The sequence below is a fragment of the Neisseria sp. HMSC075C10 genome (genome assembly GCF_001815615.1).
Classification (GTDB): domain Bacteria; phylum Pseudomonadota; class Gammaproteobacteria; order Burkholderiales; family Neisseriaceae; genus Neisseria; species Neisseria subflava_A.
Genome location: NZ_KV821254.1, coordinates 1 through 57,013 on the forward strand (window position 1 = coordinate 1; position 57,013 = coordinate 57,013).

At 47.4% G+C, this 57,013-nt stretch carries 51 protein-coding genes, 1 tRNA gene, 1 pseudogene and 1 riboswitch; of the genes and pseudogenes, 27 read left to right on the top strand and 26 right to left on the bottom strand.

From position 1 onward, the window contains the following. Positions 1-58: 58 nt before the first annotated feature. The 5 genes and pseudogenes from HMPREF3047_RS03765 to HMPREF3047_RS03785 all read right to left on the bottom strand — a co-directional run bounded on the left by HMPREF3047_RS03765 (position 59) and on the right by HMPREF3047_RS03785 (position 8,026). Complete coding sequence (locus HMPREF3047_RS03765; protein WP_070460052.1) at positions 59-2,788, bottom strand: lactoferrin/transferrin family TonB-dependent receptor; 2,730 nt, start codon at positions 2,786-2,788, stop codon at positions 59-61. A gap of 86 nt (positions 2,789-2,874) precedes the next feature. Then, on the bottom strand, positions 2,875-4,653 hold the full coding sequence (locus tag HMPREF3047_RS03770) for a transferrin-binding protein-like solute binding protein (RefSeq protein WP_070712230.1): 1,779 nt from the start codon (positions 4,651-4,653) through the stop codon (positions 2,875-2,877). A 137-nt stretch (positions 4,654-4,790) separates the two neighbouring features. Continuing rightward, positions 4,791-5,324: pseudogene (locus HMPREF3047_RS03775) on the bottom strand (aspartate/glutamate racemase family protein); the annotation flags it as partial. A gap of 431 nt (positions 5,325-5,755) precedes the next feature. After that, positions 5,756-6,196: a TIGR01244 family sulfur transferase gene (locus HMPREF3047_RS03780; protein WP_070712231.1), complete on the bottom strand. Its 441-nt coding sequence runs from the start codon at positions 6,194-6,196 to the stop codon at positions 5,756-5,758. A 78-nt stretch (positions 6,197-6,274) separates the two neighbouring features. Beyond that, a complete protein-coding gene (locus HMPREF3047_RS03785) occupies positions 6,275-8,026 on the bottom strand; it encodes a M61 family metallopeptidase (RefSeq protein ID WP_070712232.1) in 1,752 nt (583 codons plus the stop codon). Between the two features lie 332 nt (positions 8,027-8,358). Here HMPREF3047_RS03785 and ccoN point away from each other — a divergent pair, with 332 nt between their 5' ends. The 4 genes from ccoN to ccoP are packed head-to-tail and all read left to right on the top strand — an operon-like array spanning position 8,359 to position 11,976. Then, entirely contained in the window at positions 8,359-9,792 is a 1,434-nt protein-coding gene (gene ccoN, locus HMPREF3047_RS03790; RefSeq protein WP_188209933.1) for a cytochrome-c oxidase, cbb3-type subunit I, read from the top strand. Positions 9,793-9,816: 24 nt separating this feature from the next. Then, a complete protein-coding gene (gene ccoO / locus HMPREF3047_RS03795) occupies positions 9,817-10,428 on the top strand; it encodes a cytochrome-c oxidase, cbb3-type subunit II (RefSeq protein WP_070712233.1) in 612 nt (203 codons plus the stop codon). A 4-nt stretch (positions 10,429-10,432) separates the two neighbouring features. After that, complete coding sequence (locus HMPREF3047_RS03800; protein ID WP_003748776.1) at positions 10,433-10,630, top strand: cbb3-type cytochrome oxidase subunit 3; 198 nt, start codon at positions 10,433-10,435, stop codon at positions 10,628-10,630. Further along, on the top strand, positions 10,630-11,976 hold the full coding sequence (ccoP, locus tag HMPREF3047_RS03805; protein ID WP_083315944.1) for a cytochrome-c oxidase, cbb3-type subunit III: 1,347 nt from the start codon (positions 10,630-10,632) through the stop codon (positions 11,974-11,976). Before HMPREF3047_RS03800 ends, ccoP begins: the two co-directional genes overlap by 1 nt. Before the next feature lie 150 nt (positions 11,977-12,126). Here the strand turns inward: ccoP and HMPREF3047_RS03810 are convergent, their stop codons facing one another. From HMPREF3047_RS03810 to HMPREF3047_RS03855, 10 genes are all read right to left on the bottom strand, one after another. Beyond that, positions 12,127-12,573 (bottom strand): ubiquinone anaerobic biosynthesis accessory factor UbiT, encoded by a 447-nt coding sequence (locus tag HMPREF3047_RS03810; protein ID WP_070712234.1) that lies wholly within the window; start codon positions 12,571-12,573, stop codon positions 12,127-12,129. Next, a complete protein-coding gene (locus tag HMPREF3047_RS03815; protein ID WP_070712235.1) occupies positions 12,560-13,477 on the bottom strand; it encodes a U32 family peptidase in 918 nt (305 codons plus the stop codon). The genes HMPREF3047_RS03810 and HMPREF3047_RS03815 overlap by 14 nt, the downstream gene beginning before the upstream one ends. 10 nt (positions 13,478-13,487) lie before the next feature. Continuing rightward, positions 13,488-14,495, bottom strand: coding sequence for a ubiquinone anaerobic biosynthesis protein UbiU (locus HMPREF3047_RS03820; RefSeq protein WP_070712236.1), 1,008 nt, complete (start codon positions 14,493-14,495; stop codon positions 13,488-13,490). A gap of 334 nt (positions 14,496-14,829) precedes the next feature. Beyond that, entirely contained in the window at positions 14,830-15,450 is a 621-nt protein-coding gene (locus tag HMPREF3047_RS03825; RefSeq protein ID WP_070712237.1) for a DUF2238 domain-containing protein, read from the bottom strand. Positions 15,451-15,558: 108 nt separating this feature from the next. After that, positions 15,559-16,548 carry a phosphatidate cytidylyltransferase gene (locus HMPREF3047_RS03830; protein WP_070712238.1) on the bottom strand — a complete coding sequence of 330 codons (990 nt, stop codon included), beginning with the start codon at positions 16,546-16,548 and terminating at the stop codon, positions 15,559-15,561. Beyond that, entirely contained in the window at positions 16,545-17,252 is a 708-nt protein-coding gene (locus tag HMPREF3047_RS03835) for a lysophospholipid acyltransferase family protein (RefSeq protein WP_070712239.1), read from the bottom strand. The genes HMPREF3047_RS03830 and HMPREF3047_RS03835 overlap by 4 nt, the downstream gene beginning before the upstream one ends. Before the next feature lie 63 nt (positions 17,253-17,315). Beyond that, positions 17,316-17,690, bottom strand: a complete 375-nt coding sequence (locus tag HMPREF3047_RS03840) for a hypothetical protein (RefSeq protein WP_070712240.1) — start codon at positions 17,688-17,690, stop codon at positions 17,316-17,318. Positions 17,691-17,692: 2 nt separating this feature from the next. Next, positions 17,693-18,979, bottom strand: a complete 1,287-nt coding sequence (locus HMPREF3047_RS03845) for a phosphatase PAP2/dual specificity phosphatase family protein (RefSeq protein ID WP_283122357.1) — start codon at positions 18,977-18,979, stop codon at positions 17,693-17,695. Between the two features lie 65 nt (positions 18,980-19,044). Continuing rightward, a complete protein-coding gene (locus HMPREF3047_RS03850; RefSeq protein ID WP_070712242.1) occupies positions 19,045-20,787 on the bottom strand; it encodes a bifunctional alpha/beta hydrolase/class I SAM-dependent methyltransferase in 1,743 nt (580 codons plus the stop codon). Positions 20,788-20,915: 128 nt separating this feature from the next. Next, positions 20,916-21,686, bottom strand: coding sequence for a PP2C family protein-serine/threonine phosphatase (locus HMPREF3047_RS03855; protein ID WP_070712243.1), 771 nt, complete (start codon positions 21,684-21,686; stop codon positions 20,916-20,918). Positions 21,687-21,917: 231 nt separating this feature from the next. Here HMPREF3047_RS03855 and HMPREF3047_RS03860 point away from each other — a divergent pair, with 231 nt between their 5' ends. Both HMPREF3047_RS03860 and HMPREF3047_RS03865 read left to right on the top strand, forming a co-directional pair. Further along, positions 21,918-22,202: a PepSY domain-containing protein gene (locus HMPREF3047_RS03860; RefSeq protein WP_003684382.1), complete on the top strand. Its 285-nt coding sequence runs from the start codon at positions 21,918-21,920 to the stop codon at positions 22,200-22,202. A gap of 165 nt (positions 22,203-22,367) precedes the next feature. Further along, positions 22,368-24,230, top strand: coding sequence for a Pycsar system effector family protein (locus HMPREF3047_RS03865; protein WP_070712244.1), 1,863 nt, complete (start codon positions 22,368-22,370; stop codon positions 24,228-24,230). A 139-nt stretch (positions 24,231-24,369) separates the two neighbouring features. On the opposite strand, the gene HMPREF3047_RS03870 is transcribed toward HMPREF3047_RS03865, so the two are convergent. Next, positions 24,370-24,969 carry a CDP-alcohol phosphatidyltransferase family protein gene (locus HMPREF3047_RS03870; RefSeq protein ID WP_070712245.1) on the bottom strand — a complete coding sequence of 200 codons (600 nt, stop codon included), beginning with the start codon at positions 24,967-24,969 and terminating at the stop codon, positions 24,370-24,372. 71 nt (positions 24,970-25,040) lie between these two features. Further along, positions 25,041-25,086: riboswitch (PreQ1 riboswitch) on the top strand. A 3-nt stretch (positions 25,087-25,089) separates the two neighbouring features. On the opposite strand from HMPREF3047_RS03870, the gene queC reads away from it, so the two are divergent. After that, entirely contained in the window at positions 25,090-25,749 is a 660-nt protein-coding gene (queC, locus tag HMPREF3047_RS03875) for a 7-cyano-7-deazaguanine synthase QueC (RefSeq protein ID WP_070712246.1), read from the top strand. A 95-nt stretch (positions 25,750-25,844) separates the two neighbouring features. Here queC and HMPREF3047_RS03880 read toward each other — a convergent pair whose 3' ends face one another. Continuing rightward, positions 25,845-26,906: a L,D-transpeptidase gene (locus tag HMPREF3047_RS03880; RefSeq protein ID WP_070712277.1), complete on the bottom strand. Its 1,062-nt coding sequence runs from the start codon at positions 26,904-26,906 to the stop codon at positions 25,845-25,847. Positions 26,907-27,046: 140 nt separating this feature from the next. On the opposite strand from HMPREF3047_RS03880, the gene rlmD reads away from it, so the two are divergent. From rlmD to HMPREF3047_RS03930, 10 genes are all read left to right on the top strand, one after another. Further along, positions 27,047-28,372, top strand: a complete 1,326-nt coding sequence (rlmD, locus tag HMPREF3047_RS03885) for a 23S rRNA (uracil(1939)-C(5))-methyltransferase RlmD (RefSeq protein ID WP_070712247.1) — start codon at positions 27,047-27,049, stop codon at positions 28,370-28,372. Positions 28,373-28,496: 124 nt separating this feature from the next. Continuing rightward, positions 28,497-29,972: a 23S rRNA methyltransferase gene (locus HMPREF3047_RS03890; RefSeq protein WP_070712248.1), complete on the top strand. Its 1,476-nt coding sequence runs from the start codon at positions 28,497-28,499 to the stop codon at positions 29,970-29,972. A 23-nt stretch (positions 29,973-29,995) separates the two neighbouring features. Then, a complete protein-coding gene (locus HMPREF3047_RS03895; RefSeq protein WP_070584882.1) occupies positions 29,996-31,099 on the top strand; it encodes a response regulator in 1,104 nt (367 codons plus the stop codon). Between the two features lie 10 nt (positions 31,100-31,109). Next, on the top strand, positions 31,110-31,646 hold the full coding sequence (locus HMPREF3047_RS03900; protein ID WP_003748733.1) for a GTP-binding protein: 537 nt from the start codon (positions 31,110-31,112) through the stop codon (positions 31,644-31,646). A gap of 1 nt (position 31,647) precedes the next feature. Next, complete coding sequence (locus tag HMPREF3047_RS03905) at positions 31,648-32,289, top strand: peptidase M23 (protein ID WP_070584884.1); 642 nt, start codon at positions 31,648-31,650, stop codon at positions 32,287-32,289. Between the two features lie 39 nt (positions 32,290-32,328). Continuing rightward, the gene (locus HMPREF3047_RS03910; RefSeq protein WP_070460119.1) at positions 32,329-32,688 is read left to right on the top strand and encodes a roadblock/LC7 domain-containing protein; all 360 of its coding nucleotides are present in this window, start codon (positions 32,329-32,331) and stop codon (positions 32,686-32,688) included. A gap of 96 nt (positions 32,689-32,784) precedes the next feature. Then, positions 32,785-32,860 (top strand) — tRNA-Asn (locus HMPREF3047_RS03915). Between the two features lie 198 nt (positions 32,861-33,058). Continuing rightward, on the top strand, positions 33,059-33,850 hold the full coding sequence (locus tag HMPREF3047_RS03920; protein ID WP_070712249.1) for a fimb protein: 792 nt from the start codon (positions 33,059-33,061) through the stop codon (positions 33,848-33,850). 260 nt (positions 33,851-34,110) lie between these two features. Then, complete coding sequence (locus HMPREF3047_RS03925; protein WP_070712250.1) at positions 34,111-35,676, top strand: TerC family protein; 1,566 nt, start codon at positions 34,111-34,113, stop codon at positions 35,674-35,676. A 318-nt stretch (positions 35,677-35,994) separates the two neighbouring features. Then, positions 35,995-36,672 carry a hypothetical protein gene (locus HMPREF3047_RS03930; protein ID WP_070712251.1) on the top strand — a complete coding sequence of 226 codons (678 nt, stop codon included), beginning with the start codon at positions 35,995-35,997 and terminating at the stop codon, positions 36,670-36,672. Between the two features lie 47 nt (positions 36,673-36,719). Here HMPREF3047_RS03930 and HMPREF3047_RS03935 read toward each other — a convergent pair whose 3' ends face one another. Beyond that, the gene (locus tag HMPREF3047_RS03935) at positions 36,720-37,823 is read right to left on the bottom strand and encodes an anhydro-N-acetylmuramic acid kinase (protein ID WP_070712252.1); all 1,104 of its coding nucleotides are present in this window, start codon (positions 37,821-37,823) and stop codon (positions 36,720-36,722) included. Between the two features lie 153 nt (positions 37,824-37,976). Between HMPREF3047_RS03935 and HMPREF3047_RS03940 the strand changes: the two genes are divergently transcribed. Then, positions 37,977-39,551: an inorganic phosphate transporter gene (locus HMPREF3047_RS03940; RefSeq protein ID WP_070712253.1), complete on the top strand. Its 1,575-nt coding sequence runs from the start codon at positions 37,977-37,979 to the stop codon at positions 39,549-39,551. A gap of 337 nt (positions 39,552-39,888) precedes the next feature. Here the strand turns inward: HMPREF3047_RS03940 and HMPREF3047_RS03945 are convergent, their stop codons facing one another. From HMPREF3047_RS03945 to secA, 3 genes are all read right to left on the bottom strand, one after another. After that, a complete protein-coding gene (locus HMPREF3047_RS03945) occupies positions 39,889-40,326 on the bottom strand; it encodes a ProQ/FINO family protein (protein ID WP_070712254.1) in 438 nt (145 codons plus the stop codon). A gap of 117 nt (positions 40,327-40,443) precedes the next feature. Continuing rightward, a complete protein-coding gene (aroC, locus tag HMPREF3047_RS03950; protein WP_070712255.1) occupies positions 40,444-41,544 on the bottom strand; it encodes a chorismate synthase in 1,101 nt (366 codons plus the stop codon). A gap of 132 nt (positions 41,545-41,676) precedes the next feature. Then, positions 41,677-44,430, bottom strand: a complete 2,754-nt coding sequence (gene secA / locus HMPREF3047_RS03955) for a preprotein translocase subunit SecA (RefSeq protein ID WP_070712256.1) — start codon at positions 44,428-44,430, stop codon at positions 41,677-41,679. Positions 44,431-44,584: 154 nt separating this feature from the next. Here secA and HMPREF3047_RS03960 point away from each other — a divergent pair, with 154 nt between their 5' ends. The 7 genes from HMPREF3047_RS03960 (at position 44,585) to argF (ending at position 50,364) form a co-directional block, all read left to right on the top strand. Next, positions 44,585-45,007, top strand: a complete 423-nt coding sequence (locus tag HMPREF3047_RS03960; RefSeq protein ID WP_070712257.1) for a DciA family protein — start codon at positions 44,585-44,587, stop codon at positions 45,005-45,007. 291 nt (positions 45,008-45,298) lie between these two features. Then, the gene (gene azu / locus HMPREF3047_RS03965) at positions 45,299-45,877 is read left to right on the top strand and encodes an azurin (RefSeq protein WP_070712258.1); all 579 of its coding nucleotides are present in this window, start codon (positions 45,299-45,301) and stop codon (positions 45,875-45,877) included. 92 nt (positions 45,878-45,969) lie between these two features. After that, positions 45,970-46,479, top strand: coding sequence for a hemerythrin domain-containing protein (locus tag HMPREF3047_RS03970; RefSeq protein WP_070712259.1), 510 nt, complete (start codon positions 45,970-45,972; stop codon positions 46,477-46,479). Between the two features lie 34 nt (positions 46,480-46,513). Next, positions 46,514-47,134 (top strand): glucose-6-phosphate 1-dehydrogenase family protein, encoded by a 621-nt coding sequence (locus tag HMPREF3047_RS03975; protein WP_004519621.1) that lies wholly within the window; start codon positions 46,514-46,516, stop codon positions 47,132-47,134. Between the two features lie 112 nt (positions 47,135-47,246). Beyond that, complete coding sequence (gene dapE, locus HMPREF3047_RS03980) at positions 47,247-48,380, top strand: succinyl-diaminopimelate desuccinylase (RefSeq protein ID WP_070460152.1); 1,134 nt, start codon at positions 47,247-47,249, stop codon at positions 48,378-48,380. A gap of 96 nt (positions 48,381-48,476) precedes the next feature. Next, the gene (locus tag HMPREF3047_RS03985; RefSeq protein ID WP_070460155.1) at positions 48,477-49,232 is read left to right on the top strand and encodes a methylated-DNA--[protein]-cysteine S-methyltransferase; all 756 of its coding nucleotides are present in this window, start codon (positions 48,477-48,479) and stop codon (positions 49,230-49,232) included. Between the two features lie 136 nt (positions 49,233-49,368). Beyond that, positions 49,369-50,364, top strand: coding sequence for an ornithine carbamoyltransferase (gene argF, locus HMPREF3047_RS03990; RefSeq protein ID WP_070460158.1), 996 nt, complete (start codon positions 49,369-49,371; stop codon positions 50,362-50,364). A gap of 98 nt (positions 50,365-50,462) precedes the next feature. On the opposite strand, the gene HMPREF3047_RS03995 is transcribed toward argF, so the two are convergent. The 3 genes from HMPREF3047_RS03995 to hemN all read right to left on the bottom strand — a co-directional run bounded on the left by HMPREF3047_RS03995 (position 50,463) and on the right by hemN (position 53,224). After that, complete coding sequence (locus HMPREF3047_RS03995; RefSeq protein WP_070460161.1) at positions 50,463-51,449, bottom strand: TraB/GumN family protein; 987 nt, start codon at positions 51,447-51,449, stop codon at positions 50,463-50,465. A gap of 38 nt (positions 51,450-51,487) precedes the next feature. Further along, on the bottom strand, positions 51,488-51,733 hold the full coding sequence (locus tag HMPREF3047_RS04000) for a DUF1289 domain-containing protein (protein ID WP_070460222.1): 246 nt from the start codon (positions 51,731-51,733) through the stop codon (positions 51,488-51,490). 69 nt (positions 51,734-51,802) lie between these two features. Further along, positions 51,803-53,224 carry an oxygen-independent coproporphyrinogen III oxidase gene (gene hemN / locus HMPREF3047_RS04005; RefSeq protein ID WP_070460164.1) on the bottom strand — a complete coding sequence of 474 codons (1,422 nt, stop codon included), beginning with the start codon at positions 53,222-53,224 and terminating at the stop codon, positions 51,803-51,805. A 162-nt stretch (positions 53,225-53,386) separates the two neighbouring features. Between hemN and fnr the strand changes: the two genes are divergently transcribed. Then, entirely contained in the window at positions 53,387-54,121 is a 735-nt protein-coding gene (gene fnr / locus HMPREF3047_RS04010; protein WP_039862092.1) for a fumarate/nitrate reduction transcriptional regulator Fnr, read from the top strand. A gap of 86 nt (positions 54,122-54,207) precedes the next feature. Here the strand turns inward: fnr and HMPREF3047_RS04015 are convergent, their stop codons facing one another. Next, entirely contained in the window at positions 54,208-55,158 is a 951-nt protein-coding gene (locus HMPREF3047_RS04015; RefSeq protein WP_070460167.1) for a CysB family HTH-type transcriptional regulator, read from the bottom strand. Between the two features lie 442 nt (positions 55,159-55,600). On the opposite strand from HMPREF3047_RS04015, the gene HMPREF3047_RS04020 reads away from it, so the two are divergent. After that, on the top strand, positions 55,601-56,362 hold the full coding sequence (locus HMPREF3047_RS04020; RefSeq protein WP_049336752.1) for an OmpA family protein: 762 nt from the start codon (positions 55,601-55,603) through the stop codon (positions 56,360-56,362). 135 nt (positions 56,363-56,497) lie between these two features. Here HMPREF3047_RS04020 and HMPREF3047_RS04025 read toward each other — a convergent pair whose 3' ends face one another. Then, positions 56,498-56,926 carry a DUF4149 domain-containing protein gene (locus HMPREF3047_RS04025; RefSeq protein ID WP_070460169.1) on the bottom strand — a complete coding sequence of 143 codons (429 nt, stop codon included), beginning with the start codon at positions 56,924-56,926 and terminating at the stop codon, positions 56,498-56,500. Positions 56,927-57,013: the final 87 nt, after the last annotated feature.

Sequence of the window (57,013 nt, forward strand, 5' to 3'; positions counted from 1 at the left end):
GGGGATTTTGGGGAATTTTGCAAAGGTCTCCTATTGCCTTGATGCACGGTTGCTTAGGTTAAAACTTCATCTCCAAAGTCAGGGTGTAATTTCGTCCCGGTGCGGCGTAGCGGTTATACCTGCCGACATTATTGTGCCTATTGACCGCTCCTTCGGCAGTCTGCCTTACAGACTCCCAAGTGGTATACCGGTAGTTGAAGAGGTTATACACGCCTGCGCGCAGGGTCAGGTGTTTCTTGATATTGTAATATCCGGAAACATCCGTAACATGCCAAGGCCGCGTCCGCCGTGATGCTGCTTTTTTAGCATTGGCATTACCGTTCAACAGCGCCTGGCTGCCTAGCAGTTCGTCAACAGATTTTGCCTTGGAATAAGTAAACATCGTATTGATACCCCATATTCCGTCAGGATGGTCGTAACCCAAACCCAATACATATCGTGAAGGTTGGACGGCATCAAAGAGATATGAAGTTACAAACGTCCTGTCGGCGCGTATATCGGCATCTTTGACCTTGATGCGGTTATAGGCAAGCGTGGAATACAACCCGTCCGGCAACCCGCCCCATACACCGTGCCAATCGATTTTACCCAAAATATTGATACCGGCTATCCGTGCATTTTGAGCATTTCGATATCCGGGGTCGCCAGAAGCCGAAGTTTGCCCGTTTTGAGTTCGGGTTTCATAACCGAATGCAATCAGGTCGCGATAAGCATTGTTGAAATAGCTGGCTTCCAAATTGCCGAAGTCCCCTTTAAATACAATACCTGTCTCTCTATTAAAGGATTTTTCCGGTTTCAGATCCAACGTTTTCAAAGACTCCCCGGCTCTCCAGCCGTACATTTCGGCAAACGACGGTAGACGGAAGCCCGTAGAAGCGCGATAAGTCAAATCCATCCAGGTGAAAGGCTTGAGGACTACGCCTGCGTTCCAAGAAAGGTTGCGGTGAGTGCCGGTAGAGACACTCTTATCTTCCGAATGCGTACTGCGATAATCGTAACGTATGCCTGCTCCGACATCCGCCCACCTGCCCAAACGAACATTGTCTTGAACGGCTGCATAATAACCGTTGCCGCCGATATTCCTCGGTGTGCAGTCTGTATAGGTGTTATTGCCGAAACGGCATATCGGCGATGTATTGACCGTGGTCTTGCCGATAGACACCCAATACGGTTTGCCTTGGCTTCCGTTGGGTGACTGCGCCCCTTCCGGGATTTTCGATCCATATGCCTGAACTGCGTTTTGAAGATAATAATCGCTGTGGGACAATTGCGACTTAAAGCGGTCGTACCCTAGATTGATACTCAAATTGTGACGGATTTTGGCCGTATCAAATGCCTTTTTAAATACTGCTTGGAACAGGTTTCGGCTTTCTTCATAAATCATCCGGTCGGATTTATAGAAGGAATACGGTTTATTGCCGTCGGGACGGCAATTTTTATCCGAACCGTCGTGAGAGCAATGCGTCTGCTGCAAACGGTTGTCCAAATCTATACCTTGCCGGTCATAAGAAAGTCGGGCGTAATCGGCCCAGGTATCCTTGTCAGCATTATGGTAAACATATTCGACCCCGTACCGGTTTTTAGTATGGCGTTCATCATAAAACACGCCGGTACCGTAACCGATACCCTGCAATGTACCGCCCTCTCCCTGAACAAACAGCCTTTCGGCCTTATTATTGCCCGAATATTTGCCAAAGCCGCTCGGCGTACCGTTTCTCCGGACACTTTCATTCAGATCGGCCTCGGTAAAATAGGCAGGAACAGTCATATCCCGTGTATCAAAGGTCTGCTGCGTACGTTCAAGAACGGCTCCGACATAATGGCGGTTGTCCAAATGCCAACCCGGTCGGAACAGCCATGATTGGCTGCCATACTCAAGCGGGTCCGCAAGGAAGCGGCTGGGGCCGGTATAATCCTGCGTGCTGACGGTTTTGCGCTCATCTTTGGCCAAAGCATCTTTTTTCGCATTGTCTTTACAGGCCGCATATCCATTGGAACATTCCTCTTCGACAATGAAATTTGCGTACGGATGGGTATCCTCGACCGGCATCAGCCGGTTGAAACTCTGCACACCTTTACCAGCATCTTTATGCGCATGGATTTCCTGCCCCCGCCGTTTAGTATAAATAAGGAGGGCTTCCGCGCCGCCGCTGCGTCCTGCAAGCGCAAGGGACTGTGTCAGGGCATGGTCTTTTCCAGAATAGGCAGTTTTACTCTGAATGCCCCACTGTTTTCCCTCTCCGATAATGTCGGCTGCGGTTTTGGTTTGAAATGCGACCGAACCTGCCAATGCGCCGTTTCCGTATTCTGATGAATTCGAACCCTTGCTGATTTCAACGGCCTTAACGTTTTCATACTCAATTTCATTGATTGCGCCGCTGCTGCCCGCCGTCCTCGTCCCACCCAATGCCGCCTGCGCGGTGTAGGACTGTATTTGCGAAACGCCGTCTACCGTTAAGGAAACGCGGTTTTTATCCATGCCGCGTATTGAATAGCCGGAACTTGCGCCCCGACCCTGTTCGACCACGGCAATACCCGGATCGTAACGGGTCAGGTCTCGGATATTCAAAACCTGTTCTTTACTTAGCGTCTCGGAAGATTTGACCAGCTTGCCCAGCCCGGTTACTTCGTTATCACGGCGGGTTTTCTGTTTTTTCGCATTGACCTGCACGGTATCGAGCTGCTTTTCCCACACTTGTCCAGACGGTAAAACATCCGCATAAGCAGGCAGCGCAGTCATCAGCGACAGGCATAAAATATTTAATCGGAACAAATGTTGCTGTTTCATATCATTTCTCTACTTACTGCTTTCAGACGGCATTTAAAACCGATATGCCGTCTGAAGAACTTTCCTCTGTCAACCGGCAGCCCAGTTTACCGGACAAGCTGTTGGCGTTTCGTACCGAATACCACTGCCGCCTTGCCGCTTTCTCCCTCCAATGTATTTCCGGAGAACGATCCGCCCATCTCAATGGCGGTTTTGCCGTAGAAGCCGCCGGACACATCTGCACGGATATTCGTCCGTTTCGGATCGATGGTATTTTTCGGATCTAATGCAAAGCCGTTTTCACCGGTTTTCGCCACACCTGAAAAACCGTTGCCCTGAATCGTGGCAGTGATGGTGAATACGGGGGCAATGCGGTCTTTCGCCGTCAGCATACCGTTGAGGGTTTTCTCGGCAAAATTAACTTTAAACTCCGCCCGGTTACCGCCTTCCTTATTGGAAGGTTCGGCACTCCAGCTCGTACCATTAACAATAGTACCCGACCATGTACCGCGATATACCGCCTCTCCCGCCGTTACAGGCATATCGGAAACCGGCGTACGGCTGCCCTGCAGGAACATATCGTGCGAACCGCCGTGTTCCAACACCCCGAAATGCAGGTAATCCAAATTGGAGCAGCATACCGACACCTTCACACCGTCTTTCTCAAATACATGCTGGAATGCCGTCTGAGTGCCTTCGGACGGCACAAGTGCAAGCTCTACGCCGTCAATCAGCAGTTTGGCCACGTTGCCAAAGCTATCTATCTGTTTTTTCAAAAAATCCGCACCGATGCGGTAAGCGTCCATAAAGGTTTCAGCCAATGGTTTTTCTGCACCGTCTTTCTGTTTCGCGCTGAATACGGCAAGCACTTTCTTATCGTTTGCCAAAAACTTGCCGCCCAACTCATCGCCCTGAGGCCCGTAGAAACCACCTTCCAGACTATCAGAATCAGAAACAAAGGGATGACCGTTCCCAGTATCTTTATCTGCAGCCAACGCCTTACCTTTGAAACGGTTACCGTGCAGGTTAGCCTGAATGTCGTAACGTTTAATTTGTTTGGCTTTATTTTCGGTTTCGTTATGGGTAATCCGGTTATTGCGGTAGAGCGCGCCGGTCATGGTCTTGGCGGCGAAGTCCACCTCAAACTCGCTGGTCAGCCCAAAATCGGTCTGATCTTCCGGTGCCTCGCTTTTATTGCGCAACACATCCGCTTCCTCGGCAGACAAAGCCCCGTACCTATCGCCCGCTTGCGAATTACCCAACTGGGAAAACTTCTGTTTTTCCTTGGCATCGGTTACATAATCCCAAGTGCCTTTGTAAATCGACTTGCCCATCGGCAGAGCTTGGGAAGGATTGCTGCCTTTGTAGAAAAGGTAGCCGTCCGCGCCGGAAAGGGCGATATTGTTTTTGAAATCGATTTTATTGGCACCGTTGCGGTAGATATAGCCCGAGCGGACATATTGGAAATCCGTGTATCCTTCCACACGGCTTTTGCCATCGCCCGTTGTGATGGATTCGTTCAGCGTACCCTTATCCATCGCAAAAATCTCATTCTTTTGGGGAAACTCACCCGGCTCACCCGCACCTAATTTCTCCCAATCCGCTTCTGATAATGCCTTATGATCTTCTTTATTTTTCGGGTGCCAGTTCCGACGCGGTATTTTGGCTGCAAAACCGTAAACCGGACGGTCGTTTTCCGCCGCCTGCGCTTCATCGGGTTTTGCCGGTTTTTCAATCTGTTCGTCTTGGTATTTCGGTGCTTCGGACTGCGGGTTGTGCTGTTTCGTTTCCACGCTGTCCAAATCGAAACTGCCGCCACCCGCGCAGGCAGAAAGCAGCAGCACAGGCAGGATACCGGCTGCTTGGGCAATAAGTGAATTTTTCATATCAACTTTTTTAAAAATGATAATAGTTTATATTTTATTAACTTAAAATGTAATTTGCAAACATTTTCTGACGTACCTTCACAAAAAACACCCACACATCCTTACTCCGGATATGCGGGTGTTTGAGCAAACCTTGCCTAACCCAAAGACACCATTTCAATCTGCTCCATCGTTCTACTCAGAAAACGTTCGCCTATCATTCTGAATTTCAAAGGAATATCGCTGACATAAAAACGATAGTCGGGATTATTGTTGTCAGTATTGAGTAATCCCTCCTGCGCAAGGACGCGTGCTGTTTCTTCAGCCGTCGTAATTGCAGAATCAACCAACGTGACATTACCCGCCTCCCTACCGATTAAGGGCTTGAGCAAGGGAAAGTGCGTGCAGCCCAACACTAGCGTATCGATGCCGTCTGCAAGTAATGGTTTGAGGTATTCGCATACGGTCAGGCGGGTAACTTCATGTTCCAACCAACCTTCCTCCACCAAAGGGACGAGCAGCGGCGCAGCCTGCGTGCGGACGAGCGTATCAGGGTTGTTCCTATGGATGGCGCGCGCATAAGCATTGCTGTTGACTGTCGTATTGGTGGCGATAATGCCGATTTTATTGTTGCGCGTCGTTGTCAGCGCGGCTTTCGCGCCGGCGGAAATCACGTCCAACACAGGCATATTGAGACCTTTGCAAAATTCCCCAAAATCCCCTAAATGTCTTGGTTGGAATTTAGGGGATTTTGGGGAATTTTGCAAAGGTCTCGGCCTTAAAGAGGGTAGGTATAAAAAAAAGGGGGTGGCTTTCGGCCACACCCAAACACACACACATCAAGAGGAAAGAAAAATCATTTAATAAGAGAGCTGGCTCTTATAGAGGAAAACTGGAGGATTCGGGCTAGGCCCTGAAGCATTGAAAGGCATTATAAATGAAAATAGGGTTAGGGTATTGATACAGGTCAATTCGGGCTTGATTTAGAAAATATATTTTTAGGATAGTGGAAATAAATTAAAAATAAGGTTTGATTGTGAATAAAAGTCATTAGGCCGTCTGAAAAATGGGTTTCAGACGGCCTGATCGGTTTAAAGGCTACTACTTATATATAAATAAAGTATTAAGCCAAACCTTTATCTTTGGCTTCTTGCAGGCGGGCTTCAAAGTTACTGAGATTCACGCCAGCCTGTTCGGCTGCGGCAACTACTTCGGCTACGGATGCTCCGTGTTGCACTTGATGATAACCCCAAAGCAGGGAGCAGCGAGTGCCGGTGCGACAGAAGGCAAGGATGGGAGCCGGAGATTGTTGCAACAGATTTTGGAAGGTTGCAACATCGGCTGCGTTGATTTGAGGCGCGACGACGGGCTGGTGGGAAAATTGGTTGATGCCGGCCTCTTTAAACCAGTTTTGCACTTCGGCAAAAGCCGGTTGGTTTTCTTCTTCGCCATCCGGGCGGTTGCAGATGACGGTTTGGATGCCGAGACGTACGGCTTCTTGGACATCTGCTTCGGTCAGTTGGGGGGCGATATAGAGGGTGTCGGTCAGTTTACGGATGGGCATAGTTTTTCCTTTCTTTATATTAAATGGATATGTTGATTTCAGACGGCCTAGGAAGTGGCAGGCCGTTTGAAGTTTTATTTAATGATTGTACAACCAGTTTTCGAGTTTTTGTCGATCGGTAATGTGCAGTAGGGCGGTATTGGCTTCTGCTGCTTGGACGGTGATGCTGGTCTCGCGCAATAGGCCTTGGCGGAAGAAATGGATGGTAGTGCGCGTGCCGATAGGCAGTTTGCTCCACTGCGCTGCAAGGTCGTTGCAGGCATAGCCGCCTAGGGCGATGATTTTGTCTTGCGGGCAGAGTCCGGCATTTTCTGCGCTGCCGCCATTAAATACATGAGTCAGGACGGCATGGTCGCTGTTTTGTTTGAAACGTGCACCGAAATCGTTGGCAGGGACAACCGACTGGGGTTCGTTGGCAAATGCTCCGCCGTGTTGGCGAGGTAGGGGAATAAAGTCAAGTTTGACACCTATGCTTTGTAGGCATTCTGCGAGCGGAAGGTCTTCGGTGCTGTATAAGGCCGTCTGAAAGAAGGTTTCTAAATCTAAACCGGTCATTTCTTGGCAACGGGATTGCCAGTGTTTTTCGGGTATGCCTTGATGGGTGTCGCACCAGTCACGATAGTGTTGCTGCATCACGCTGTCGAGGGTGTATTTGCCTTGGCTTTTTTCACGGATGATGAGGTCGAGGCAAAGTGCGGCCAGTGCACCTTTTTGATAGTAGCTGACGATGGCGTTGGGGCTATTTTCGTCTTGTTTGTAGAACTTGTCCCATGCGCTGAAACTGGATTGGGCAAGGGTTTGTTTCAGACGGCCTTGTGTTTGCTGTACGCGTGTGATGCCTTGTGCAAGCAGGGTAAGGTAGGCTTCGGGGCTGATGGTTTTGCTTCGGGCTAGAAAGAGGTCGTCGTAGTAGGACGTAATGCCTTCAAATGCCCAAAGTTGCTCGGTATAGTTTTCTTGGTCAAGATTGTAAGGTGCGAAGACGGCCGGTTTGATGGATTTAACGTTCCATGCGTGGAAGTATTCGTGGGAGAAGAGGCCGAGCAGTTCGGTATAGGCTTTGTCGGCTTCGCCCATATCGTAAGATGGCAGACTGTGGCGGTCGGCGAGTAGGGCGGTGCTGCTGATGTGTTCCAGTCCGCCATAAAGGTTGTCGCCCAGATGTAATAGGAAAAGGTATTCGGAAAACGGGGCAGGGGAGGGGAACATCGCCAACTCGGTTTCGCAGATTTTTTGAATATCGGCGAGGAAGCGGGCGCGGTCGAAATCGGGGTAGATACCGCTTAATGCAATACGGTGGGGGATGCCTTGTGCTTTAAAGTCGAGGAATTCGATGATGCCTGTTTCAAGGGGGTGATCAATAAGCTCGGCATATGAGGCCGTCGGAAAAGTGGTCGCCGAAATTTGTGGCAGGGTTGTGGCTATCTGCCATGTGTGTGGCAGAGTAGGAAATTCGACTTGGTGCGGTTGTTCTTCTTGTCCATGTACTTTTAAGAATAGACACGCGCCGTCGAAAAAGCCGCGCTCTGTACTGAGGAATGAGCCGCGAACAGATAAGTCGAATGCGTAGATGGTGTAGTAAATTTCCCACGCTCCACTGAGGGCCGGGGTTTGCCAATGGTTTTTGCTGGTTTGCGTCAGTGGCTGGGCTTTGCCGTTGCAGCGCGCGCTGATGTGTGTGATGTGGCGGGCAAAGTTACGAATGAGGTAGCTGCCGGGAACCCAGTTTGGCAGGCTGATTTCTGTTTCAGAATCATTAGGTTGAGTGAACGATAAGGTGATGTGCCATTCATGAGACAGAAAGTTGGGGGTAATTTTGTAATTAATCATAGCTATCGTATAGTTTGCTAAAGTTTATTAATGATAAGTGTTTTTAAAGGTTAGGTTTAATCTATATCAATAAATCTGTACGAAAAAGGGGGCTTGAAAAAATGCTGTGTCTGATTTCTTAGATATGTTTAAATAATTTATTGATTATAAAAGAAATGATATTATGTCTCACTAAAGTTTTTATGCGATATGGAATGTAATTTTGCTTGGCATGTTGTGGTGTCTATGTTAAATTTAGAAAAATTTGAGCCTTAGCCGTATTGCGCTTTTCATAAACGTAAGGGTTGGGGTGAGATAAAAATTTTTTATACCCATAATTTATGGAGACTTCCATGGACACACAAACTTATAACTACAAAGTGGTGCGCCAGTTCGCCATCATGACTGTAGTTTGGGGTATTGTGGGCATGTTGGTCGGTGTAATTGTAGCCGCCCAATTATTTGCTCCATCCCTTGATTTATCTGAAATTGGACCTTGGTTCCACTTTGGTCGCCTGCGTCCGCTGCATACCAATGCGGTTATTTTTGCATTCGGTGGTTGCGGTCTGATTGGTACATCATACTACGTTGTTCAACGTACATGTAATACCCGTCTGTTTGGCGGTTGGTTGCCTGCGTTTACCTTCTGGGGTTGGCAGGCTGTCATCGTAGCTGCGGCTATCAGCTTGCCTATGGGTTACACCCAAGGTAAAGAATACGCCGAGTTGGAATGGCCTATCGATATTTTGATTACGCTGGTGTGGGTTGCCTACGCCATCGTATTCTTCGGTACGATTGCCAAACGTAAAATCAAACATATTTACGTTGCCAACTGGTTCTACGGCGGCTTTATCTTGGCCGTTGCGCTGTTGCACATCGTCAATAATATCAGCATCCCTGCCGGTTTGATGAAATCTTATCCGGTTTACGCAGGTGCGATTGATGCGATGGTTCAATGGTGGTATGGCCACAATGCGGTGGGCTTTTTCCTGACAGCCGGCTTCTTGGGTATGATGTACTACTTCGTACCTAAACAAGCAGGCCGTCCTATTTACTCTTACCGCTTGTCCGTTGTTCACTTCTGGGCTTTGATTTTCACTTATATGTGGGCTGGTTCACACCACTTGCACTACACCGCATTGCCTGACTGGACTCAATCTTTGGGTATGGTATTGTCTTTGATCCTGTTTGCGCCTTCTTGGGGCGGTATGATCAACGGTATCATGACTCTGTCCGGCGCATGGGACAAACTGCGTACCGACCCGATTTTGAAATTCTTGATCGTATCTCTGTCCTTCTACGGTATGTCTACCTTCGAAGGCCCGATGATGTCTATCAAAACAGTTAACGCTCTGAGCCACTATACTGACTGGACTGTTGCGCACGTTCATGCCGGTGCATTGGGTTGGGTAGGCTTCGTAACCATCGGTTCCGTTTACTACATGATCCCACGCCTCTTCGGTAAAAACGAAATGTACAGCACCAAATTGGTTGAAGCGCATTTCTGGATTGCAACCATCGGTGTGGTTCTGTATATCGCCGCGATGTGGATTGCCGGTGTGATGCAAGGCCTGATGTGGGGTTCTTTGAACGAAGACGGCACACTGACTTATTCCTTTGTCGAATCTGTAAAACGTACCATGCCTTACTACATGATTCGTTTCACCGGCGGTCTTCTGTACCTGAGCGGTATGTGCATCATGGCATATAACGTTTACCGTACTGCTATCAGTGGTAAAGCGGTTGATGCTGAGATTCCTGCGGTTTCTCAAACCCAACACCACTAATAATAAGAAAGATAGGCTACCAAAATGAAATTGCAACAATTAGCTGAAGAAAAAGTTGGTGTACTGATTGTATTCACCCTGCTTGTAGTCAGCGTCGGCCTTCTGATCGAGGCTGTCCCGCTGTTCTTCTCCAAGGCAGTTACTGAACCTGCGCCAGGCCTGAAACCATACAACGCCTTGCAAGTGGCCGGTCGTGATATTTACGTACGCGAAGGCTGCTACAACTGCCACTCTCAAATGATTCGTCCATTCCGTGCAGAAACTGAACGTTACGGCCACTACTCCGTTGCCGGTGAGTCTGTTTATGACCATCCGTTCCAATGGGGTTCTAAACGTACCGGTCCGGATTTGGCTCGTGTCGGTGGTCGCTATTCTGATGAGTGGCACCGCATCCACCTGCTGAACCCGCGCGACGTTGTGCCGGAGTCCAATATGCCTGCATTTCCATGGCTCGCACGCAATAAAGTCGATGCCGAGGCAACTGTGGCGCATATGAAAGCCCTGCGTAAAGTGGGTACACCTTACAGCGATGAAGAAATTGCCAAAGCACCTGAAATGCTGGCCAACAAATCAGAGCTGGACGCTGTTATCGCCTACCTGCAAGGCTTGGGCTTGGCATTGAAAAACGTAAGGTAACATCATGGACGCTAACTGGGCTCGCTCGCTCTTTACTGTTTGGGTATTCATCAGCTTTATTTTAGTCCTCTATATTGTGTTCAATAGACGCAATAAGAAAAACTATGATGATGCAGCCAGCAGTATTTTCGATAATGACGAACAAAGGCCGTCTGAAAAGGACGATCAAGCTCAGTCAGTCCGTGATCACGGAGCAAAATAATGAACACAACATCCCAATTTACCAGTAGTTTCTGGAGTATATATATTGCCGTTATCGTCGTGCTCAGCTTCATCGGCCTGGCTTGGCTTCTGCTTTCGCAAAACGTTGTGAAACGCCCTAAAAAAGGCGAAGAAGTAAAAACCACAGGTCATGAGTGGGACGGCATTTCGGAGTACAACAACCCTCTGCCACGTTGGTGGTTTTGGCTTTATGTCTGCACATGGCTGTTTGGCGTCGGCTACCTGATTATGTATCCGGGTGTCGGCGACTTTAAAGGTATCTGGGGCTGGACTAGCCACGGTCAGTATGAAGAAGAGGTTGCCAAAGCCGAACAAGAATACGGCCAAGTTTATGCTAAGTTTGCCAAAATGCCGATTGACCAAGTGGCTAAAAATCCTGAAGCACGTGCCATTGGTCAAAACCTTTTCAATACCTACTGTATCCAATGTCACGGTTCAGATGCTAAAGGCTCTAAAGGCTTCCCAAATCTGACTGACGATGACTGGTTGTGGGGTGGCGAACCTGAAAAAATTCAGGAAACCATTGAAAAAGGCCGTACTGCCGCCATGCCTGCATGGGGTCCTGCTTTGGGTGAAGAAGGCGTGAAAAATGTAACACAATATGTTATGTCCCTTTCTAAACCTAAAGGTCAATACGACGAAGAACGTGCAGAACGCGGTAAAGCCCTGTTTAGCGGCCCACCTGCCAACTGTTTCACTTGTCACGGCGACAAAGGTCAAGGTATCCAAGGTCTTGGTCCGAACCTGAGTGACGACGTATGGTTGTGGGGCGGTACTCAAAAAGCGATTACCGAAACCATTACCAACGGTCGCAGCAGCCAAATGCCTGCTTGGGGTCACTTCCTCGACAAAGACAAACTGCACATCATGACTGCTTATGTTTGGGGTATGTCTAACAAAGACGGTAAAAAAGCTCCTGCTAAAAAAGCCGAGCCTGCTCCGGCAGCTCAACCTGCCGATGCTTCTGCTCCAGCGGCTGCTTCAGCTCCTGCTGCCGATAAAGCTGCTTCAGATGCTAAAGCTGCTCCTGCTGCTGAAGCCAAACCTGCTGAAAAAGTAGAAGCAGCTCCGGTTAAGGTAGACGGCAAAGCTGTTTTTGAAGCCAACTGTAAAACATGTCATGGCGGTTTGATTCCAGGCGCTCCTGTCGTAGGTAAAAAAGAAGACTGGGCTACTCGTATCAAACAAGGTAAAGACACTCTGCACAAACACGCAATCGAAGGCTTTAATTCTATGCCGGCTAAAGGCGGCAATGGTAGCCTGAGCGATGATGAAGTGAAAGCAGCTGTAGACTTTATGGCAAACGAGTCTGGCGCAAAATTCTAATTTTGAGTCGGATTGAAAAAAGCGTACCTAACAAGGTACGCTTTTTTATATTTGATAAAACCAATAAGAAAAGACATATCAAAGAGGCAAAATATATAAGGCCGTCTGAAACATTCAGACGGCCTTTGTTCTTGGTTCAACCAAAATTAATCAATCCAAAGTGGATGTACTGCGTTTCAGGAACCATTCGCTGAAAGGCCACTCGACGCTGTCGAGTAAGTTTTTGGTAATTAACCCCAGTTCCGTATCGCCTTCGATTTGCAATTTACGGTTGAAAAATAAGGTATCGGGATCTTCCTCGCGCATCATCATGCGCATGAAGTCTATGCCGTTGGCGGCCAATCTCAGATCGGGAGTGCCGCTGAAGTTGTCATCCAGAAATTTTTCCGTATCGGCACTAAACCGCACTTTGATACCGGCATCCAAAACTTCAATTTCAAATTTCCTTCCGGCAAAAAGTTCCATATCGGCAGGCAGTAAACCTTTTTTCAGCATGGTATTCAATACGGAGACCAAAACAAAGCGCGGAGGTTTGCCGGGAAGTTTGGTACCGATTTTCGCCATCCATTTGGGTAATACGATTTCAGGCAGCGCCATAATATGCCTCCTTCACGGTTTCAATACCGGGCTGGCCGCGCCAATAGCCGTCAACCAGTGTTCCGGTAGTCAGTCGTTCCAACTCGGGGCGGACATCTTCCCATGTGGCTTTTCCGTCCAATACATCGCGGTGAATTTGGATAATTTCAGCCATGCTGTGCATTTGTGGCGACAGTCTGAGCATATTCACGCCGATTTTATTCAAGTCTTCATGGTGGTGCAGTAGGTTTTGGCAGCCGTAAGACATGGTTTGGATGCCGTTGATGGTGAGAAACGGCTGGCCTTCGCGCGTATTCATAGCCATACCGTGCTCATGATCAAGGCAGCGGAACTCGCAACTGTCTTTATTCAGATTGTAATGGCGGGCGGTAAAGCAACGTGATGAATAGGCGAGCGGCATTTTACCCCAAGCGAAGAGTTCGGTTTCAATGCCGTCTGAAGCCTTGATGATTTCGGCAACCTTATCGCGGCTCAGCTCGGACGGTGCAATCCAGCGGAATGCCCCTAATTTTCGGAATACGTCCAAAGTGGTTTCGTTGTAGATATTCAGGCTTGCACCGGCAACAAACGGGATGCCGTGTTCGCGTGCCAATTTAACCGCCCCCATGTCGTTGGCTTCAACTTTGAACTTTCCCTGCTCCGTGATTTTGCGTAGGCGTTTCAGATCGGATTCGCTTTCGAGCAGGACTTGTGAGGAAAGAATAATCTCCTTACCGCTTTCTGCCAGGTCTTCAGCCAGTCCGAACCAGTCAGCAAAGCGCATTTTCTGACGGCGTGAGCAGACTACCTCGCCCAAATAGACTGTGTCCAACGGCGTATCCAGCATGGAAACGTAAAATTCCAGCAGGGCTTCTTTTTGCCAGAAAAATAAAATAGGGCCCAGCGACAATTTCAATGAATTCATTTTTTTCCCCTTATTTCCATGGGCGGTTGTATGCGCCCAAAGTTGTCTGATGACCTTCCGAAACTTTGCTCAAGGCATTGTTCCAGGATGGATTGACTTTGAAATGCGACGGGTCGGCTGCGGCTGCATCCAGTGCTTGGCGCAGGGATTTGGTTACTTGCGCCGTATACATCGGACTACGTTGGCGTCCCTCGATTTTGATGGCGGACACACCGATTTTGATGAGTTCGGGCAACATTTCCAAAACATTCAGGCTGGTCGGTTCTTCCAAAGCATAGTAGGTTTCATCATTGACTTCAAAGCGACCTTTGCACAAGGTTGGATAACCTGCGGGTTCATTGGGTTTGTATTGGTCTATCAATACCTGGTTTAGACGTACGTTCATGCGGTCGGGCAGTTGTTCCCAGCGGACGGATTTTGCCGGAGAGCAGACACCTTGCATATTGGGCGATTCGCCTGTTGCATAGCTCGACAAGATGCAACGGCCTTCCACCATCACACACAAACTGCCGAAGCCAAAGACTTCAATTTCCACATCAGTATTGTCAATTACATGTTTGACCTGATCGATGGTCAGCACGCGCGGTAAAACGGCACGACGGATGCCGAACAGCTCTTTCATCATATTGATGGCTTCGTAATTGGTGGCCGAACCTTGTACCGACATATGCAGGCGTAAATTCGGATGTTTGTCTGCCGCATACGCCATGATGGCGGTGTCGGCAACAATAATCGCATCGGCACCCAAATCCGCCGCCGTATCCACAGCGGCGTACCAACGCTCCACTTGGCCAGCTTGTGCGAATGTATTGATGGCCATCAGTACATTGCGCCCGCGCGCATGGGCGTAAGCTACGCCTTCCCGTGCCGATTTCATATCGAAATTCAGTCCCGGAAAGTTTCGTGCATTGGTCGCATCTTTCAAACCCATGTAAACCGTGTCCGCACCGTTGTCCACAGCGGTTTTCAGTGCAGGCAGGTTGCCGGCGGGGCAGACCAATTCTGGAATTTTCTGCATTTTGTGTTCCTCGTCTTGATGATAACCTCTATCGGGTTAATCAATATTTTGTAGAATTCCGAATATTTTATGGATTAATGACACAAGATATGCTGACTTAAATCAAATCGAAAAATTCAGGTTGACGTAGACATATTGTTTACAAAATCTTAACAGACGTTGTTTTTTATATATTTCATGTGCTTAAAAATTTTGATGACGGATTTTGTTTCAAAATCGGCTTATGTTTTTAACTATCGCATTTATTAATTTTTACAATAATGGCGATAGAAAAATGAAAAAAGGCCGTCTGAAAATCTGGTTTCAGACGGCCTTTCGCTTTAAAGGGATAAATTTAAGAGGAACCCAAGCGTTTATCGGGTCGGGTAAACACAAAAATAAACAGCGAGGTTAACGCGCCCAAAGTATCGGCAAGCATGTCTTTTTGCGCGTCCCAAATATCGCCTTGAGAACCCAAGAACTCCAGTCCGGCCTCTCCGCCGTCGATAACGGCATATTGCCATTCGATGATTTCATAGGCGGCAGCCACACTCATAATGAAGAACAGTGAGAAAAATAAGGCCAACGGCAGGTTGCACAGCTTGCGGCGCAGCAGCCACTCAGCCATTGGATAGGCGTAGAAGCCGATGATGTAATGGGCAATACGGTCGTAATGATTGCGGTTTTCGCCCAAAATCGGTTCAAAAAAGCGGTTGATGGATTCAAACGGTACATCGGCAAAAGTGTAGTATGCACCGATGGAATGCATAATCAGCCAAAAACTCATGAATAAGTAGGCCAAGTTGCTGAAGCGGAAAATGCGGTAAGTGGCAACCAGGAGGAAGAATACGGATGCTACGGGGATGATTTCGGCGTACCAGACTGCACGGTCATGAGGATTAATGCCTGACCAAACAATAAGGGCGAAGATAATTGCAGCAAGAAAAATGGGAAAGATTGGAGAGGGTTTATTCATGTTGTGTGTATGTAATAACAATGGTTACGTATTGTATAACGAATCGGCAGGGCTGGAAGTTTCGAGTATTCAAGGCCGTCTGAAAATAACTTTCAGACGGCCTGAAGTTTAGCCGTTCCAGAAATAACGGGTAATGTGGAAAAACACGGGTGCGGCAAAACAAATCGAATCCACGCGGTCAAGCATGCCGCCGTGGCCGCGTATCATATTGCCCCAGTCTTTGACGCCGTAATCGCGTTTGATAGCAGACATAACCAGGCCGCCAAAGAAACCCATCAGGCAGACGATAAAGCCGATAACGGCCGCTTGGCCGTGGGAGAACGGCGTAATCGGCGCCATTAGCGCGGCAATGGCTGTGGCCGACAGAATACCGCCGACAGTGCCGGAAATGGTTTTTGACGGCGAAAGCGAAGGCATGATTTTTGCACCGCCAATCAGTTTGCCCCAAACGTATTGCAATACATCCGATACTTGCACCACGCCAATCAGGAAGATTAGCAACAGAATATTGTTGCTATTATCGAAGCCGTCCAAGTCTAGAAACATCAGCGCCGGAACATGGGACAGACAGAAGATGCAAATCATCGCCATCCATTGCGTTTTGGCGGCGCGTTCCAAAAAATGCGCGGTTTGGCCGCTGAGGCTGGCAATAATCGGCAGTATCAAAAAGCCGTAAACCGGAATAAAAATGCTGAACATGCCGTACCAGCCGTCATAGACGAAATAGTATTGCACCGGCAGCAACAGGTAAAAGCAGACCACCATGCTGTAATAGTCGCTGCGGCGGCGATAGACGAGGGTCATAAACTCGCGCAGTGCGGCAAATGAAATCAGGAAAAACAGTATAACCGTCCCGATTTTGCCGAACCAAAACGCGCCCAGCAACACCAGCGTCATCAGCCACCATGCGTAAATACGGGCGTTGAGGTTGGCGATGGTGGCATTATCTGCGCCGTTTTTGCGCTTAAGCCATTGTCCGATGATGCTGGCAAAACACAATACGGCAAACACGCCGACAAAAATATAGCTGGCTTGCGGAGTCAGATGAGCGGCGGCTTGTTCGACAATGATTTGTTGGGAAGTCGTAGAAAGGCTCATGCTTGTCCTCCTTTGTTTTGCTGAACTTCAGGTTCATTTTGGCGAAGCTCGCTGCGGTCGTTTTCAGACGGCCTGAGTGCCAGCAGCGCTTCACGGCTGCGTGTCAAAAAGCTGTCTTTGTCTTCGTTTTCCTGCAAGGTAAGCGGTTGTCCGATATGGACTTCACACAAAAGCGGGATAGGCAGGATTTTGCCTTTTGGCAGTACGCGGCTGATGTTGTCGATCCAAATCGGCACAAATTCGGTATTGGGTTTGCTTTTTGCCAGATGATAAATGCCGGACTTAAACGGCAGCAGGATGGTGTTGTCGTCAGTGTTACGCGTGCCTTCAGGGAAAATAATCAAAGAGTCGCCTGCGTTCAGCGCATCTTTCATCTGTTCGGTAATCGCTTGCGGATTATCGCTATGGCGCGGAATCAGCAAGGCGTTGAAAACATTTTGAATGATGAAGCATTTGAGTTTGCTCGTCAGCCAGTAATCCGAACCAGCGACAGGGCGCGTGGACAAGCGCCAGCGGCGGGGCAGGGAAATCCACACCAATACAAAATCACCATGGCTGCCGTGATTGGCGTAATAGACTTTTTGGTGCTGATTGAATGTCAGCTCGCGTGGGCTTTTAGGGCGTACGCCCGTAAGGAAAGAGACCGACAGACACAAGGCTTGGTCGGTCAGCCAGGCAAGTTGTTTTTTGAGGAAGTTTTTCATTGTTTCTGCCTTTTGAAGTGAGATACCGCTCTAGATCTGGTTTGGGTAAATTAGCAAAAATAATCAAATGCTTTGGATAAGCAAAATTAAAAATTGTGCGGCGGTCAGGTATAAGCTTTTGCGCCATAAGGAAAGTGCGCCGTTTATCCGTTGGGTCAAAGTACGGCTGCCTGAAATTTGACGCAAACCGTTTTGCTGTAAGGCGTGGTCGAAGTCTTCAGGAGAGTAGCGGTTGTCGGCAAAGTCTTGGAACACGCGACGGTCGAAGTGAATGCGGATATGGCAGTACAGCAAAACTGCTGCCAAGACAAGTTGCACCGCAAACCATGCGCCGCCATATTTTGCCGACAAGGCGAGCAGCAAGGCATTGCAGGCGGCAACATAATGTGCGGTAGAGAGCAGGTGGGCAGTAATACGGCTGTCGGTTGCGTTGTCCATCATTATCCTTGTTTTAAATAGTTGGCAGCAGCTTCGACTACTTGGGCAGTGGCCAGCGATAATACCATTTGTGGCCGAGCCTGCTTGAGTTCGGCCTTTGCCTGTGCCAAGTCTTTGCAGCCACCATAGACCAGCAGCCACGTCAGCACCACTGCGGCACTTCTTCCATAACCTAAAGCGCAACATACCAGCACTTTGCCGTGTTTTTGGCGCAAGGTTTCCAATATCAAGGCCGTCTGAACCAAATCGTTTTCAGACGGCGTTACCATATCCAGTAAAGGCAGAGTGCGATATTCTCCCTGATAGCTACAGCAGGGATATTCGGCGCATACATCCAATACAGCAGGCAGATGGTTTGAAATACCCAAAACGCTGCCAATCCATACATCATGGCGGACTTGTGCCATTTTCGCCTTACCGCGTAACCAATACGCCATGTTTAGCCGTACACCCACCAGATAAGGCAATAGCAAAACCGTCGCTGCTGCCGATAATTTACCGTTAGCCTGTTTTTGGAAGAAGGCTACATTTCCAGTTAAATAGGCAAAAGCCACCATCAGCAAAGACACGCTAATCCATATCAACCACAGCCACGCTCCACCCAGCAATGCGGGTAACGCCGTCAAACACGCACCAAGCAAATATAACAACGCAATCTTTTTTGAGTGTACATTACTCAAGCCCAGTTTTAACGGTGAAGTCATCTGACGCGGAAAAGCCCACAACACTAGCCAGCCGAGCAATGCTCCGGTCGGCACGTCGATAAAATGATGTTGATAAGTCGTCAGTACCGATAAGGCAATCAGGCTTTGCCATAAGAAAAGCGGCAGGCAGATTTTGGGAAAGCGCGTCCAATAAAAAGCACCCACGATAATCGCTAACGCGATATGCAAAGATGGCGCTTGGTTGTATGGCAAATCAAACGCAGCCAATGAATCAAACAGCCAGCCTGACAGCCCATCGGCGGGCGGTTTAGGCCACCCAAAACGCAGCGGAAACAGCACGAAGCAAGCAGTCGCAATCAGTTGGGCAGCTACAAGGTGCGCTACATATCGGTTTTGTTCATGTGTATCACGGCAAAGAAAAAATGCCGCGGCATACATCAGGTTCAGCGACCAATAAGGCACAATCGTCCATGCCCAAAACGGAATATTGCTTTCCCATGCAAAAGCGATTTCAGGCACATAGTCCAGCGATGCCGCAAAGTGGTTGGAGAGGCCGTAGCTGGTGTAGAACAGGATACCGACTGAAATCAGCTTGAGCAGGGAGGTTTTGAGGGAGGGTTTCATGGATAGGTACATGGTTTAAATAAGGCCGTCTGAAAGTTAAAAAATTGTTCAGACGGCCTTTATTTTTATTTCTTCACTGCCAAGCTCACGGTGAAAATACCGTCTTCGTCTATCCATTGATGGATTTTTTCAAAACCGGCTTTTTCAACCAACTGATCCATTTCCTGCTGACTGCGGCGGCGCATTACCCAGTTTGGGCTGCCTGCTTTGTGGCTGGTCAGGGCGCGGGCAATCATTTCCAGTTGCGGATGCCAAGGTTGGCCGGTGTAAATCAGGTAGCCGCCGGTTTCAATGACTTCTCCGAAGCCGTAGAGCGAGTTCAAAATCAAATCATTGTCGGCAAACAATTCGTGCAAGCCGGAGACGATGCCCAGCGTTGGACGCGGCTGCAAATCGTGATAATTGGCGCGGTCGTAGGCATTGACTTCATTGAAGGTTACCGTGTTTTGTAAGCCGCGCTCGGCAATCAGCTTGCGGCCGGCTTCGACATTAATCGGGCTGTAATCGCGCAAGCGTACTGAATCAGGTAATGTATCGGCAGTCAGGGCATCTAATACATAGCGGCCATGACCGGATGCAATATCCAAAACGTGTACAGGTTTGCCTGCTTCACGCAGTTTGGCTGAGGCCGTCTGAATGGCTTTGCCGATATTGACTTTGCGTTGGCGGATACCGCGCCAGCCGATGGCGTTGAGATAGTATTTGTCCACCCATACACCGAAAGCATTGCTGCCTTGCGGTTGATTGCGGTAAACGTAATCCAGTGTGCTGCCTGAATCAAAACCTATTTCTTGACCGATTCTCAAGCCTTCACTCCAGCGCGAACCCAGTTTGAGCGAGGTGCGATATGTTGCCCAAAATGCGCCGCGAGGCGTGCAAACAGGCAAAGGCGTCGCCAGTTCGTCAGCTTCGCGACGGCTGTCTCCAAATAAGTGCGCTTGAGTCAGATCGACTTGTTGCAAAGGCTGATTGAAACGCTCGCGGATAAAACGGCGCATTTCAACAAAAGCGATTTCACGGTTTTGTTCGCCTAAAGTATCGTGGTAGAAACCGGGTAGGATATGGCGCTCTTTAATATGGCTGCCCAAACGGTTGTAGAAATCGTGTTGCGGTTTGTGATGAACGACCCAATCGCTGCCTGAAATCAACAACTGTACAGGCGTAGTAATGGCTTGCGCATCGGCAACCACACGTTCAGCGGCTTCGTATAAACCAAGCAGGATACGCACAGAAATAGCACGGGCAATAAGCGGATCATTGTCATAGCTTTTTTGACGTTCGACATTGTGGGTCAGATAGTGGGCTTTGACGTAACTGTTTACAAAGAAATTACCACGCCATTTTTGCATAATTTTCAAACCGGTACGGGCAAACGGAACATAGAGTTTGACTTTGAACGCAGGCGAAGCCAATACGGCGCAACGGATTTTCGGCGCGTAGTCGTGCAGCCAAGTAGAAACCAATACCGCGCCGACGCTTTGCGCGATCACGCAGATGTTTTCGGGCTTGATGCCGTATTCGCTTTGGATGTGGCGGATAAAATCATCTACATCAGCAACCGAAGTGCTGATACTCGGACTATCGCCGCGTTCACCGGGGCTGTAACCATGACCGCGCGCATCCCAAGCGAAATAGGAAAAATCGTTGAAACCCAGCTCATCCGCCACAAACATCATCCGGCCGGAGTGCTCATGCCCGCGATGGAACAGCACAATGGCTTTGTCGGAAGAACCATTGGCAGCAGGGCGATAGCGGTAGAAAAGCGAAGTACCGTCTTGGGTAGAAAAGTATTTTTGCTGTTCGGACATGAGAAACTCCTAATAGTCATGTTTTTTGAACAGTATCATGACATATCGGACAAATGCAATGATGGAGAGAAATGGTAAAAGATGATTCCAAATTTCACTTAAAACTGATGACAGTGATTGTTAAAAGGTTAGATAGAGGGTGTTTGGATAACCTTACAAATTACTATCGACATATCATCATAAACTCTTTGTTTCGCTATTAATTTACGAAACACAGTCAGGCGGGACTTATCGTTATCATGTTGTTGCCAAATTTTTTCTCTTATTTCTTTTGAAAGGGCGTCACTTAGGCCGTCTGAACAAAGCAGCAGGCTTTCTCCTGCTTTAAGCGTAAGTTCGATATGGCACATTTTGTCTTGGAATTCGGAATAATCTGCTACTAGATAAGAAGAAACGCCGCCATATATGGTGGCGAACCCTTCTTCTTTTTTATCCGACAAACCATCCAGCAATTCGGAGAGTATCGAGTGATCTTGGGTCAGTTGCTTCCATGTTCCTTGTGTATCAATCAAATAGGCGCGGCTGTCGCCTACGCTGATGATTTTGGTTTGGCCGGTGGTTTGGTCGATTTCTGCGGCAACAAAAGTGGTTGATGAACCAAAATAATCCTCTGCCAACTCTTGAGATAAAGCGGCTTGTACATGATTGATGGTTTGACGGCTGAGTTTGGCTGTACGGCTTAATAGGTGCATGGCTGATTTGCTGGCTTTTTCGGGATGATTGCTATTGGAAATGCCGTCGGCTATCCCGATGATAAAGCGTGGACGGGTTTCAAGGCGTGTTTCAGCGGTTTTGAGTTTATATTGAAACACTTGTTCGCCGTTAAAAAGGGCATCTTGGTTGTGTTGTTGGTTGCTGCCGATTTGTTGGCAAAAGGTGATTTCGCAAAATTTGTTCATGATTTGTCCATTTGTTGGGTGAGTATTCGCTGCAGGCTTTTCATCGTTTCTAACCTTCAGGATTTACACTTGGGCAATACGTTTGAAATTTGATGACTAAGGATCAAGGCCGTCTGAACAGTTTTCAGACGGCCTTTACTGTGTTTAACCAAGCACTAATTAACTGCTAATTTTGTCATGTTTTAATACATCCATCGAAACCCGAATACACATTTAAAAAGGAAATCAAACATGAAAAAATTCTTATTGACCGCCATCGTTGCTTTGTCTGCCGCTACTGCCGGTGCCAGTGATTATATCGAACACAAAATCTACAGCGACAAAAACTTCGAGCAAAACCGTGCTAAAGCCGTAAAAATGTTGGAACAACGCGGCTATCAAGTTCACGATGTTGAAGCCGATAGCCGTCGAGGTCAGCCTGTATTGGATATTGAGGCTTTTAAAGATGGCCGTGAGTACGACATTGTTTTGTCTTACCCTGATTTGAAAATTATTAAAGAACGCATCGATTATTAATATTTCGATATAAAGTGGATTGTCGCAGGGCTTTTGGTCCTGCGACAGTTTGCTATTTAGGCATTAAAAGAATGTAAACAGCATGTAAATTATCCAAAATAAATGAACTAAATATGTTTTTTATTTTCCATGTAGTTCAAAGTGTTTGATGTTGGGAGTCATAATATGAGTTTGAATGATTGGAAGGAAGATGGTCAGCCGAAGCAGATAGGCGACCAAGAAAAACCTTTAAACGACGGCGCAGCTGCCGAATCCCAACAGGATGTTGAGTTTTGGGATCACAAGCAAAACGGTGTGGTTGAAAACGAAGTTGAGGTTGTGGCTGATGCGGTAGAAATTCAGGAAACGGTAGAAGGTCAGGAAGTGGTTGAACATCCTGAGATGCCGTTTGAAAAAAACGAGAAGAAGGCCAAACGTAAAAAAGACAAGGCGAAGAAGAAAAAAGATAAAGCCGAGGATTTAAATGCGTCTGATCTGTTGGGTACGAATAAGGGCGTGGAAACCATGTTCCGCAACGCCGTACGCTCGGAGATGGAATTGTTGGCGCTGGCGGCAACTAAAGCGAACATTATGATTTCGCTGAATGGTTTTATTGTTTCTGCGCTGATGATTTCGGGCGCGTTTATTTTTTCATCATCGCCCGAGTTTTTGATTCCGGCCAGTACGTTTATGATTACTGCCGCAGCGTCTATCGTGTTTGCATTGCTTTCTGCTTCGCCGGAACGTATCGGCAAAATGCAGGCGGCGCGTACATGGTTGAAGGATTTTGTCCGTGGACGTTCTAAGCTGCGGGATTTGAAAACCCGTCTCAGCAGTACCGAAACGCGCTTTTTTGGCGGCAGCCAACCCAATATTTTGATTTATGAAGACCGTGTAAAACTGCAAAAAGATCAATATTGGGAAATGATGCAGGAGATTATGGGCGACCGTAAACAAATCTATCAAAAGATGAGCGATCATCTTTATTGGCTTGGTTTGTTGGCGGATAAACAGTTTAAATACATTAATTTATCTTACGCGGTATTCCGCTGGGGCTTGCTGGCTTCGTTGGCGGCATTTATCGGCGTGAAAACATTGCCGTCATTGCTGACGCCTCCGGCCAACAATGCGGCAGAGCTGCGTTCGCTGGGTATCAATATGTTTAACGGAGTATTTGAGCCTTCTGCCGTACAACAGCTCCCGGATGGTAAGTTGCTGATCGCGGAAGACGAACCCAACCATGCGTTCAGTATCATCAGCATTGATAAAACCGGCAGGTTTGTGGAAGACGAGGCATTGGATACACGCGTGATTACCGGTTTCAAACGTCGTCTCAGCGATTTGGAGGCTTTGGCTCGCGACGATGAAGGCTTTATCTACGCACTGACTTCACACTCGCGCACCCGTAAAGGCAACCGCTCGCCTGACCGCGAACATCTGATGCGCTTTAAAATCCAAGACGGCAATGTGTTGGGGCTGACCAGCTACGACAATCTGACGCAGGTTTTGGAAACCGATCACAAGCTGCATGATTTGATTCGCGAGCGAACCAAGGCTGAAGTTTCTTTTGAAGAAATCAATATTGAGGGCATGGCGTTTGATCCGGTGAAAAAACGTCTCGTTTTGGGATTCCGTGATCCTGAGTTCAACAACATGGCTTTGGTCGCGTTTATCAGCAATCCGAAAGATGTATTTGAGCGCAATGCCAAACCTGAGTTTGATGAAGTGGCCGTGATTGATATTGATGGCGGCGGTATCCGTTCCCTTAACTATGATCCTGTGTTGAAAACCTACGTGATCGCCAATGAAGTGAAGGATGAGAATGGACAGAAATTCTCGCAACTGTGGACTTGGAGCGGTAACCCGACTGATGAACCGCAAAAAATCTCTCTGCCTAACCTGCAACACATCACTAACGTTGAGGCCGTCGATTCGATTACCGTTAACGGCAAGCCGCAGATGATTCTGATGGGCGATGAAGGCAATGCTTCGCAGAAAATTACTGCCAAGTATATGTTGGTAGATTACAGTCAACTGGGTAAACAGTAAGTTATCTTCGCTGACGAATAAAAGGCCGTCTGAAACCGATAGTTTATGGTTTCAGACGGCCTTTTTGTTTTCAGTAAAACAGGTTGATGGGTTTGAATACTCTAATCAATGATGATTAACCCAAGAACGTGGATAAGTTTCAGACGGCCTTCAAGCCATTGATGACACGTTTGTAGCAGGTGTAAACCAGTGCCGCGCAGGCCAGCCACATAAGGATATAGAAAGTCGAATGGAAGCTGCCGGCGATTGCATACCATACGGCCAATGCGCCGATAAAGAATGCGCGGTCGCTTTTGCCGAATGGCCCGTCATAACGACGGCCGTTGCCATGAACTTGTCCCAAAACGCCGCAAAACTCGGTCATTGCCGCCAGCCAAATAAACAGGGCAATTTGTACGCCACCGAAGGGCGCGATAAAGGCAAAAGGCAGATATAAAGCAGCATCGGCGGCAATATCGGTGATTTCATTCAAATAGCCGCCCAATGCCGATTGTTGGCCGAACTCTCGTGCCAGCATACCGTCCATCGCATTCAGTGCCATACGGACAAACAACCAGATCGGTAAAAGCCAGAATAATGTGGATACACCTGCAAACAATGCTAAAAGCAAACCGATCAAAATGGAAACGGCGCAGGCAAACAGGGTAACCTGATTGGCAGTAATGCCTTTTTGATACAGTCTCTTAACAATGGGGCGCAACAGGTTTTGGAATTTTGGTTTCAGGGCGTAGATGCTCATGATTATGCTATATAAAAGAAAATGAAGTGCCGTGATTATAGACGAAATCCGTTATAATCCGTCAATCTTCGAATCACGCGGTTCGCAAACCTCCCGCGTTAACAAAACTAGGAATTTACTATGGAAAAACAGCAGGCCCTCGTTATTTTTTCGGGCGGGCAGGATTCAACAACCTGCCTGATTCAGGCAATTCAAACCTATGGCCGTGAAAATGTGCAGGCTATCACTTTTCAATATGGGCAACGCCACGCCATCGAATTGGAGCGCGCGCGTTGGATTGCCCAAGATTTGGGTGTAAAGCAGACGGTACTCGATTTGAGCCTGATGCAACAGATTACGCATAATGCCTTGATGGATGATACGGCATCCATTGAAACAGCTTCAGACGGCCTGCCCAATACATTTGTAGATGGACGCAATGCTTTGTTTTTGCTTTATGCCGCCATTTACGCCAAAGGGCAGGGGATACGCCATATCATTGCCGGCGTATGCGAAACCGACTTTTCCGGTTATCCCGACTGTCGCGATGTGTTCGTCAAGTCGATGAATGTTACGCTGAATCTGGCTATGGATTACGCTTTTCAAATCCATACGCCCTTGATGTATTTAACCAAAGCGCAAACATGGGCATTGGCGGATGAAATGGGTGTGTTGGATTACATTCGCGAGCGGACGCATACCTGTTATAACGGCGTGGTCGGCGGTTGTCATGAATGCCCGAGCTGTATTTTGCGCGAACGCGGCTTGTCAGAATATTTGGAAAGTAAAAAGGCCGTCTGAATCAAGAGGGGCCTATATTTCCAATATCCAGTAATACGAAAAGGCCGTCTGAACAATTCGTTTCAGACGGCCTTTGGCTATGTGTTTTGTTCTGCTTAGAACAGCAAATCTTCCGGTTCGCTGCTTGCCGGAGCCTCTTTTACAGGCGCAGAGGCCGGGGCAGTAGCCGGTTCGGAAGCGGCTTTAGGCACGGAAGCAGGCGTCTCGGCAGGAGTGGTTGCCGGTTTGGCAGCAGGTTTTGCCGGTTTCACTGGAGTCGGACGAACGCTTTGTTTCGGTTCGGATGCTGCCTTGTTTGTATCGTCGGTAGCATCGACTTCGATTTCGGTGCCTTGAGGCAATACCACATCTTTAGCAGGAGCCGGTTTCGGCATGACTTTTGGTTTGCTGTAAGCATCCGTGCCGCTGGTCCATGCCAAAGACTTCAAAGGTGATTTGAGTTTCACGCCTTTGGCGCAGGTCAGACAGTTTGCCGCGCCGGTGCGTCCTTTCAGGATTGCATCCACACGCGCTGCAGGAATGGTTTTGCCGTGCGCTTTTGCCCAAGCGGCAATGCTTTTTTTCAGGGCAGCCGTATCAAGGTTTTTCTTGTTGTACGGGTCGCGATAGGCAGCCAGCCACAAGTTTTGGTTGGCATCTTCGTTCAGGCTTGCCATTTGGTAGATAACGGAGGCGGGAGCACCTGTTGCGATGGTTTTGGCGAATTCCAATGCATCAGGCGATTTCATGCGCACGCAACCATGGCTGCGGACACCGGGCACGCTGGCAGGGGCATTGGTGCCGTGAATGCCCAGGCTTAATTTGGGGTCGCCAAGACGGACAAATACGGGACCAAGCGGATTATTCGGGCCGGCAGGTACGCTTTTTACGCCGTCATTGCGTTCTTTTTGGATGGATTTAGGGATATGCCAAACCGGGTTGTAGGCTTTGGCGCCGATTTTGTGTTCGCCCAGTGTAGTTTGGGTCATGGCTTTACCGACGGCAACAGGATAAATTTTGCTCAGTTTGCCGTTGTCGTAGAGGAACAAACGCTGTTGCGTAATATTGATAACGACGTGTTGTCCGGAAGAGGCGGGAGAGACGTCTGGAATAAGTGTGTTTGCAGCAGCGGCCGAGGTCAGAAGGGCGGCTGTCAGGCCAAGGAATAATTTTTTCATGTCGTCTTTTTTTTGTAGGGATTGAAATGAAAGTTTTTGGCGCATGATACCTGAAACTCTGTGTTTTTGTGAGAAAATATGCGCTTTCGGTATTGAAAGACAGTCAGAAGGCCGGTAAGCGGCTGTCTGACGGAAACGGTATGAGTGTGAAAGAACGGTATCAAGAGGCGGAAGTTTTTTCTTTGGATTATGAGGGCAGGGGTGTTGCCAGAGTCGATGGGAAGACTGTATTCATCGGCGGTGCGCTGCCCGGAGAGCGTGTAACGTTTGCCATTCATAAGGAAAAAAAGCAGTTTGCAGAAGCTCAGGTCGAAACGGTTTTAAAACCTTCTTCCGAACGCGTTGAGCCCGCTTGTTGCTATTTTGATACATGTGGTGGCTGTTCGCTCCAACATGTTTCCTTTGGCGCGCAAGTTGCATTAAAGCAACGGATTTTAGAAGAGCAGTTGGAACGGATAGGTAAGGTCAAGCCTGAGATAATTTTGCTCCCTTTATATGGTTACTCCTGGTATTATCGCGATAGAGCACGTTTAAGTGTTTCGATGGATAAGCAAGGCCGTCTGAAACTCGGTTTTCAGGCCAAAAAAAGCCATGATGTCGTCAATATCCGCCATTGCCATATTTTGCCTAAGCATGTGTCCGATAGGTTGCCTGATGTCCGCAATTTGCTGCAAAAGCTGCATGATGACGGTGTGAAAGTGAAATTTGTTGAGTTTTATTGCGGAAAAAATGTGACCGTATTCAACATTCGTTTCGTAAATCAACCGTTTGGACAAATATTAAGCGAATTGCGTAATTGGTTTGATAAGATATTGTCGGGTGCTGAAAAGGCATGGCAAATATGGCTGCAGGATCATGCCGAGTCCTTGCCGTTTTACCCTGAGAACGCGCCTGCCCTGAACTATACTTTTGCTCAATTTGATGTGGAAATGCCTTACAAGCCGGGTGATTTTACGCAGATTAATGCGCAATTGAACGAAGTGATGGTGGCAAGGGCGGTCAGGCTTTTAAACCCTCAAAAAGGGGAGAGGATTGCCGATTTGTTTTGCGGTTTGGGCAATTTTAGTTTGCCGCTGGCAAAAAGTGGTGCATCGGTTGTCGGTATTGAAGGTGCCGATTATTTGGTCGATAGGGCAAGGGAAAATGCACGCCTGAATCGTTGTGCCGAGAATATGACGTTTTCTGTTGCAGACTTGTTCGATACCGATGAAAAAACTGTTGAGTCGTGGGGGCAATTTGACAAGATGTTGCTGGATCCTCCGAGAAACGGGGCTTATGCTGTTGTCAAATCGCTACACAAGCCGTTTTTGCCTCAGAAGATAGTGTATGTTTCGTGCAATCCATCAACATTTGCACGAGATGCCGGTGTCTTGGTTGATAAGGGCTATAAGTTTAAGGCGGTAGGAATCATGAATATGTTTGCACAAACCTCGCATGTTGAATCCATTGGTGTGTTTGAGTTGTAAATTGGTATCAAGTCCTTTATGGGGGTAGGGTTTCTAATGTGAAAATGGGTGCGTTCATGTTATCATCATTCGTTTTGGGAATTAATAGCGTTGAAGTTGCGTGTAAAGCAACAGATGTTAATAAATGCAGTTTGCAGCACAAGACCGGGAGGTGTTCTTGAACTATCAACTTTTAACTATTCTTTTGCTGGTGCTTTTTTTGCTGGTGTTGTTTTTTGTTCGTCATAAACAAAGTAACAATTCAGACAAACAAAGCGCACATGCATCAAAAAGCAGCCGTACATCTGCTGCTCATACAGCCTCCTATGAGGACGGAAACGACTGGATTGAGAAAGTCAACCAGACAGTTTCCAATGCGGATAATCAAGACTGGGAATGGGGCGGAAGCGGCTCAAACGATGCAACAGCTTCTGTTTCCGCACAAGAAGTGGATCCGCTGACCGAATATCAGGTTTATAAACAGTTTGGCTATGAGAGCAAAGCAGCAGAGTCTTTGGCCGGTTATCTCAATACTTTGGAAGACGGCGCTCCGGAAAAGCTGGTTCATGAATTAATCGGTTTGAATCTGCGGGTCGGTAATATCGACATGCTGGCGGATACACTTGAGCGTCATAGTGCCTCACTTTCAGAAGACAGCGTAGCCGAATACCTGAAAGCCGGTCTGGCTTTGGACTCTACTAACCTGCGCCTGCGTGTTTTTGCCGAGCGTTATCTCGGTTGGAATATGCAGGAAGTGGACCGTCAAATTGGCGAACAAAGCGGTTTGGAAGTTGCTTCCGACGAACATATTGCTTTTGAGAGCGATTCGGTTGAACGCATTGTCGTTCCTGGTATGGGCAAACATGCGCCTATCGTATTAGGTAAGAAAGATTTTGGCGAAATCAGCCCTGAAGAGATGGGTGCGGTTATTGGTTTTGCCAAACCGGAACGCAGTGCAAAAATCCTGAAAGACAAGATTAGCTACGAGACTGCTTTGCATCAATACAACAAAGCAATCCAAACTTCTGCGAAGCCTGCTGGTCTCATTATCGATGCCTTGCGTCTGGATTATCAGAATGAAGAAGTAGGGCAGTTTGCCAAGCATCTGTGGAAGCTTTACCACTCTTTGGGTCAATATGGCCGTCAAGTAAAAGAACGTATGCTTGGTTGGGGTTATAGCCTTGGTTATCACGAAATTTTTGATGATTTGGAAAAAGGGCCGTCTGAACAGCAAATTAAAGAGATTGGCTTGAAACGCGGTTATATCCAGCCAAGTTCTTTGCAGATGAAAGCCAAATATCGTGAGTTGGTTCAAAAAGACTCTTCAGTCATCAGCGCGAGCTCTTCACCTGCAGATGAAGCCGTGAAAGAAGTCGAATCTTTGTTGGCCTATGGTCAGTTGGATTTGGCCATCGGTACTTTGGAACAGGCTGTTTTGCAGTATCCTCAAGAATCGCAGTTGTACATTATCTTGTTTGATTTGTACGAACGCGTTGAAGATTGGGGACGTTTGGAACAATTTCTGCGCTTGTTGCGTGAGCGTGTTGTCAGCCTGCCTGAAGAGGTTGTCTTGGCAATGAGCCGTCTCTTGCAACGAATGAACCAATATTCAAAAAAATAAGATAATCGTAGAAAGTACGAGTGATGAATAATCATTTACCAAAAATTAAAACCATACGGGTTATGTTACAGGAGATGGGTGAGCAACAGCAGGCGGTATTCCGTATGGCATTTAAAATGCACAATACGACGAATTACGTCATCGTTTCCCCTGATTCTGATGAAAAACCGGATTTGGTATTGGTTGATACCGATACTCCGGCAGGTGTAGAAGCTTGGAAAGAGTCGAAGAAAACTTATCCGGAAGTACCTGTGGCTATGTTTTCTTCCGAGTTGCCGACAGTAACGACTCCTTATTTGGCTAAGCCGGTCAAATTTGATACTTTGTTTCCTGTTTTGCGCAGCCTGGCTCAAGGCGGTAATGTTTTTGAGCCGTCTGAGCAACAAGCGGCTGAAGAGAATAAAAGACAATCAAATTCCGATGGCACTAGAAAAGCAACCATTCGCCGATTTAATCCAAATAAAGGCTTGTTGGGCGCGCTGAAATTTGCCAGTCAAGGACATCAAGATGTTGCTGTCTTGCATGAAGGCAAGCCGATATTAATCGTGTTTCCTAGTATTCAGCGTGTACTGTTGACAGTCAGTGCCAATGAGTTGGAGAAATTGTGTAAGAACGATAACTTGGCTGTCGTGTGTAAGGCTGTTCCTGATAATCCTCAATGGAAAGAAAAAGCCAAAGTCACCATTATGTCATGCTTGTGGCAAATGGCTATTTGGACTGCATCAGGCCGTCTGATTTATCCGATGACGCCGCAAACTGTTTTTACACTCAAGCGGTGGCCAAACTTAACCCGTTTGGCACATGTTCCGGAATCTATGCGTCTGTCGGCATTTCTGACGAAAACGTCTGTTAATCTGAACATCCTCTATAAAGTTATGCCTTTAGAAATGCCTGATATTTTGAACTATTTATCGGCAACATATATGACCGGCTTTTTGGCGACAGATACAGAGTTTGCAACTGATGCGAACAATACGCCTTCATTGAACGAACAGATTGATGTGAATAGCAAAGACGTACCTGAAACAGCAATGAGCAAAGAGGCTCAAAAAATTGCCGGTCCGTCGAAAGAACAACCTCGCGGCCTGTTGCAACGCCTGATGCGTAAGTTGCTGGGTAAATCGTAAAGGACACGTCATGAAAGAAAATAAAATTATCTTTACCGGTCCTGTTGGCGTAGGTAAAACCACTGCAATTTCAGCTTTATCTGATGAACCACCGGTTCAAACCGATGCATCCGCATCCGATATGACACTTGTCCGCAAGGGGTACACGACTGTAGCGATGGATTACGGTGTCATTCATTTGGATGAGGAAACCAAGGTCCATCTTTATGGTACGCCTGGTCAGGAGCGTTTTAATTTCATGTGGGAAATTCTGAGCCAAGGCAGTATGGGTTTGGTGCTTCTTTTGGATAATACAAGAAGCAATCCATTGAAAGACTTGCAATTCTTCTTGGATGCATTCCGGGAATTGCTGAAAAAAGCGCCTTTGGTTGTAGGGGTAACGAAGATGGATATCCGATCCTTACCAAGCGTGGATGTTTATCAAAAATATTTAGCACAGAATAATTTTAATGTACCGGTTTTTGAGATTGATGCGCGTCGAGAAGACGATGTAAAACAATTGGTTACTGCCATGTTGTTCTCAATTGACCCCGGATTAGAGGTATAAGATGGAAGCGACACTTTCTTTACAAGCAAATTTATATCCTAAGATTACACCGGCGGGTGCGTATTATGCTGTTTCAAATGATACGCCCAGTGCCAGCAGAACTTTATTGTATGGCCTGTTGCGTGCAGAGCCGTCTGAAACCATCAGCAGCGAAAAAATCTTGGCATGGGCGGATACCAGCGACATCAATACTGCTTTGAACCTGCTGTATCGGCTCCAACGCTTGGAATTTTTGTATGGTGATGAAGAAATCAGCACAGACGATATCCATTTGACTGACGAGCAATTGCCTACATTGTTGGAACAGTTGTCCAATTCTGGCAAAGCTTTATTGGCTGATGAAAACGGTTTGTATTTCGCCAATGCCAATTTTCATCACGAGGCTGCGGAAGAGTTGGGCCTTTTGGCGAGCGAAGTGGCTAAAATGGAAGACAATCACCGTCTTTTGATTCGCAATAACCTGCATATCAATAATAGTGCATGGGGTATTTGTGATCCTTCAGGCCAAAGTGAATTGACCTTTTTCCCTCTGTATATTGGCATGACCAAGCTGATTTTGGTAATTGGCGGAATGCCTGACTTAAATAAAGAGGCTTTTGTTACTTTGGTTAAAGTGCTGTACCACCGATACGGCAGCCGTTGATTTTTGCCTGACCGATATTTATTTTAGAATGGAGCGACTATGCAACAACTATTAATCTCTGTATTAAGCGATTTGAACAATACCTCTGCTGATATCACTGCTTCTGCAGTTATTTCTACAGACGGCCTGCCGATCGCAACCATGCTGCCTTCCCACCTGAATGCAGACCGTGTAGGTGCGATGTCGGCAACGCTTTTGGCATTGGGTAATCGTTCCGTACATGAGTTGGCTTGCGGTGAGTTGGATCAGGTAATGGTTAAAGGTAAAAATGGCTATATTCTGTTGAGTCAAGCAGGTGAAAATGCAGTGTTGGTATTGATGGCAAAAGAAAGCGGTAAATTGGGCTTGATTTTGTTGGATGCGAAACGTGCGGCCAAACAAATTGCTGAAATCTTATAAAGTTTTATAAATTAAAAAGATATAAAATATTTTTGTTTTTATATAGATTGTTGCTTGACAAGTTTCTGATATTTTCTATATAATTCCATCTTTAATTCCCCGATAGCTCAGTCGGTAGAGCGACGGACTGTTAATCCGCAGGTCCCTGGTTCGAGCCCAGGTCGGGGAGCCAAATTTTAAAACCACCATCTTGTATGGTGGTTTTTATTTTATCTATTTATTGGTATTTTAAACATATTAATAATGCGTGGTGAGATGGTTGCAGTTAATGCTTCAATTTTCAGACGGCCTACCAGCATATTTAAATATCTCATTTATTTTTTAAGCTATACATAATATTTATAGAAGAAATAATATCTTATTGTTATCTATGGAAAACGCACATACATTACATTCTTCACCACGCTTTCGGTTCGCATTAAAAAATGCGGCATGGCATTTGTTGATTAGTCTGATTTTGGCAGGATTGGCCGCTTTGTTGGTATTTGGAGTTTGGTATCCTTATCCGTATGCCGAACTGACAGGCGGATTGGCTTTATATAAACTGGTCATTTCAGTAGATATTGTTTGTGGCCCGTTGCTGACTTTGATTCTTGCCAGCCCGAGCAAGAAACTTAAAGAGAGGATTATTGATTTTTCCTTAATCGGCATGATTCAGCTGGCTGCTTTAATTTATGGTTTGTACAGCGTATCTTTGGCGCGTCCAGTGGTTGCCGCATTTGAAACCGATAGGATAAATGTGGTAACTGCTGCAGAAATTGATACAAATGATTTGAGCCATGCCCCGAAGGATTTGCAGGATTTATCTTGGTTTGGTGTGCGCCGTGTTGGGTTGCGTGAAGCAACGAGTCCGGATGAGGCTAACCAAAGTCTTGATTTGTCTTTGAAAGGTATTGAACCGAGTATGAGGCCTTCTTGGTGGTTGCCAGATTCGCAGCAGGAACGTGAGAAAATTCGTAAAGCAATGAAACCGTTGTCTGTCTTGGCAAAAGCCCGTGGCATGAATGAGGAGTCAATTTTGGAACAGGCTTCGCTGAGAAATGATGGGAAAGAGCTGTATTTCTTGTCATTTACCAGTGCACGAAGTAAAGAATGGGTTGTGATATTGAATGAGCAGGCAGATTTCTTGGGTTATGCGCCGATTGATGGTTTTATCAAGTAAGAAAAGGCCGTCTGAAAGCTGGTAAGTGATGGTATAGGCTGTTTTTAAAAGAAAATATGCTGTCAGACTTTGCCTTTCTTTCGCCAAACTGATAAACTGTTTGCCATTATTTTTGACTGGGGCATAAATTTTTCATGAAAGACGCAGAGCAGAGTAGTTGTTATACCGCTTCTTTCCCTTTATTTATGCCCGAAATTTGGCAGCCTGTCCGTTTTAAGCGGAACGGCTGCTTTTTTGTATTTTAAAGGAACGCAATCATTATGGATTTCAGTTGGTTGGCCGAGCCGCATACTTGGATAGGCTTTGCCACGCTTCTGGTTTTGGAAGTTGTTTTAGGTATTGATAACCTTGTTTTCGTAGCGATTTTGGCAAACAAGGTCAAACCGTCGCAACGGGATAGGGCGCGGATAACGGGCTTGGGTTTAGCCGTTGTTATTCGGATTTTCATGCTGGGCTTTATGGCGCACATCATGACGCTGACGCGTCCTTTGTTTGAGTTGGGCGGTCTGGAGATTTCCGGCAAAGACATGATTATGTTTGCCGGCGGTATTTTCCTGCTTTATAAAGCGACTACCGAGCTGCACGAACGCCTTGAAGGCCACAATCAATTTGCTGTTGCTGAAGGGCAGAAGAAGCATTCCGCTTTTTGGGGTGTTGTGGCGCAAATCTTGATTTTGGATGCGGTTTTCTCTATCGATTCTGTTATTACGGCAGTGGCGATGGTGGATCATATTGTGGTGGCAATGGGTGCGGTTGTTGTGGCGATGACGGTGATGATTTCTGCCAGCAAACCGTTGACTGCCTTTGTGGACAAGCATCCGACCGTTGTGATGTTGTGTTTGGGTTTCTTGTTGATGATTGGTTTCAGCCTGATTGCGGAGGCCTTCCATTTCCATATTCCGAAAGGCTATTTGTATGCGGCGATCGGCTTCTCGATTTTGATCGAACTGTTTAATCAGGTTTCGCAAAAAAATGCCCGCAAAAATGACTACATCAGCACTTCTTGGCGTAAGCGTACCGCTGAAAATGTGTTGGGTATGATGGGTATCCGCGAAAGCATTTTGGCAAAAGCAGGCGATAATGGCGGCGATGACGAGCATTTTGAAGAAAACGAAAAATCCATGATTCGCAGCGTGCTGACTTTGGCGGAGCGTCCGATTATGGGCGTGATGATTCCGCGTCGGGAAATTGAGAAATTGGATATTTCCCAAAGTCGGGAAGAACAAAATGCGCAGTTGAAAAATACGCCGTATAGCCGGTTGTTGGTTGTCGGTAAGGCAGGTGTAGATGAGCCTTTGGGCTATATCAGTAAAAAAGATTTGCTAAACCAGCTGCTTGAATTGGGAGAAATCAATATTCAGACGGCCTTGCGCCAACCGTTGATTTTACCGGACAGTACGACGGCGTTGAATGCGATTGAATTGTTCCGTCAAAGCAGCGCGGATTATGCGTTGGTGGTGGATGAATTTGGCGCAGTGTTGGGTATGGTGACCATGAAAGATTTGTTGGAAACCATTGCCGGTGAATTCCCCGAAGAGTTTGAGCGTGAGGAAGAAGAAGCTGCTCCAGCCAGTCAGGATGAAACACTGTCTGTGGATGGTGCATTGGAGTATGTGGAATTGGCTTCTCAGTTAAATCTGCCTGCTCAAGAGGAAGATGCGGACTTTCATACCGTTGCCGGCTTGATTATGGAAGAGTTGCAAAGTATTCCTGATGTAGGTGATTTCATCGATTACCATGGCTGGCGTTTTGAGGTGGTTGAGAAGGATGGGCAACGGATTGCCCGTGTGAAAATCAATCGTTTGCCGGAAGAAGAATGCTGTTAATCCCATACCAACAGAAGTAAAAAAGCTAGAAGGGAGGACTATTGGTAAAACTTTAACACAAAACCAAGCTGTACAAGCTGATGCAATTTATTTAAAAAATTTAGGTGCGACAGATATTAGGATTAATCAGCAACAGGTTAATGGAAATCTTTGTCGCGTAGGAATATGCCGCCCAGACTTGCAAGCAATGCTTCCATCAGGTAAAAGGGTGTATATTGAGTACGATCGAAGCACTTCATCGCGCGGAATACCACACGCAGATCGAATATTCAGCAATGATAAAGATGCTATTGTTATTTTAAGGACGTTAGATTGATTATGAATAACCCACAGTTTTTTTTACAAGATCATAAACCTCATACCACTCATTTGTGTTTCTTTAAAATTCCATTTAATGAGATGGTGTTACGCTTTGAGCAAAGATTGCAAGAGCTTGGTCTAATATGGGGGTGGACGGTACATCATCAAAAAGTATCTGATGAATTAAGTTTGTCGGATAAAATTAAAATGTTGGAACCTTTTGCGCTGAGATACCCCAATAAATATATTATTTTAGAGACTGCTTCTGAATGGTGCTTATATATGGAAAATGGATATCGTGGTACAGACGTATTTAGCCAACCTAGTTATCTATCCGAAACATGGGGGATACAGAATATCAGCTTATATCTTTCTCCAGATTTTAAGAAAGATGAATTTGGTGCGGTAATGTTTCATTGGCGAAATGGTGCAAATAAAATCTCAGAATATGCAGTAGAAAGTAGAACAATTATGGTGTATAAAGAAACCAGTAAAACAACTTTTGAACAAAGTGGAAAACCTTTTGAATTTGAGAACTTAACTAGCTATGAAAAAAGAATCAAAAAGGAGCGATTAACGGTTGATATGGTTGCTGAATATTGCAAACATTTTAATATTGATTTGTTTAACTTAGATTTTTATAAAGGACGTGCAGCATTATTTACAACCCATAAAAAAAAGGAAAGGCTAATATAGTAAAGGCCGTCTGAAAATGTTCAGACGGCCTTTTTATTGATTCAACTTTAGTTGCCGTAATGTCCCGAACCTAAGATTCGGTGTGAATGTGCGCCGGTTGCATGGTGGGGGTTGCTCGGAACTTGATTGCACCAACAGGCTGCAAGCCAGGCAAAAGCGGCGGCTTCGACCCATTGCGGGTCAAGATGGAGCTTGGCTGTGCTGTGCAATTTGGTGACGGGAGAAAACAGGGTTTCCAAGTCTTGCATCAAAACCGGATTGCGGATGCCGCCGCCGCAGATATAAAGATGATGAATCGCCGGAGCAGCTTGTTTGGTCGCATCAAAAATGGTTTGTGCGGTATAAAAGACCAATGTGCGCATGACATCTTCCGGCTTTTCATTACCTTTCAGACGGCCTTGAAGCCAGCTTAGGGAAAACAACTCTCGGCCTGTACTTTTGGGATAAGGGCGGCTGAAGTAAGGATGGTCGAGCAGGGAAGCGAGCAGGTCAGGGAGGATTTTGCCTTGTGCGGCTTTTTCCCCATTTTTGTCGTAAGGCTGCTGCCAAATATGTTGCATCCATGCGTCCATCAGCATATTGCCGGGGCCAGTATCGAAGCCGAAAGAAGGGCTATCGGGCGGGAGGATGCTGATATTGGAAATGCCGCCAATGTTGAGTACGGCGCGGGTTTCATTCGCATCTTGAAACAGCGCTTCGTGAAAAGCGGGGACGAGGGGCGCACCTTGACCATTGCAGGCAAGGTCGCGGCTGCGGAAGTCGCCAATTGTGAAAATGCCGGTCAGTTCGGCTAACAGGGGGAGGTTGACCAGTTGAATGCTGTAACCGTGTTCAGGCGCATGGCGGATGGTTTGTCCGTGGCAGCCGATCGCGGCAATGTCTTGAGCCGACAGGTTTTGCTCTGCCAACAGTTGCTGTACGGTTTGGGCGTATAGGCGGCTGAGTGTTTGCGCCAGGATATTGCTTCTGTGCAATTCATTTTCGCCTATGTCTTGTAGTGCCAACAATTCTTGGCGCAGGCCGTCTGAATAGGGTAGAAAGCTGTGGGTAACGGCTCGTTGCCATTGCTTGCCCTGCATTTGAATCAGTACGGCATCGGCACCGTCCATGCTGGTTCCTGACATGATGCCGATATAGTATTGGGGTTGCATTTCGGTTACAGAAAGAGGAGGTAAAACGACATTTTAACGCCTTTTGACGTTTTTACGGGAATTTCGGCATTTAATGTAAATAGTTGGTGCAAGAAAGATTACAAAAAGGTTAAAATAACGCGACTCAACATGTTTTCCAAAAGGAAACTTTCCATGGCTCAAACTCAGTCGAGTGCGAACTTGAAGCTGATTAATACGGTTTTTGCCGCTATGCTTGTGAGCATGGTCGGCTATTTTATTTATTGGGGCCTGGGTTATACCCACTACAACCACTCCGGCCTGTTTATCCTTGCTACCTTTTTCGGCGTCTTCATGGCGTTTAATGTGGGTGGTAACGATATTGCCAACTCTTTCGGTACAAGTGTCGGCTCCGGCACATTGACCATTCCGCAAGCCTTGCTGATTGCGGCAGTATTTGAAGTCAGTGGCGCAGTGATTGCCGGTGGCGAGGTAACAGATACCATCCGTAAGGGTATTGTCGATTTGAATGGCATGCATCTGGATCCGATGCAGTTTGTCTTTATTATGATGTCTGCGCTTTTGGCTGCGGCATTGTGGCTGCTTTTTGCATCTCGCAAAGGTCTGCCGGTTTCCACTACACATGCCATTATCGGCGGTATCGTCGGTAGCGCCTTATGTATGGCGGCATTGAACGGTGTGGATTCCGTTACGTTGATTCAATGGGACAAGTTGGGCGAAATTGCATTGTCTTGGATATTGTCTCCGGTTTTGGGTGGCATCGTTTCCTATCTGTTGTTTTCACGAATTAAGAAAAACGTTTTGGACTACAACTCTTGGGCCGATAATACGCTCAAAGGCATCAAGCTGGAGAAGAAAGCCTATAAAGAAGAGCATCGCCTGTTTTTTGAAGCCTTGAGTGAGTCTGAAAAAGTCGAATACGCCACCAAAATGGCGCACGATGCCCAAATTTATGATGAGCCGGACTTTGATCCCGAAGAATTGCAGTCTGAGTATTATCGCGGTCTGCACCGCTTTGACAGCCGTAAGGGCGAAGTAGATTCTTACAAAGCCCTGCATTCTTGGGTGCCGTTTATTGCTTCTGTCGGCGGTATGATGATTGCGGCCATGTTGATTTTCAAAGGTCTGAAAAATCTGCATTTGGGTATGAGCAACGTCAACAGCTTCCTGACCATTTTCATGATCGGCGCGGCTATTTGGATGGGTACGTTTGTATTCGCCAAAAGTTTGAAACGCAAAGATTTGGATAAATCGACTTTCCAAATGTTCTCATGGATGCAGGTATTTACCGCTTGCGGTTTCGCATTCAGCCATGGTGCAAACGATATTGCCAATGCGATTGGTCCGTTTGCCGCGATTATGGATGTGTTGCGTACCAACAGCATTACCGCTCAAAACGCCGTGCCGCCAATTGCCATGTTGACTTTCGGTATCGCTTTGATCGTCGGCTTATGGTTTGTCGGTAAAGAAGTGATTAAAACCGTAGGCACCAGCTTGGCAGAAATGCATCCCGCGTCAGGTTTTTCTGCAGAGCTTTCTGCCGCCGCCGTCGTGATGGCCGCATCATTTATGGGCTTACCTGTTTCCAGTACCCATATCTTGGTGGGTGCAGTTTTGGGTATCGGCTTGGTTAACCGCAATGCCAACTGGAAGTTGATGAAACCGATCGGCCTTGCTTGGGTTATTACCTTGCCTGCCGCTGCCGTTTTGTCTGTTGTCAGCTATTTGGTTTTACAAGCCGTGTTTTAATTGGCTATTTGATTTCAAAAGGCCGTCTGAAAGATAGATTTCAGACGGCCTTTATTTATTTTTGTAAGGGGTAGATTTGAGTTTGTTTTAGCGATGTATAAATCATGCTGTTCAATGTTTGAACTGATACAAGAGTAATCAAGGTAATAGAGAAATACCTTATTGGGAATATTTTAGAAAAGATTTTGGTTCGTAGTGAGGGCAAATAAAGCTATTTTTAATCAGCCCACTATAAGGTTAAGGTAATAAAAAAGCCCCAATTCATCGACGTTAAAGATGTCGTATTGAATTGGGGTCTCTATTTATTTAGTGCAAGCCTTAGCAGGCCGTCTGAACATTATTCAGCAGCTTCGTTGGTCTCAGCTTGTGCAGGAGCTGTTTCTGCTTCAGCGGTAGCCTTAGCGGCTTGGCGTTCGGCTTGTGCAGCTAATGCCTGTTGAACGGCTGGGTGCTGTTGGGCGATGGTTTGTTCTTCTACGCTGACTTCGCCTTTGAAGCGGTTGTTCAAGTCAAAACGTTTGCCGCCGCGAGCCAAGGCTTTCAGATAGCGCGGACGGCGGCAGTGGTTGGCCAGTACGCGTGCAATCAGTGCAGGGTCGTATTGGGGCAGGGCGGCAACCAAGTCTTGGTCGATCCCGACGGCCAACGGTTTGAATCGTTTGAATACATCATATTTGCCGTAAATGTGGTCGGCAATCATGTCTGTCTGTTTTTTCTTGCTCATGGTTTGGACGGCAGATTTCAGCGCAGCGCCCAAAGCGGTTTCTTGTGCCATTGCGGTTGTATTCCTCTAATATAAATCCGTATTTTCGTCATACGGCAATAAGGTGCTATTGTAGTATAAAGACTGTGATTTGGCTAAATTTTTCTGAGAATATTCAGAAATAAACGGTTATTTTTCCAATTTGGCAATGTCCGGTGTATTTACCTGAACATCGGCATTTTGTGCACGATGGCGTAAGGCGTGGTCAATCAATACCAATGCCAGCATGGCTTCTGCAATCGGAGCGGCGCGTAATCCGACGCAGGGGTCGTGGCGGCCGTGTGTGGCAAGTTCGACAGGGTTGCCCTCTATATCAATGCTGTGGCGCGGTGTGGCGATGGAACTGGTCGGTTTAATGGCAATATTCACATGAATTTCTTGTCCGGTGCTGATGCCGCCCAAGATGCCGCCTGAGTGGTTGGATAGAAAACCTTGAGGCGTGAGCTCGTCGCCATGCTCGCTGCCGCGTTGAGTTACGCTATCAAAACCTGCACCGATTTCCACGCCTTTGACGGCGTTAATACCCATCATGGCATAGGCAATTTCTGCATCGAGGCGGTCAAAAACCGGTTCGCCTAAGCCGACAGGGACGTTGGCTGCTTCGATATGAAGTTTTGCGCCGACAGAATCCAATGATTTGCGCACGCTGTCCATATAGTTTTCCAAGTCCTCAATTTGGCTTTGGTTTGCTGCAAAAAAAGGATTTTGGGAAATATATTCGTAGCCTTCAAACTGGATTTCTTTTTCTCCGACTTGGGTAACGTAGGCGGTAATTTCAGTACCGAATTTTTCTTTCAGCCATTTTTTCGCAACTGCTCCGGCTGCAACGCGGGCAGCGGTTTCGCGGGCGGAACTTCTACCGCCGCCGCGATAGTCGCGTGTACCGTATTTATGCCAGTAGGTGTAATCGGCATGACCGGGGCGGAAGCTGGTGGCGATATTGCCATAGTCTTTGCTGCGTTGGTCGGTATTGCGGATTAGGAGGGCGATGGGTGTACCGGTGGTTTTGCCTTCGAATACGCCGGAGAGGATTTCGACTTGGTCGGCTTCGCGGCGTTGGGTAACGTGGCGGCTGGTGCCGGGTTTGCGGCGGTCAAGGTCAAATTGGATATCCGCTTCGCTCAATTCTAATCCTGGCGGGCAGCCGTCGATGATGCAGCCCAAGCCTGCGCCGTGGCTTTCGCCGAAAGTGGTAACGGTAAAGATTTGTCCGAAGGTATTGCCTGCCATAGGGATACTCTTTTGAAATTGGGGTTGGAAATTTTTTACTTGTTTGGATAATTCTCAGGCCGTCTGAACGGTGAAACGAGAATCTTTGATTTCGTTTTTACACTTGTTCAGACGGCCTTTTGAGATGACTGCTTAGTTTAATTTACCGTGGCACTGTTTGTATTTCAGGCCGCTGCCGCAAGGGCAAGGATCGTTGCGGTGAACAATTAGGCCGTTTTGTGCAAGTGCTTCAGGGCTGAAGTCTGTGCTGTCAGGATCGAACGCTTCGGTAACCAAATCGGTTTGCGATTGACCGAGCAATTCTTCCATATCAGGCGCATCGGAGTGGACGGTTTGAACATCGCTGACGCTTTGTGCGGCAGTGTGGTCGTATTCGCTGTTGCGCTCGATTTGAACGGCAGTCAGCAAAGCGGCAATGTTTTGTTTGATACCGCGCCACAGATTTTCAAACATGGCGAAAGCTTCGCGTTTGTATTCTTGTTTCGGATTTTTCTGAGCATAGCTGCGCAGGTGGATGCCTTGGCGCAAGTAGTCCATAGCGGCGAGGTGTTCGCGCCATTGGTTGTCGATAACTTGCAGCATAACATTGCGTTCGAAGTCTGACATAGCCTGTTTGCCGACCAATTTGACTTTTTCGGCATACTCGTCTTCGATGCGCTTGATGAGGCGTTCTTTAATGTCTTGGTTGTCCAAAGTGCTGTCTTCTTTCAGCCAGCCTTTAATATCGACATGCAGGCGGAAATCGGCGGCAAGTTGGTGCTCCAGTGCCGGAATGTCCCATTGCTCTTCCATGCTGTCAGGCGGGATGTGGTAATCAACCAAGTCGCTGATAACGTCGGCGCGGATTTCACGGGTCAAATCGCTGACGTCTTTGCTGGTCAGGATTTCGTTACGTTGATGGTAAATCACTTTACGTTGGTCATTGGCAACATCATCGTATTCCAAAACTTGTTTACGCATATCGAAGTTGCGGCCTTCGACTTTACGTTGTGCGCCTTCGATTTGACGGGTCAGCAGGCCGTGTTCGATGGCAACGCCGCGTTCAGGTGCCAAGCGGTTGAGGATGGCTGCGGCACGGTCGAGTGCAAACAGACGCAGCAATGGATCTTCAAACGACAGATAGAAACGGCTGGAGCCAGGGTCGCCCTGACGACCGGCACGACCACGCAATTGGTTGTCGATACGGCGGCTTTCATGGCGTTCTGTACCGATAATGTGCAAACCGCCTGCGGCCACAACTTGGTCGTGTTCAGCTTGCCAACCGCTTTCAAGGGCGGAAATTTGCGCTTGTTTTTGCTGTTCGCTCAGGGTTTCATCGGCGTGGATGGCTTCGATTTGATGTTTGAGGTTGCCACCCAAGACAATATCGGTACCGCGGCCGGCCATGTTGGTGGCAACGGTAATTGCGCCGACTTTACCGGCTTGAGCTACAATCAATGCCTCGCGCTCGTGTTCTTTGGCGTTCAGAACGTTATGCGGCAGACCGGCTTTGTGTAACAAGTCAGAAACCAGTTCGGAGTTTTCGATGCTGGTGGTGCCGACCAAAACCGGTTGACCGTTTTTGTGGCATTCGGCAATGTCTTTGACAACGGCTTCAAATTTTTCTTCAGCTGAACGGAAGATTTGGTCGTTGAAGTCTTTACGTTGTACAGGACGGTTGGTCGGGATGATGACGGTTTCGAGGTTGTAAATGCTTTGGAACTCGAAGGCTTCGGTGTCGGCCGTACCGGTCATACCGGACAGTTTGCTGTACAGGCGGAAGTAGTTTTGGAAGGTAATAGATGCAAGCGTTTGGTTTTCGCGTTTGATTTCTACGCCTTCTTTGGCTTCAACAGCTTGGTGCAAGCCTTCGGACCAACGGCGGCCGGCCATCAGACGGCCTGTGAATTCGTCCACAATCACGATTTCACCGTCTTGAATGACGTAGTGTTGGTCTTTGTGGAACAGGGTGTGCGCGCGCAATGCAGCCATGAGGTGGTGCATCAGGGAAATATTGGCGGCAGAGTAGAGCGAATCGTTTTCCTGCAATAAGCCCATTTGGGTCAGGATTTGCTCGGCGTGTTCGTGACCGGCTTCGCTCAGGATAACTTGGTGTGCTTTTTCATCTACCCAGTAATCGCCTTCGCCTTCTTCGGTTTCTTGGCGGATAAGGTGGGCAGGAACGGCGTTCATCACACGGTAGAGCTGGATGTTGTCATCCGCCTGGCCGGAAATAATCAGCGGCGTACGCGCTTCGTCAATCAAAATGGAGTCCACTTCGTCGACTACGGCAAAGTTTAATTCGCGTTGAACTTTGTCGTATTGGTCGGTAACCATATTGTCGCGCAGGTAGTCGAAGCCGAATTCGTTGTTGGTGCCGTAAGTAATGTCGGCGCCGTAAGCGGTTTGGCGTTCGAAAGGTTGCAAATCGGCTACGATCACGCCGACGCTCAAGCCTAAGAAGTTGTACAGCGGCTCCATAATGCTCGCGTCACGGGAGGCGAGGTAGTCGTTGACGGTAACGACGTGTACGCCTTTTCCTGACAATGCATTCAGGTAAACGGCAAGGGTAGCCACCAGTGTTTTACCTTCACCGGTACGCATTTCGGCGATTTTGCCGTTGTGCAGAACCATACCGCCGATCAGCTGTACATCGAAGTGGCGCATGCCCAATACACGGCTCGATGCTTCGCGGCAGACGGCAAAGGCTTCAACCAAAATATCATCTAGCGTTTGTCCGTCAGAGAGGCGTTGTTTGAATTCGGCGGTTTTGGCCTGTAAATCTGCGTCGCTCAACGCTTTCATCTGTTCTTCGAGTGCATTGATTTTAGCAACGGATTTACGATATTGTTTCAGCAGGCGGTCGTTGCGGCTGCCGAAGATTTTCTTAGCAATGTTTGTCAGCATGAATAATTCCTGCGCCTTGATATAATAGTGGGCGAAATTGGGATTTTAACACAAGCGCTTGTATAACGCGGTAATGCTGTTTGAAATAAAGGCGGTTTTGCTGTATTTCAATTGTAATTGTTTGGTTAATTTACTGAGAGGCCGTCTGAAATATATGGATTTAGCACAATTAGGCAAGCGCGATCATTTACTGGCGGGCTTGTTGCAACAATCGCAACAATGGCGGAAATTGGATGCAAAAGTCAAAACGGTTTTGCCGGCCAACCTGCATCCGCATTTTCAGACGGCCTGCGTAGAAGACGGAAGATTGGTTTTGCTTGCTGCCAACAATATGGCTGCTTCGCGTTTAAAAATGATCCTGCCCGCCATGCTGCCCAAGTTGCAAGCATTACATGACGGAATACGGGAAGTGGCGGTCAGGGTGGTCCCCAAACCTCCTCCTCATCCGAAAACCAACAGCTTGCGATTGAGCGAGGCTGCTTTGGACAGCTTCGATGCGGCTGCGGCCAAATTGGAAGGCAGGCATCCCGAATTGGCGGCGACATTGGCAGAATTAGTCCGCAAGCACAGCCGCTAAAATCATGCTAAATGAGATTATGGTTAATAAATGTTAAAACTTATATCATTCGGCTGATAGCATCTAATACTAAAGAAATACGACCTAAAAAGTATCTGTTTTCTTTTAGGTAAACTGATGTAAACTTGGCTTGAAACTTTGATTTCGTGTGAAGTTTGTAGCAAAATAACGCCTGAATTTCACATCACGCTATACGGATAAATTTTAGTTTGGCGTTTGCCTTTTATTAATATATTCGCGTAGTGCTATTAATAGAACTTAACGAAACTCTCATCATTAGGAGATACATCAATGAAAGCTTATCTGGCTCTGATTTCCGCTGCCGTTATCGGCCTGGCTGCATGCTCTCAAGAAGCTGCAAAACCTGCTGAAGCCCCTGCTACTTCTGCCGCTTCCGAAGCTGCCCCTGCAGAAACTACTGCACCTGCTGATGCAGCTCCTGCTTCTGAAGCCGCTCCGGCAGACGCTGCCGCTGCTCCTGCTGCCGGCAACTGCGCGACTACTGTTGAAGCCAACGACGCTATGCAGTTCAACACTAAAGAAATCCAAGTAAGCAAAGCTTGTAAAGAATTCACCATCACCCTGAAACACACCGGTACCCAACCTAAAGCCAGCATGGGTCACAACATTGTTATCGGTAAAACTGAAGACATGGACGGTATTTTCAAAGATGGCGTTGGCGCAGCTGACACTGACTACGTTAAACCTGATGATGCACGCGTTGTTGCCCACACCAAACTGATCGGTGGCGGCGAAGAATCTTCTTTGACTCTGGATCCTGCCAAACTGGCTGACGGCGAATACAAATTCGCTTGTACCTTCCCAGGTCACGGCGCTTTGATGAATGGTAAAGTTACTTTGGTTGACTAATCCGCATTAAGCTTAAAAACAGACAGCCTGCCTTGCGCAGGCTGTTTTGTTATAATCTGGAAACATTAATTTAAGAATAAAACCTCAAAACCATGAATCCGTTTGAAACCAAAAGCGTTACTTTTGCCGAACCCATTGAAATGCTGTACGCCTGTCATGGCAAAGTGCGCCGTTTCTGCAGCCAGGTTGCCATGTTGTCGGACTATATTGCCGAAAATGGCTGCAATCAGGTTGTTTTGCAAACCATCCGCCAAATTGCCCAGTATTTCAACGTTGCCGCGCCGTTGCACCATGAAGATGAAGAAGAAAACTTCTTTCCGCTTTTGTTGCAATATGCGCCGCAAGCTCAAGAAAGCGTTGACGAGCTTTTGCGCCAACATGTCAGCCTGCATAGCAACTGGGACGGCGTAGCGGCTGAATTTGCCAAGCTTGAAGCGGACAACGCCTATATCCCTGATGCCGAAGCATTCAAACTTTTTGTCGCAGGATATGATATCCATCTGGCGATTGAAGAGCCGCTGTTTGATATGGGCAAAACCTTTATCCCCAAAGAAAAACTGACCGAAATCGGCGAAATTATGGCCGCACGCCGCCGCAAATAAGGCCGTCTGAAACAATCGTCCCAAGGAATACACGATGCTGACCCCAAAAAGTTGCGATTTGTTCAATATCCCTTTTTTCCAGTTTTCCCAGCTTAAAAAATACCAGCCTGAAAGCATTCCGCAAATCAAGGCAGACTATAAAGAAAACTGGCAAGTATGGCAGCAGCTGATCCAGCAGGTTGCCGCCGAATTGGGTGCGCCGTTTGCGCCGCCGCATATCGAACGCTGGTGTAACGGCTGGCAGGTACGCGCTCATTTCTTTGCGTATTTCAAATACGAACAATATAAAAATTCCGCAGCGATTTTATCGATTTTGCTGAATCGCCGCCGTTTGAGCGTCAGCTTGGACTGGCATTGCTATAAAGCCGATGTGTCGCCCATTGCGCTGCCTGATTACAACCGCTGGCTGGATAATTTTGATACTGAAAAATACGCTTCCTTCGATATGTGGCACGGTGCGGAAAGCGAATATGACGATTATCGTACCGTTGCCCAACAAAGCGACGGCGATAGAAAGCTTCGAGACGACAAAGATTTCTTCTGTATCGGGAAACACATCGAACGCGATGATTTGGGCAAGCAGGATGTCGCGAAATGGATAGTGGAAACAGTGGAAGACTTACTGCCGCTGTATGAAGCTTGCCATGGAAAATAACTCAGAATACCGAAAGGCAGACTGTCCATTCAGTATCTTCAAATGAACTCAAGGCCGTCTGAAAATTATATTCAGAACGTTTCAGACGGCCTGTTTCTCAAAGTGAGCAAATATGACCGAAACTCAATCCTTAGAGCTTGCCAAAGCGCTGATTTCCCGCCCGTCCGTTACGCCGGATGACCAAAACTGCCAACAACTACTGGCCGAACGTCTGCAAAAAATCGGTTTTGCCGTAGAAGAGCTTTATTTTGGCGACACCAAAAATGTTTGGTTGCGACGCGGTACTCAGGCTCCGGTGTTCTGCTTTGCCGGACATACCGACGTCGTGCCGACAGGCCCTGTTGAAAAATGGGATTCGCCACCGTTTGAACCGACCGAGCGTGAAGGCCGTCTGTATGGCCGCGGCGCGGCGGATATGAAAACCAGCATTGCCTGTTTTGTTACCGCCTGCGAGCGATTCGTTGCCGAAAATCCCAATCATCAAGGCAGCATCGCGCTCCTGATTACTTCGGACGAAGAGGGTGATGCGCTGGACGGTACGACCAAAGTCGTCGATGTGTTGAAAGCGCGCGGCGAGTTGATTGATTACTGTATCGTCGGTGAACCGACTGCCGTGGATAAATTAGGCGATATGTTGAAAAACGGCCGCCGCGGCTCGCTGTCGGGCAATCTGACCGTCAAAGGCAAGCAAGGCCATATTGCCTATCCGCATTTGGCAATCAATCCCGTGCATACTTTTGCCCCGGCCTTGTTAGAGCTGACACAAGAAGTCTGGGACGAGGGCAACGAATACTTTCCACCGACCAGTTTCCAAATTTCCAATATCAACGGCGGTACAGGCGCGACCAATGTTATTCCGGGCGAGCTGAACGTCAAATTCAATTTCCGCTTTTCTACCGAGTCCACCGAAGAAGGACTGAAACAACGCGTCCACGCCATTTTGGACAAACACTGCGTGCAATATGATTTGCAGTGGTCTTGTTCCGGCCAACCGTTTTTAACTCAGGCCGGAAAACTGACCGATGTGGCGCGCGAAGCCATTGCCGAGATTTGTGGCGTTGAGGCCGAATTGTCCACTACCGGCGGTACTTCGGATGGACGCTTCATCAAAGCCATTGCCAAAGAACTCATCGAATTAGGCCCGTCTAACGCGACCATCCACCAAATCAACGAAAACGTACGTTTGGAAGATATTCCGAAGCTGTCGGCAGTATATGAAGGTATGTTGAAACGTTTGTTTAAGTGAAAAAGGCCGTATAGGCTTTGAAAAACGATAGGGCGATATGATTCTTTTGCTCTTTTTGTTTTCGTTTAAGTTATCGATAATTGGACAAGGCAAAATATGATTACTCTGCCTTCTTTAAACGACCTTCCATCAAGGTGGAATGAAATCCGAGAGCAGTTGGAAACTGACTTTCCCGTTACTCTCGAAGCCTTGCTGCACGAGCGTCTTACGGAACACGAAGCCAAGCAGTTCGAGCAGGATTTTATCGACCGTATCGGCTGCACGCCCGAAGAATATGTCCGTATCCGCCGAGCCATCCGTCTGTTGGAAGCGCGTTATCCTGATAGTCCGAACGAACTGACTGCGGCCGCGGTTGCCACGCCGTTGGGTGAGATGTTGGCGGTGTTCGGCAGTAAGGGTTTGTGTCTGCTGGAATTTGTCGGGCAGAAACATATGGAACAGGAAATCATGGCTGTCCAAAAAGCTTTGAACGGACAGTTTATTTTCCAAGAAAATGAGCAAACGCAACTTTTGCGTCAAGAATTGGATTTATACTTCCAAGGCCGTCTGAAAGTTTTTGCGACACCTTTGGAAACGATAGGTACAGCCTTTCAGCAGCAGGTGTGGAATGCGCTGCTGACCATTCCTTACGGCGAAACGCGCAGTTATAAGGAGCAGGCGCAACAGTTGGGTAATCCTAAAGCCATTCGTGCCGTTGCCGCTGCAAACGGGCAGAACAAGGTGTCTATCCTGATTCCCTGCCACCGTGTCATCGGCAGCGATGGCAAGCTGACCGGCTACGCAGGCGGTTTGAACCGCAAACAATCGTTGCTTGCCTTGGAGCGAGGTGAAGTTCAGACGGCCTTGTTTTGATAGAGGATAAGGAGCCGCGCTTCGGGCAGGCTTCGCATTCTGAAAAATTGAGCAGCAGAAGGTCGGGGAAGCCCGGAAAAATCTGCATGGAGAAAAATGTTGGGCAACCCCCACGCTAGAAAAAGAGAAATAAGACATGAGCCTGAAAAACCGCCATTTTTTAAAACTTTTGGATTTTACGCCGGAAGAAATCACTACCTATCTCGACCTTGCCGCCGAATTGAAGGCCGCTAAAAAAGCAGGGTGCGAGGTGCAGCGGATGCAGGGAAAAAACATTGCCCTGATTTTCGAGAAAACATCAACCCGCACCCGTTGCGCGTTTGAAGTGGCTGCGCGTGATCAAGGGGCAGGGGTAACTTATCTGGAGCCGTCTGCCAGCCAAATCGGGCATAAGGAAAGCATTAAGGATACGGCGCGTGTTTTAGGGCGGATGTTTGACGGTATCGAGTATCGCGGCTTTGGACAGGATGTGGTGGAAGAGCTGGCCAAGTATGCAGGCGTGCCTGTGTTCAATGGTTTGACCAACGAGTTTCACCCGACTCAAATGCTCGCTGATGCGCTGACGATGCGCGAGCATAGCGACAAGCCTTTGAACCAGATTGCGTTTGCCTATGTCGGCGATGCGCGTTACAACATGGCCAATTCGTTGCTGGTGTTGGCTGCGAAACTGGGCATGGATGTGCGTATCGGTGCGCCGAAAAGTTTGTGGCCGTCTGAAAACATTATCGAGACGGTGCAGGCTGTTGCCAAAGAGACCGGCGGACGGATTCTGTTGACGGAGAATGTGAAAGAAGCCGTGAAAGGCGTGGATTTTATCCATACCGATGTGTGGGTCAGCATGGGTGAGCCTAAAGAGGCGTGGCAGGAACGTATCGATTTGCTGAAAGATTACCGAGTTACGCCCGAATTAATGGCCGCGGCGGAAAATCCGCAAGTTAAATTTATGCACTGTCTGCCTGCTTTCCATAATCGCGAAACCAAAGTCGGCGAATGGATTTATGAGACATTCGGCCTGAATGGTGTGGAAGTAACGGAAGAAGTTTTTGAAAGCGAAGCCAGCATCGTGTTTGATCAGGCAGAAAACCGGATGCACACGATTAAAGCGGTGATGGTGGCGGCATTGGGCGATTGATTGTTACGCTCAATATTGCTTACTGCTTCATTTAATAGAGATTAAATAAAGGCCGTCTGAAAGAAAGACTTTCAGACGGCCTTGTCGTTTGATTGGATTTATTGCCAAATCAGGACTTTGGGTTCGGGTGTTACTTGATAGCCTTCTTTACGCAGTAGTTCGATTAGACCTTTTTCGCTGGGTAAATGGGCAATGCCGACAGCAAAGAGGGTACTTTGTTTGGCAGATTGCTTGCGGATTTCAGGCAGCCATGCCAAGTTGCGACGGATCAGAAGGTCGTTTTTCAGCCAATCGGACATAGCTTTGGCGTATTTGGTATCAACAAGTTTGAGGGTGCGTTGTTCGGTTTCTTCCAAAAGTGGGATGAGTTCTTCAAAGCGGCCGTCTGAATAGGCTTGATGGAGTTTTTTGACATCTTCGGTTTCTTCTTTATAGGTTTTAATACTGGCTTTCAGAAAGTTGAGCATGGTTTCTTCAGGCTGAGCTTTGAAGATCGCGGTAACATCGTCCAAACTTTCTAATGAACCACGCAGCTTATTGATGTCGGCGGCCGCGTTGGTCAGCAACATATCTGCACCGGTTTCTGCGCTATACCCTCGGGGAAATGTACTGCCGGCAAAAATGAATGCCGCCCACGGATGGAGTTTGTCGGCAATTTGGGTGATGGGTCGGCTTTCTTCATTTTGCGAATAGATTTCTTGTAAAAGACGGAAATCTGCTTTGCCGAGCTTACGGCTGAGTGGTTCGGTACTCATGACTTCCTTGAAGTATTTTTGATACATTTTTGCCGTTTCCGGGCTGCTGTCCGGCAATGCGTCAACTTCTGTCGTCAGTTGGGCGGTGGATTGCAACAGTTTGACTGCATCGGAAGACAAGGTTTGATTGGTTCGTCCCATATGGATGGTGCCGAGCAGGTAGGAATCGGGTTGGCCTTCTTTGCTGATTTTCCAAACATTGCTGGTCAGTTTAGGCTGCTGCCAGTTGAGTTCGGCGGGTTTGTTGTCGGATGAAGTTGCGGCGGGTTTGCAGGCGCCCAGGGCAAGGGCGGTCAATGGGACAAGCAGGCAGGCAAGCAGTTTTTTCATGTTTTTCCTTATTGTGGTGTGCGGTCGGCAAGGGCAATTTAGAAATCGAGCAGGTTTTGAACCGGATGTTCGCCCGTTTCGGTTTTTTCCAGTTTGCGGTTGCGGATTTTGGCCTTCCTGAGGGATAGAAGGTGCATGACTTGATGTTTTTGGCTATCGGTCATCTGGAGCCAGTACAAGCGCTCTTCCCGGCTGCGCAGGCAGCCTTTGCAATAACCTTTGGCATTGGCTTCGCAAACGCCGATGCAGGGGCTGGGAATGGGGAAGAAATCGGGTTGATCCATTTTGTGTTGCTTTTGATGTGAAAAAAGGCCGTCTGAAATATAGCACATATGTTCAGACGGCCTAAGTGTTTATACGGTTTGCGAGTATTTGGCTTTGGTTTCTTTATGGCGTAAATGGTAGTCGAACACCATGGCGATGTTGCGGATCAGGAAACGGCCCTTCGGCGTAACGGTCAGGCCGTGCGGTTTGAGGTGGACCAGGCCGAGGGTTTCCAGTTGCTTCATATCTTCCAGTTCCGCTGCAAAATAACGGCTAAACGGAATGCCGAACACGCTTTCGTAAATCCGATAGTCGAGCGAGAAGCGGCACATCAAATCCTGAATGATGTTGCGGCGCAAAATGTCGTCTTGATTGAGCTGGTAGCCGCGCATAATCGGCAGGTGTCCGGCGTCGAGTGCGGCGTAATAGGCATCGATATCGCGCTCGTTTTGGGAGTAGGTGCTGCCGATTTTGCCGATAGAGGACATGCCGATCGCCACCAAGTCGCAGTCGGCATAGGTGGAATAACCTTGGAAATTTCGTTGCAGGAAACCTTCTTTGAGTGCGATGGAGAGCTCGTCGTCAGGTTTGGCAAAGTGGTCCATGCCGATGAAAACGTAGCCTCGCTCAGTCAGGGTTTGGACGCAATATTGCAGCATATCGAGTTTTTCTTCACTGCCGGGTACGACATTGGTGTCGATACGGCGTTGCGGTTTGAAGATATGCGGCAGGTGGGCGTAGTGGTAGAGGGCAAGGCGGTCGGGATCGAGGGATAAGACTGTATCGATGGTGGTTTTGATGCTTTCGGTGTTTTGGTGCGGCAAGCCGTAAATCAAATCGACGCTGACCGATTTAAACCCGGCTTCACGCGCGGCATCAATCACTTCTTTGGTTTCTTCGTAGCTTTGAATGCGGTTGACGGCTTCCTGTACTTTAGGGTCAAAGTCTTGAATACCGACACTCATGCGGTTGAAACCGAGTTTGCCCAATTTGAGGACGGTTTCACGGCTGACTTTACGCGGGTCGATTTCGATGGAGTATTCGCCGTTGGGAATCAGCTGGAAGTATTTACGAATCATGTCGAAGACGCGTTCGAGTTGGTCATCGCTCAGGAATGTGGGCGTACCGCCGCCGAAGTGGAGCTGTGCGAGCTGGTGTCTTCCGCCTAAATGAGGTGCCAGCAACTCCATTTCTTTTTCCAGATATTGGATATAGGCATCGGCACGGCTTTTGTCTTTGGTAATGATTTTATTGCAGCCGCAGTAATAGCAGATGGTATTGCAGAAGGGAATGTGGATGTAGAGCGAAAGGGGTTTGTTGAGCGCACCCATGTTGCGCAGGTTTAAAGCTTGGATATATTCGGCTTCTTTAAAGCCTTCATGGAAGCGGTCGGCGGTCGGATAGGATGTATAACGTGGACCGCTTGATGGCAAACTGGCAATTAATTCACGATCAAATTCCGGTAATTCATTGTTTGTGTTGGTGTTATTTGAGATGGGGATGATTTTCATGGTCGGGGCTTGTAGTATGAAGTAAGGAAATTAGGGAAAATTTTAGTCAAAATTTCGATAGTTTGGTAGAATGCCTCATAATGATATGCCGACTTTGACATGGGTCAATAGTTATTCGGCTTAATCAGGGGTTGAGAGAATTAAGCAAATTAAAGGTGCGTTATGGCTACACACAATGCAACACATCAAATGAAAACCTTGTGTTCCACATGTTCTTTACGAGAACTGTGTTTGCCTGTCGGACTAATGCCTAACGAATTTTCACAATTAGATGCGGTTATTCGTCAAAGCCGCCGTCTGAAAAAAGGTGAATACCTGTTCCGTGCCGGCGAGCCGTTTACCTCTTTGTTTGCCATCCGTGCGGGCTTCTTTAAGACAACAGTCGCCAGCCAAGATGGACGAGATCAGGTAACCGGCTTTTTTATGTCGGGCGAGCTGATCGGTATGGATGGGATTTGTTCCCATATTCACAGCTGTGATGCTGTGGCTTTGGAAGACAGCGAGGTATGCGAGCTTCCGTTTACACATATTGAAGAACTCGGTCAGGATATTCCCAGCCTCCGCTCTCACTTTTTCCGCTTGATGAGTCGCGAAATTGTTCGAGATCAGGGCGTTATGCTGCTTTTGGGCAATATGCGCGCTGAAGAGCGATTGGCGGCATTTTTACTCAATCTGTCTCAGCGTCTCTATTCACGAGGTTTTGCCGCCAATGATTTTATCTTGCGGATGTCGCGTGAGGAAATCGGTAGCTATTTAGGGCTGAAACTGGAAACGGTCAGCCGCACCTTATCCAAATTCCATCACGAAGGCTTGATTTCGGTTGAACACAAGCACATCAAAATCCTAGATGCGACGACTTTGAAGAAAATGGTTTCCGGTTGTTCACACGCTATCTGAATCTGAGGCCGTCTGAAATATTTCAGACGGCCTTTTTAACAAGAATTAAAGAATAATTGTTAAGTTGCGCAAGTGATAGTCAAATTTTAAATTGAAAAATCTTCAACAACCGGCGTGTACAGAATGCGGTCGACTACTTCTCTGGTCAGTTTCGGTGCAAACATCTGGATAAAGTCATACGCGTAACCGCGCAGGTAAGTATCCGAGCGTAAGGCTATCCAAGTGGGCGACGGTTCAAATAAGTGTGCCGCATCAATCAGCTGCAAATCTTGATCAACCGCGGGATCGTACGCCATTTTGGCCATCAAACCAACGCCCAAGCCTAAGCGTACATACGTTTTCAATACATCCGTATCGGCAGCCGATAAGGCAACATCAGGTTGCTCGATATGCGCTTTATTAAAGGTACGCGCGATACTGCTGCCGGAATTAAAAGCAAATTCGTAAGTAACCAGCGGAAAAGAAGCCAAATCTTCAAGGCTTAAAGGATTGCGGCAGTCCAAAAGAGGGTGGTCATGCGGAACAATGACGGCATGGTTCCATTCATAGCAGGGCAGTTTGCCCAACTCGGGATGATCGTCAATGCGTTCGGTAATAATTGCCAAATCCGCTTCGCCGCTGCTGACCATTTGCGCAATGGCAGAAGGGCTGCCTTGTTTGATGGTCAAATTGACTTTAGGGTAGTTTTTGACAAATTCCGCAACGATTGTGGGCAAGGCATAACGCGCCTGGGTATGCGTTGTCGCGATGGTCAGCGAGCCGCTGTCGTGATCGGTAAACTCGCTGCCGATATTTTTAATGTTTTGTACATCACGCAAAATTCGTTCCGAAATATCTAACACGGCTTTGCCCGGTTGCGAAACGGAAACCACACGTTTGCCGCTGCGGATAAAAATTTGGATACCCAATTCTTCTTCAAGCAGGCGGATTTGTTTGGAAATGCCGGGCTGGGATGTAAAAAGCGCATCGGCAGCCTCGGAGACATTCAGATTGTGCCGGTAAACTTCAAGGGCGTAACGTAATTGTTGCAGTTTCATGGTAGCAGTACCGAATACGTTGTTATTGTGGATTTTGTGCGACAAACGGCATGTAATTTAACATATTTTGCCCAGTTTTGCCCCGAGTTTTGAAAATGGTTGTTTTTAATGAAAATATCTTTTAATGATATGAAAACAGGAAATTCAGGAAAGAAGAGGGAAAGGGGTTTTGTTGTTTTTGTACAACTTTAGGTAGGTGAATTGTCTGATTTTGCCCTAAATTAATGACACAAGATTGATTTTTCGGCATGATTAACTACTAGGAAGCAGGCACTTCATGATTGTTTGAAGGCATCGAGTATTGACAGTTTGCCTTGCGCTTCTTTATAGTGCAACCTGATATATCCGATTTGCCGCTGTTTTGATACTGCGGCCTGTATATTGGTACTTTGCAGCGGTTGCTTTCCTAGTCCGCCGCATAACAATTTGATGAGGGAATAAAATGACCAAACAGCTGAAATTAAGCGCATTGTTCGTTGCCTTGGTTGCCTCTGGCACCGCTATGGCCAGCGAAGCGCACACCAAACACGGTTACACCGTAAGCAGCCAATCTCAAGAAATCGTCCGTAACAACTACGGCGAATGCTGGAAAAACAGCTACTTCGACAAAGCTACCGAAGGCCGTGTTGAATGTGGTGACCGCGAAGCAGTTGCTCCTGTACAACAAGCTCCTGAGTATGTTGATGAAACTGTTTCTCTGTCTACTAAAACTCTGTTCGGCTTCGACAAAGACAACCTGCGTCCTGAAGCTCAAGAAAACTTGGACTCTTTGGCTCAACGCCTGAGCAACGACAGCGTACAAACTGTACGTGTTGAAGGTCACACTGACTTCATGGGTTCTGAAGAATACAACCAAGCTCTGTCTGAGCGTCGTGCCAACGTAGTTGCTAACTACTTGGTAGGCCGTGGCGTTGCTTCTAGCAAAATCTCTGCAGTAGGTCTGGGCGAGTCTCAAGCTCAAATGACTGCTACTTGTGAAGCTGAAGTTGCTAAACTGGGTAAAAAAGTTTCTAAAGCTAAGAAACGTGCTGCCCTTATCGCTTGTATCGAACCTGACCGTCGCGTTGATGTTAAAATCCGCAGCGTTGTTACTCGTCAAGTTGCTCCAGGCCAAACTATCGAAGGTCAAGGCGAATTGCCTGCTACTGATGAAGGTTGGATCCCAGCTCCTTACAATGGCGTTCACGGTTACGCTAAACCTTAATCGGTTTGTGAAAAATGCCCTGCATATTGCAGGGCATTTTTTTATGGTTTATATTTGAAGAGTCGGGGAATTCATGATTCAAAATAAAAGGCCGTCCGAAAATAAGTCTTTCAGACGGCCTTTTATTAAGACGGATTAGTTTGGCTTGGGCCATTTCCATACGCAAACAGCGGCGAGTATTGTGCAAATCAAAAAGATGATACTGGATAAGCCATGCCAAATGCCGAATGTACCGCCTACTAGAGACAGCAGCCAGTTATCCAGTCCGTACTTGTGTGCCTCGATAACCGGCGTAACCAAAAGATGATTACAGGCTAAGAGTAGCCAAAGTACCAAGATCCACCAAGAGAGGGAGGCAAGTTGCCGTCTGAAAAAGGCATAGGCTGCGCCAAAAATAGCTAAGCCGCATATTGCTGTGATGGCAAATAAAATGCCGGCGATTTCTCCTGCCAGCATTTTGGGCAGGATGCGGAACAGGATAGGGGCAGTAACATAGCCTGCTGTCAGCTGCATACCAAGCCACATGGCGGCAGCGGTTTGGATAATTTTGTATAGTAGATTCATTATGCTTCTCCTGGGAAGATTTTATTTTCTTTAATTATGGTGTTTTTAGGTATAACAAAAGGCCGTCTGAAAATGTTTTCAGACGGC

Excerpts from the sequence above, each read along its gene's own strand:
- HMPREF3047_RS04025 (WP_070460169.1), bottom strand. The coding sequence starts at position 56,926 with ATGAATCTACTATACAAAATTATCCAAACCGCTGCCGCCATGTGGCTT.
- HMPREF3047_RS03985 (WP_070460155.1), top strand. The coding sequence starts at position 48,477 with ATGATTACTCTGCCTTCTTTAAACGACCTTCCATCAAGGTGGAATGAA.
- HMPREF3047_RS03855 (WP_070712243.1), bottom strand. The coding sequence starts at position 21,686 with ATGAACAAATTTTGCGAAATCACCTTTTGCCAACAAATCGGCAGCAAC.
- HMPREF3047_RS03765 (WP_070460052.1), bottom strand. The coding sequence starts at position 2,788 with ATGAAACAGCAACATTTGTTCCGATTAAATATTTTATGCCTGTCGCTG.
- azu (WP_070712258.1), top strand. The coding sequence starts at position 45,299 with ATGAAAGCTTATCTGGCTCTGATTTCCGCTGCCGTTATCGGCCTGGCT.
- HMPREF3047_RS03895 (WP_070584882.1), top strand. The coding sequence starts at position 29,996 with ATGAATAATCATTTACCAAAAATTAAAACCATACGGGTTATGTTACAG.
- ccoP (WP_083315944.1), top strand. The coding sequence starts at position 10,630 with ATGAACACAACATCCCAATTTACCAGTAGTTTCTGGAGTATATATATT.
- HMPREF3047_RS03865 (WP_070712244.1), top strand. The coding sequence starts at position 22,368 with ATGAGTTTGAATGATTGGAAGGAAGATGGTCAGCCGAAGCAGATAGGC.
- HMPREF3047_RS03770 (WP_070712230.1), bottom strand. The coding sequence starts at position 4,653 with ATGAAAAATTCACTTATTGCCCAAGCAGCCGGTATCCTGCCTGTGCTG.
- HMPREF3047_RS03900 (WP_003748733.1), top strand. The coding sequence starts at position 31,110 with ATGAAAGAAAATAAAATTATCTTTACCGGTCCTGTTGGCGTAGGTAAA.
- HMPREF3047_RS03995 (WP_070460161.1), bottom strand. The coding sequence starts at position 51,449 with ATGAAAAAACTGCTTGCCTGCCTGCTTGTCCCATTGACCGCCCTTGCC.
- HMPREF3047_RS03940 (WP_070712253.1), top strand. The coding sequence starts at position 37,977 with ATGGCTCAAACTCAGTCGAGTGCGAACTTGAAGCTGATTAATACGGTT.
- HMPREF3047_RS03800 (WP_003748776.1), top strand. The coding sequence starts at position 10,433 with ATGGACGCTAACTGGGCTCGCTCGCTCTTTACTGTTTGGGTATTCATC.
- HMPREF3047_RS03820 (WP_070712236.1), bottom strand. The coding sequence starts at position 14,495 with ATGCAGAAAATTCCAGAATTGGTCTGCCCCGCCGGCAACCTGCCTGCA.
- HMPREF3047_RS03850 (WP_070712242.1), bottom strand. The coding sequence starts at position 20,787 with ATGTCCGAACAGCAAAAATACTTTTCTACCCAAGACGGTACTTCGCTT.
- HMPREF3047_RS03845 (WP_283122357.1), bottom strand. The coding sequence starts at position 18,979 with ATGAAACCCTCCCTCAAAACCTCCCTGCTCAAGCTGATTTCAGTCGGT.
- HMPREF3047_RS03935 (WP_070712252.1), bottom strand. The coding sequence starts at position 37,823 with ATGCAACCCCAATACTATATCGGCATCATGTCAGGAACCAGCATGGAC.
- HMPREF3047_RS03815 (WP_070712235.1), bottom strand. The coding sequence starts at position 13,477 with ATGAATTCATTGAAATTGTCGCTGGGCCCTATTTTATTTTTCTGGCAA.
- HMPREF3047_RS03930 (WP_070712251.1), top strand. The coding sequence starts at position 35,995 with ATGAATAACCCACAGTTTTTTTTACAAGATCATAAACCTCATACCACT.
- HMPREF3047_RS03910 (WP_070460119.1), top strand. The coding sequence starts at position 32,329 with ATGCAACAACTATTAATCTCTGTATTAAGCGATTTGAACAATACCTCT.
- HMPREF3047_RS03860 (WP_003684382.1), top strand. The coding sequence starts at position 21,918 with ATGAAAAAATTCTTATTGACCGCCATCGTTGCTTTGTCTGCCGCTACT.
- HMPREF3047_RS03920 (WP_070712249.1), top strand. The coding sequence starts at position 33,059 with ATGGAAAACGCACATACATTACATTCTTCACCACGCTTTCGGTTCGCA.
- HMPREF3047_RS03810 (WP_070712234.1), bottom strand. The coding sequence starts at position 12,573 with ATGGCGCTGCCTGAAATCGTATTACCCAAATGGATGGCGAAAATCGGT.
- HMPREF3047_RS04015 (WP_070460167.1), bottom strand. The coding sequence starts at position 55,158 with ATGAAACTGCAACAATTACGTTACGCCCTTGAAGTTTACCGGCACAAT.
- hemN (WP_070460164.1), bottom strand. The coding sequence starts at position 53,224 with ATGAAAATCATCCCCATCTCAAATAACACCAACACAAACAATGAATTA.
- HMPREF3047_RS03830 (WP_070712238.1), bottom strand. The coding sequence starts at position 16,548 with ATGAGCCTTTCTACGACTTCCCAACAAATCATTGTCGAACAAGCCGCC.
- dapE (WP_070460152.1), top strand. The coding sequence starts at position 47,247 with ATGACCGAAACTCAATCCTTAGAGCTTGCCAAAGCGCTGATTTCCCGC.
- HMPREF3047_RS03835 (WP_070712239.1), bottom strand. The coding sequence starts at position 17,252 with ATGAAAAACTTCCTCAAAAAACAACTTGCCTGGCTGACCGACCAAGCC.
- fnr (WP_039862092.1), top strand. The coding sequence starts at position 53,387 with ATGGCTACACACAATGCAACACATCAAATGAAAACCTTGTGTTCCACA.
- aroC (WP_070712255.1), bottom strand. The coding sequence starts at position 41,544 with ATGGCAGGCAATACCTTCGGACAAATCTTTACCGTTACCACTTTCGGC.
- HMPREF3047_RS03840 (WP_070712240.1), bottom strand. The coding sequence starts at position 17,690 with ATGGACAACGCAACCGACAGCCGTATTACTGCCCACCTGCTCTCTACC.
- HMPREF3047_RS03880 (WP_070712277.1), bottom strand. The coding sequence starts at position 26,906 with ATGAAAAAATTATTCCTTGGCCTGACAGCCGCCCTTCTGACCTCGGCC.
- secA (WP_070712256.1), bottom strand. The coding sequence starts at position 44,430 with ATGCTGACAAACATTGCTAAGAAAATCTTCGGCAGCCGCAACGACCGC.
- HMPREF3047_RS03975 (WP_004519621.1), top strand. The coding sequence starts at position 46,514 with ATGCTGACCCCAAAAAGTTGCGATTTGTTCAATATCCCTTTTTTCCAG.
- HMPREF3047_RS04000 (WP_070460222.1), bottom strand. The coding sequence starts at position 51,733 with ATGGATCAACCCGATTTCTTCCCCATTCCCAGCCCCTGCATCGGCGTT.
- HMPREF3047_RS03785 (WP_070712232.1), bottom strand. The coding sequence starts at position 8,026 with ATGATTAATTACAAAATTACCCCCAACTTTCTGTCTCATGAATGGCAC.
- HMPREF3047_RS03945 (WP_070712254.1), bottom strand. The coding sequence starts at position 40,326 with ATGGCACAAGAAACCGCTTTGGGCGCTGCGCTGAAATCTGCCGTCCAA.
- HMPREF3047_RS04020 (WP_049336752.1), top strand. The coding sequence starts at position 55,601 with ATGACCAAACAGCTGAAATTAAGCGCATTGTTCGTTGCCTTGGTTGCC.
- argF (WP_070460158.1), top strand. The coding sequence starts at position 49,369 with ATGAGCCTGAAAAACCGCCATTTTTTAAAACTTTTGGATTTTACGCCG.
- HMPREF3047_RS03970 (WP_070712259.1), top strand. The coding sequence starts at position 45,970 with ATGAATCCGTTTGAAACCAAAAGCGTTACTTTTGCCGAACCCATTGAA.
- ccoO (WP_070712233.1), top strand. The coding sequence starts at position 9,817 with ATGAAATTGCAACAATTAGCTGAAGAAAAAGTTGGTGTACTGATTGTA.
- HMPREF3047_RS03960 (WP_070712257.1), top strand. The coding sequence starts at position 44,585 with ATGGATTTAGCACAATTAGGCAAGCGCGATCATTTACTGGCGGGCTTG.
- HMPREF3047_RS03870 (WP_070712245.1), bottom strand. The coding sequence starts at position 24,969 with ATGAGCATCTACGCCCTGAAACCAAAATTCCAAAACCTGTTGCGCCCC.
- HMPREF3047_RS03780 (WP_070712231.1), bottom strand. The coding sequence starts at position 6,196 with ATGCCCATCCGTAAACTGACCGACACCCTCTATATCGCCCCCCAACTG.
- HMPREF3047_RS03925 (WP_070712250.1), top strand. The coding sequence starts at position 34,111 with ATGGATTTCAGTTGGTTGGCCGAGCCGCATACTTGGATAGGCTTTGCC.
- ccoN (WP_188209933.1), top strand. The coding sequence starts at position 8,359 with ATGGACACACAAACTTATAACTACAAAGTGGTGCGCCAGTTCGCCATC.
- HMPREF3047_RS03905 (WP_070584884.1), top strand. The coding sequence starts at position 31,648 with ATGGAAGCGACACTTTCTTTACAAGCAAATTTATATCCTAAGATTACA.
- queC (WP_070712246.1), top strand. The coding sequence starts at position 25,090 with ATGGAAAAACAGCAGGCCCTCGTTATTTTTTCGGGCGGGCAGGATTCA.
- HMPREF3047_RS03825 (WP_070712237.1), bottom strand. The coding sequence starts at position 15,450 with ATGAATAAACCCTCTCCAATCTTTCCCATTTTTCTTGCTGCAATTATC.
- HMPREF3047_RS03890 (WP_070712248.1), top strand. The coding sequence starts at position 28,497 with ATGCAGTTTGCAGCACAAGACCGGGAGGTGTTCTTGAACTATCAACTT.
- rlmD (WP_070712247.1), top strand. The coding sequence starts at position 27,047 with ATGAGTGTGAAAGAACGGTATCAAGAGGCGGAAGTTTTTTCTTTGGAT.